52 protein-coding genes and 1 tRNA gene (1 of these 53 running past the window's edge) are annotated in these 56,586 nt (G+C 71.7%); 27 read left to right on the forward strand and 26 right to left on the reverse strand.

Features of this window, described 5'->3' with window-relative positions:
- Window positions 1-77: 77 nt before the first annotated feature.
- The 10 genes from rsmI (at window position 78) to ABT127_RS01810 (ending at window position 10,951) form a co-directional block, all read left to right on the forward strand.
- The gene (gene rsmI, locus ABT127_RS01765; RefSeq protein WP_351443874.1) at window positions 78-920 is read left to right on the forward strand and encodes a 16S rRNA (cytidine(1402)-2'-O)-methyltransferase; all 843 of its coding nucleotides are present in this window, start codon (window positions 78-80) and stop codon (window positions 918-920) included.
- A 197-nt stretch (window positions 921-1,117) separates the two neighbouring features.
- On the forward strand, window positions 1,118-1,582 hold the full coding sequence (locus ABT127_RS01770) for a hypothetical protein (protein WP_351443875.1): 465 nt from the start codon (window positions 1,118-1,120) through the stop codon (window positions 1,580-1,582).
- 24 nt (window positions 1,583-1,606) lie between these two features.
- Window positions 1,607-2,488: a TatD family hydrolase gene (locus ABT127_RS01775; RefSeq protein ID WP_351443876.1), complete on the forward strand. Its 882-nt coding sequence runs from the start codon at window positions 1,607-1,609 to the stop codon at window positions 2,486-2,488.
- A 149-nt stretch (window positions 2,489-2,637) separates the two neighbouring features.
- Entirely contained in the window at window positions 2,638-4,002 is a 1,365-nt protein-coding gene (locus ABT127_RS01780) for a resuscitation-promoting factor (protein ID WP_351443877.1), read from the forward strand.
- A 201-nt stretch (window positions 4,003-4,203) separates the two neighbouring features.
- Window positions 4,204-5,070, forward strand: a complete 867-nt coding sequence (gene rsmA, locus ABT127_RS01785; RefSeq protein ID WP_351443878.1) for a 16S rRNA (adenine(1518)-N(6)/adenine(1519)-N(6))-dimethyltransferase RsmA — start codon at window positions 4,204-4,206, stop codon at window positions 5,068-5,070.
- Window positions 5,067-5,966: a 4-(cytidine 5'-diphospho)-2-C-methyl-D-erythritol kinase gene (locus ABT127_RS01790; protein WP_351443879.1), complete on the forward strand. Its 900-nt coding sequence runs from the start codon at window positions 5,067-5,069 to the stop codon at window positions 5,964-5,966. The genes rsmA and ABT127_RS01790 overlap by 4 nt, the downstream gene beginning before the upstream one ends.
- A gap of 49 nt (window positions 5,967-6,015) precedes the next feature.
- The gene (locus ABT127_RS01795) at window positions 6,016-6,276 is read left to right on the forward strand and encodes a hypothetical protein (RefSeq protein ID WP_351443880.1); all 261 of its coding nucleotides are present in this window, start codon (window positions 6,016-6,018) and stop codon (window positions 6,274-6,276) included.
- A 185-nt stretch (window positions 6,277-6,461) separates the two neighbouring features.
- Window positions 6,462-8,264, forward strand: a complete 1,803-nt coding sequence (locus ABT127_RS01800; RefSeq protein ID WP_351443881.1) for an ABC-F family ATP-binding cassette domain-containing protein — start codon at window positions 6,462-6,464, stop codon at window positions 8,262-8,264.
- A gap of 104 nt (window positions 8,265-8,368) precedes the next feature.
- Window positions 8,369-10,018: an outer membrane protein assembly factor BamB family protein gene (locus tag ABT127_RS01805; RefSeq protein WP_351443882.1), complete on the forward strand. Its 1,650-nt coding sequence runs from the start codon at window positions 8,369-8,371 to the stop codon at window positions 10,016-10,018.
- A 231-nt stretch (window positions 10,019-10,249) separates the two neighbouring features.
- Window positions 10,250-10,951: a helix-turn-helix transcriptional regulator gene (locus ABT127_RS01810; protein ID WP_351443883.1), complete on the forward strand. Its 702-nt coding sequence runs from the start codon at window positions 10,250-10,252 to the stop codon at window positions 10,949-10,951.
- 247 nt (window positions 10,952-11,198) lie between these two features.
- Here the strand turns inward: ABT127_RS01810 and ABT127_RS01815 are convergent, their stop codons facing one another.
- Complete coding sequence (locus ABT127_RS01815) at window positions 11,199-11,489, reverse strand: hypothetical protein (RefSeq protein WP_351443884.1); 291 nt, start codon at window positions 11,487-11,489, stop codon at window positions 11,199-11,201.
- 17 nt (window positions 11,490-11,506) lie between these two features.
- Complete coding sequence (locus ABT127_RS01820; RefSeq protein WP_351443885.1) at window positions 11,507-13,192, reverse strand: sodium:solute symporter family protein; 1,686 nt, start codon at window positions 13,190-13,192, stop codon at window positions 11,507-11,509.
- Between the two features lie 210 nt (window positions 13,193-13,402).
- Between ABT127_RS01820 and galT the strand changes: the two genes are divergently transcribed.
- Genes galT through galK form a run of 3 tightly spaced genes read left to right on the forward strand, consistent with a single transcriptional unit; the run spans window position 13,403 to window position 16,624 of the window.
- The gene (galT, locus tag ABT127_RS01825; RefSeq protein ID WP_351443886.1) at window positions 13,403-14,467 is read left to right on the forward strand and encodes a galactose-1-phosphate uridylyltransferase; all 1,065 of its coding nucleotides are present in this window, start codon (window positions 13,403-13,405) and stop codon (window positions 14,465-14,467) included.
- Window positions 14,467-15,447: a UDP-glucose 4-epimerase GalE gene (galE, locus tag ABT127_RS01830; protein ID WP_351443887.1), complete on the forward strand. Its 981-nt coding sequence runs from the start codon at window positions 14,467-14,469 to the stop codon at window positions 15,445-15,447. Before galT ends, galE begins: the two co-directional genes overlap by 1 nt.
- A 13-nt stretch (window positions 15,448-15,460) precedes the next feature.
- A complete protein-coding gene (galK, locus tag ABT127_RS01835; RefSeq protein ID WP_351443889.1) occupies window positions 15,461-16,624 on the forward strand; it encodes a galactokinase in 1,164 nt (387 codons plus the stop codon).
- Window positions 16,625-16,717: 93 nt separating this feature from the next.
- Here galK and ABT127_RS01840 read toward each other — a convergent pair whose 3' ends face one another.
- Window positions 16,718-17,164 carry a GNAT family N-acetyltransferase gene (locus ABT127_RS01840; RefSeq protein ID WP_351443890.1) on the reverse strand — a complete coding sequence of 149 codons (447 nt, stop codon included), beginning with the start codon at window positions 17,162-17,164 and terminating at the stop codon, window positions 16,718-16,720.
- Between the two features lie 263 nt (window positions 17,165-17,427).
- On the opposite strand from ABT127_RS01840, the gene ABT127_RS01845 reads away from it, so the two are divergent.
- Window positions 17,428-18,177, forward strand: coding sequence for a LuxR C-terminal-related transcriptional regulator (locus ABT127_RS01845; RefSeq protein WP_111665963.1), 750 nt, complete (start codon window positions 17,428-17,430; stop codon window positions 18,175-18,177).
- Window positions 18,178-18,223: 46 nt separating this feature from the next.
- On the opposite strand, the gene ABT127_RS01850 is transcribed toward ABT127_RS01845, so the two are convergent.
- Window positions 18,224-18,721, reverse strand: coding sequence for a MarR family winged helix-turn-helix transcriptional regulator (locus ABT127_RS01850; protein ID WP_351443891.1), 498 nt, complete (start codon window positions 18,719-18,721; stop codon window positions 18,224-18,226).
- An 88-nt stretch (window positions 18,722-18,809) separates the two neighbouring features.
- Between ABT127_RS01850 and ABT127_RS01855 the strand changes: the two genes are divergently transcribed.
- Both ABT127_RS01855 and ABT127_RS01860 read left to right on the forward strand, forming a co-directional pair.
- The gene (locus ABT127_RS01855; RefSeq protein ID WP_351443892.1) at window positions 18,810-19,625 is read left to right on the forward strand and encodes a trans-aconitate 2-methyltransferase; all 816 of its coding nucleotides are present in this window, start codon (window positions 18,810-18,812) and stop codon (window positions 19,623-19,625) included.
- Window positions 19,622-20,008, forward strand: a complete 387-nt coding sequence (locus ABT127_RS01860) for a VOC family protein (protein ID WP_351443893.1) — start codon at window positions 19,622-19,624, stop codon at window positions 20,006-20,008. Before ABT127_RS01855 ends, ABT127_RS01860 begins: the two co-directional genes overlap by 4 nt.
- Here the strand turns inward: ABT127_RS01860 and ABT127_RS01865 are convergent.
- The 4 genes from ABT127_RS01865 to ABT127_RS01880 form a co-directional block, all read right to left on the reverse strand.
- Window positions 19,930-20,874, reverse strand: a complete 945-nt coding sequence (locus ABT127_RS01865; protein WP_351443894.1) for a formylglycine-generating enzyme family protein — start codon at window positions 20,872-20,874, stop codon at window positions 19,930-19,932. The genes ABT127_RS01860 and ABT127_RS01865 overlap by 79 nt on opposite strands.
- A gap of 29 nt (window positions 20,875-20,903) precedes the next feature.
- The gene (locus ABT127_RS01870) at window positions 20,904-22,307 is read right to left on the reverse strand and encodes a sulfatase family protein (protein ID WP_351443895.1); all 1,404 of its coding nucleotides are present in this window, start codon (window positions 22,305-22,307) and stop codon (window positions 20,904-20,906) included.
- 153 nt (window positions 22,308-22,460) lie between these two features.
- Window positions 22,461-23,144 (reverse strand): TetR family transcriptional regulator, encoded by a 684-nt coding sequence (locus tag ABT127_RS01875; RefSeq protein ID WP_351443896.1) that lies wholly within the window; start codon window positions 23,142-23,144, stop codon window positions 22,461-22,463.
- A 12-nt stretch (window positions 23,145-23,156) separates the two neighbouring features.
- The gene (locus tag ABT127_RS01880; RefSeq protein WP_351443897.1) at window positions 23,157-24,155 is read right to left on the reverse strand and encodes an acyl-CoA desaturase; all 999 of its coding nucleotides are present in this window, start codon (window positions 24,153-24,155) and stop codon (window positions 23,157-23,159) included.
- A 358-nt stretch (window positions 24,156-24,513) separates the two neighbouring features.
- Here ABT127_RS01880 and ppc point away from each other — a divergent pair, with 358 nt between their 5' ends.
- The gene (gene ppc / locus ABT127_RS01885; RefSeq protein ID WP_351443898.1) at window positions 24,514-27,252 is read left to right on the forward strand and encodes a phosphoenolpyruvate carboxylase; all 2,739 of its coding nucleotides are present in this window, start codon (window positions 24,514-24,516) and stop codon (window positions 27,250-27,252) included.
- Between the two features lies 1 nt (window position 27,253).
- On the opposite strand, the gene ABT127_RS01890 is transcribed toward ppc, so the two are convergent.
- The 7 genes from ABT127_RS01890 to ABT127_RS01920 all read right to left on the reverse strand — a co-directional run bounded on the left by ABT127_RS01890 (window position 27,254) and on the right by ABT127_RS01920 (window position 32,872).
- Entirely contained in the window at window positions 27,254-27,718 is a 465-nt protein-coding gene (locus tag ABT127_RS01890; RefSeq protein WP_351443899.1) for a hypothetical protein, read from the reverse strand.
- Window positions 27,719-27,751: 33 nt separating this feature from the next.
- Complete coding sequence (gene pth / locus ABT127_RS01895; protein ID WP_351443900.1) at window positions 27,752-28,345, reverse strand: aminoacyl-tRNA hydrolase; 594 nt, start codon at window positions 28,343-28,345, stop codon at window positions 27,752-27,754.
- Window positions 28,346-28,453: 108 nt separating this feature from the next.
- A complete protein-coding gene (locus ABT127_RS01900; RefSeq protein WP_351443901.1) occupies window positions 28,454-29,044 on the reverse strand; it encodes a 50S ribosomal protein L25/general stress protein Ctc in 591 nt (196 codons plus the stop codon).
- A gap of 199 nt (window positions 29,045-29,243) precedes the next feature.
- Window positions 29,244-30,221, reverse strand: a complete 978-nt coding sequence (locus ABT127_RS01905) for a ribose-phosphate diphosphokinase (protein WP_111665951.1) — start codon at window positions 30,219-30,221, stop codon at window positions 29,244-29,246.
- Window positions 30,222-30,341: 120 nt separating this feature from the next.
- On the reverse strand, window positions 30,342-31,799 hold the full coding sequence (gene glmU, locus ABT127_RS01910; protein WP_351443902.1) for a bifunctional UDP-N-acetylglucosamine diphosphorylase/glucosamine-1-phosphate N-acetyltransferase GlmU: 1,458 nt from the start codon (window positions 31,797-31,799) through the stop codon (window positions 30,342-30,344).
- A gap of 118 nt (window positions 31,800-31,917) precedes the next feature.
- Window positions 31,918-31,988, reverse strand: a tRNA-Gln gene (locus tag ABT127_RS01915).
- Window positions 31,989-31,999: 11 nt separating this feature from the next.
- A complete protein-coding gene (locus ABT127_RS01920) occupies window positions 32,000-32,872 on the reverse strand; it encodes a hypothetical protein (RefSeq protein WP_351443903.1) in 873 nt (290 codons plus the stop codon).
- A 166-nt stretch (window positions 32,873-33,038) separates the two neighbouring features.
- On the opposite strand from ABT127_RS01920, the gene ABT127_RS01925 reads away from it, so the two are divergent.
- Window positions 33,039-34,373 carry a sensor histidine kinase gene (locus ABT127_RS01925; protein ID WP_351443904.1) on the forward strand — a complete coding sequence of 445 codons (1,335 nt, stop codon included), beginning with the start codon at window positions 33,039-33,041 and terminating at the stop codon, window positions 34,371-34,373.
- Between the two features lie 103 nt (window positions 34,374-34,476).
- Here the strand turns inward: ABT127_RS01925 and ABT127_RS01930 are convergent, their stop codons facing one another.
- Together ABT127_RS01930 and ABT127_RS01935 are read right to left on the reverse strand one after the other, a co-directional pair.
- The gene (locus tag ABT127_RS01930) at window positions 34,477-34,983 is read right to left on the reverse strand and encodes an SUKH-3 domain-containing protein (RefSeq protein ID WP_351443905.1); all 507 of its coding nucleotides are present in this window, start codon (window positions 34,981-34,983) and stop codon (window positions 34,477-34,479) included.
- On the reverse strand, window positions 34,983-35,531 hold the full coding sequence (locus ABT127_RS01935) for a YwqJ-related putative deaminase (protein ID WP_351443906.1): 549 nt from the start codon (window positions 35,529-35,531) through the stop codon (window positions 34,983-34,985). Before ABT127_RS01935 ends, ABT127_RS01930 begins: the two co-directional genes overlap by 1 nt.
- A gap of 243 nt (window positions 35,532-35,774) precedes the next feature.
- Here ABT127_RS01935 and ABT127_RS01940 point away from each other — a divergent pair, with 243 nt between their 5' ends.
- From ABT127_RS01940 to ABT127_RS01965, 6 genes are all read left to right on the forward strand, one after another.
- Window positions 35,775-36,773, forward strand: a complete 999-nt coding sequence (locus tag ABT127_RS01940; RefSeq protein WP_351443907.1) for an SMI1/KNR4 family protein — start codon at window positions 35,775-35,777, stop codon at window positions 36,771-36,773.
- 7 nt (window positions 36,774-36,780) lie between these two features.
- Window positions 36,781-39,198: an SUKH-4 family immunity protein gene (locus ABT127_RS01945; protein ID WP_351443908.1), complete on the forward strand. Its 2,418-nt coding sequence runs from the start codon at window positions 36,781-36,783 to the stop codon at window positions 39,196-39,198.
- A gap of 79 nt (window positions 39,199-39,277) precedes the next feature.
- A complete protein-coding gene (locus ABT127_RS01950) occupies window positions 39,278-40,339 on the forward strand; it encodes an LCP family protein (RefSeq protein WP_351443909.1) in 1,062 nt (353 codons plus the stop codon).
- Between the two features lie 217 nt (window positions 40,340-40,556).
- Complete coding sequence (locus ABT127_RS01955) at window positions 40,557-41,426, forward strand: cellulose-binding protein (RefSeq protein ID WP_502971614.1); 870 nt, start codon at window positions 40,557-40,559, stop codon at window positions 41,424-41,426.
- 84 nt (window positions 41,427-41,510) lie between these two features.
- Window positions 41,511-42,143, forward strand: a complete 633-nt coding sequence (gene def / locus ABT127_RS01960; RefSeq protein WP_351443911.1) for a peptide deformylase — start codon at window positions 41,511-41,513, stop codon at window positions 42,141-42,143.
- Window positions 42,144-42,257: 114 nt separating this feature from the next.
- Window positions 42,258-42,788, forward strand: a complete 531-nt coding sequence (locus ABT127_RS01965) for a CAP domain-containing protein (RefSeq protein WP_351443912.1) — start codon at window positions 42,258-42,260, stop codon at window positions 42,786-42,788.
- A 37-nt stretch (window positions 42,789-42,825) separates the two neighbouring features.
- Here the strand turns inward: ABT127_RS01965 and ABT127_RS01970 are convergent, their stop codons facing one another.
- From ABT127_RS01970 to ABT127_RS02010, 9 genes are all read right to left on the reverse strand, one after another.
- Complete coding sequence (locus ABT127_RS01970) at window positions 42,826-43,266, reverse strand: hypothetical protein (protein WP_351443913.1); 441 nt, start codon at window positions 43,264-43,266, stop codon at window positions 42,826-42,828.
- 72 nt (window positions 43,267-43,338) lie between these two features.
- Complete coding sequence (locus ABT127_RS01975) at window positions 43,339-45,120, reverse strand: hypothetical protein (RefSeq protein WP_351443914.1); 1,782 nt, start codon at window positions 45,118-45,120, stop codon at window positions 43,339-43,341.
- Entirely contained in the window at window positions 45,117-45,899 is a 783-nt protein-coding gene (locus ABT127_RS01980) for a nucleic acid/nucleotide deaminase domain-containing protein (protein WP_351443915.1), read from the reverse strand. Before ABT127_RS01980 ends, ABT127_RS01975 begins: the two co-directional genes overlap by 4 nt.
- A gap of 14 nt (window positions 45,900-45,913) precedes the next feature.
- On the reverse strand, window positions 45,914-46,435 hold the full coding sequence (locus ABT127_RS01985) for an SUKH-4 family immunity protein (RefSeq protein ID WP_351443916.1): 522 nt from the start codon (window positions 46,433-46,435) through the stop codon (window positions 45,914-45,916).
- A 39-nt stretch (window positions 46,436-46,474) separates the two neighbouring features.
- A complete protein-coding gene (locus tag ABT127_RS01990; RefSeq protein ID WP_351443917.1) occupies window positions 46,475-47,305 on the reverse strand; it encodes a nucleic acid/nucleotide deaminase domain-containing protein in 831 nt (276 codons plus the stop codon).
- A complete protein-coding gene (locus tag ABT127_RS01995; RefSeq protein WP_502971608.1) occupies window positions 47,302-48,030 on the reverse strand; it encodes a WXG100-like domain-containing protein in 729 nt (242 codons plus the stop codon). Before ABT127_RS01995 ends, ABT127_RS01990 begins: the two co-directional genes overlap by 4 nt.
- A gap of 110 nt (window positions 48,031-48,140) precedes the next feature.
- Window positions 48,141-49,745 carry a sodium/solute symporter gene (locus tag ABT127_RS02000; protein ID WP_351444052.1) on the reverse strand — a complete coding sequence of 535 codons (1,605 nt, stop codon included), beginning with the start codon at window positions 49,743-49,745 and terminating at the stop codon, window positions 48,141-48,143.
- A gap of 29 nt (window positions 49,746-49,774) precedes the next feature.
- On the reverse strand, window positions 49,775-50,125 hold the full coding sequence (locus ABT127_RS02005) for a DUF485 domain-containing protein (RefSeq protein ID WP_351443920.1): 351 nt from the start codon (window positions 50,123-50,125) through the stop codon (window positions 49,775-49,777).
- A gap of 207 nt (window positions 50,126-50,332) precedes the next feature.
- Window positions 50,333-51,829, reverse strand: coding sequence for an MFS transporter (locus ABT127_RS02010; protein ID WP_351443921.1), 1,497 nt, complete (start codon window positions 51,827-51,829; stop codon window positions 50,333-50,335).
- Window positions 51,830-52,122: 293 nt separating this feature from the next.
- Here ABT127_RS02010 and ABT127_RS02015 point away from each other — a divergent pair, with 293 nt between their 5' ends.
- The 3 genes from ABT127_RS02015 to ABT127_RS02025 all read left to right on the forward strand — a co-directional run.
- Window positions 52,123-52,911, forward strand: a complete 789-nt coding sequence (locus ABT127_RS02015) for an ABC transporter ATP-binding protein (protein ID WP_351443922.1) — start codon at window positions 52,123-52,125, stop codon at window positions 52,909-52,911.
- A complete protein-coding gene (locus tag ABT127_RS02020) occupies window positions 52,908-55,490 on the forward strand; it encodes an ABC transporter permease (RefSeq protein ID WP_351443923.1) in 2,583 nt (860 codons plus the stop codon). The genes ABT127_RS02015 and ABT127_RS02020 overlap by 4 nt, the downstream gene beginning before the upstream one ends.
- A gap of 566 nt (window positions 55,491-56,056) precedes the next feature.
- Window positions 56,057-56,586: the 5' portion of a 2-dehydropantoate 2-reductase N-terminal domain-containing protein gene (locus tag ABT127_RS02025; protein ID WP_351443925.1), read on the forward strand. 343 nt of this gene lie beyond the right edge of the window; only the first 530 of its 873 coding nucleotides appear in the window; the start codon lies at window positions 56,057-56,059; its stop codon lies off the right edge, out of view.

The following is a 56,586-nucleotide window of genomic DNA, read 5'->3' on the forward strand; positions in this document are numbered from 1 at the left end:
GGCCCTGCGAGGATGGAGCCGTGACAGGAACCGCAGATTCAACCGAAACGCCGAGGGGGCCGGAGTCCGGAACGCTCGTGCTCGCCGGGACGCCCATCGGCGCCGTCTCCGACGCCCCGCCGCGGCTCGCCCAGGAGCTGGCCGTCGCCGACGTCGTCGCCGCCGAGGACACCCGCCGCATGAAGCGGCTGGCCCAGGCGCTCGGCGCGCAGGTCGGCGGGCGCGTCGTGTCGTACTTCGAGGGCAACGAGAGCGCGCGCACGCCCGAGCTGGTCGAGGCGCTGGCGGGCGGCGCGCGGGTGCTGCTCGTGACCGACGCCGGGATGCCGTCCGTGTCCGACCCCGGCTACCGCCTGGTCGCGGCGGCCGTGGAGCGGGACATCCGGGTCACCGCCGTCCCCGGGCCCTCCGCCGTGCTGACCGCCCTCGCCCTGTCCGGGCTGCCCGTGGACCGGTTCTGCTTCGAGGGCTTCCTGCCGCGCAAGGCCGGAGAGCGCCTCTCGCGCCTCAAAGAAGTGGCCGAAGAACGACGCACCCTCGTGTACTTCGAGGCCCCGCACCGCCTGGACGACACCCTCGCGGCGATGGCCGAGGCGTTCGGCGGCGAGCGCAGGGGCGCCGTCTGCCGCGAGCTGACCAAGACCTACGAGGAGATCAAGCGCGGCCCCCTGAAGGACCTCGCGGAGTGGGCCGCCGACGGGGTGCGCGGCGAGATCACCGTCGTCGTGGAGGGCGCCCCGGAGAAGTCCGCCGCCGACCTCACCCCCGATGAGCTGGTACGCAGGGTGCGCGTGCGCGAGGAGGCGGGGGAGCGGCGCAAGGAGGCCATCGCGGCGGTCGCGGCCGATGCCGGGCTACCCAAGCGGGTCGTCTTCGATGCCGTGGTCGCGGCAAAGAATGCCAATCGGAGCACCCCATAGGGGCGTAAAGGACCGACCCGGAAAGCAAAGCGAAGACCGGGTGGCAGGGCCCATACGGCAGGGAAGTGCCAAATCGGCTCCAACAGTCGACAGGTCTTTTGCGCTCGGCCCGGCGGAGGCGTCCACTGGTTGAAGGGACGCACCCGTCCCCACGCTGCCTCCGGGCAGCGCTTGTCCAGCGGACAAGAGGAGCTGGCATGAGCGAGTTCACGGCCTCCAAGACGGCCACCGGCACAACGGCCACCAGTACACCCGCGCACCCGGTGACGAGCCGTGACGCGGCGATATCCGTCGTCCACGAGGCGTACGCGTTCGCCTGCATGCGTTGCGGGCACGGCTGGGAGCAGTCGTACGAGATCGAGCACCACATCGACGGCGAGGGTGCGGAGTTCGTGATGTACGTGGCGAACGGTGAGCGGGTGCCGTCGCCACTGAGCAGCCCCACCTGCCTGAACTGCGGCGGGCACGTCGTACGGATCATGCGGTCCGGCCGCGTCAGTTCCGTGCACGACGTGCTGCAGCGCCAGCACGGCACACCGCCCACCGGGACCGCCGAGGTCCCCGAACAGGCCGCCGGATCCGGCGCGCACCACCACTGGCATCTGTCCGACCTCCTGCACCCCTTCAGCCACCACCGCAAGGACGGCCCGAAGGCTTCCTAGCCGGGGCTTCGTAGGATCGGGGGCATGAGCCCCGATCGTGCCAAGGACGTCACCCCGCCACCGCTGCCCGCACCGCTCGCGGTCGAGGTCGCCGACTCCCACACCCACCTGGACATGCAGGCGGGCACCGTGGAGGAGGCCCTCGCCAAAGCGGCCTCGGTGGGGGTGACGACCGTGGTGCAGGTCGGCTGCGACCTGGCGGGCTCCCGCTGGGCGGCCGAGACGGCGGCGGCCCACGCGGCCGTGCACGCCACCGTCGCCCTGCACCCCAACGAGGCGCCCCGCATCGTCCACGGCGACCCCGACGGCTGGTCCCGCCAGGGCGCCCGCACCCCGCTCGGCGACGCCGGGCTCGACGAGGCGCTGGCCGAGATCGACCGGCTCGCCGCGCTGCCGCAGGTCAAGGGCGTCGGCGAGACGGGCCTCGATCACTTCCGTACGGGACCGGAGGGCAAGGCCGCCCAGGAGCGGTCCTTCCGCGCCCACATCGAGATCGCCAAGCGGCACGGCAAGGCCCTCGTCATCCACGATCGCGAGGCCCACGAGGATGTGCTGCGCATCCTGAAGGAGGAGGGCGCCCCCGAGCGCACCGTCTTCCACTGCTACTCCGGCGACGCCGAGATGGCCCAAGTCTGCGCGGAGAACGGCTACTTCATGTCGTTCGCGGGCAACATGACGTTCAAGAACGCGCAGCCGCTGCGCGACGCCCTCGCCGTGGCGCCGTCGGAGCTGGTCCTCGTGGAGACCGACGCGCCGTTCCTGACCCCGGCCCCGTACCGCGGTCGGCCTAACGCCCCGTATCTCATTCCGGTCACGCTGCGGGCGATGGCCGAGGTGAAGGGCGTCACCGAAGAAGCCCTCGCGACGTCGGTCTCCGCCAATACGGCCCGCGCCTTCGGTTACTGACCCATAACGATCGGACCCGCTCACCTTCGGGCATGATCGCGACACAGCGTAGTCGCGCTGCTTTGGAGAGTGACGGTCGCTCCGCTAGGTTCTGCTCGCCCGATCCGCCCTCTCCGGGGCCGGACCCTTGGAGCGCCGGGAGCCTCGTCGTGAGCAGATCGCCGTACGAGACGACGTATCAGCCGTACCAGCCGTACCAGCCGACGTACGAGCCGCAGGACCCGTCGGACCCGTACGGGTCCCACGAGTCCGACGAGCCGCTGTACGGGGACACCTACCGGCCCGCCTACGAGGACGCGGCGCCGCCGGCCGCTCCCGCCGACGAGCCGCGGCTGCCGCGCCAGTCGGCGCGGGACGGCGGGCAGGACGGCGGGCGGGCCGCCGCGCGCCGCGCCGCCCGCCGCAAGAAGACCGACCACCGGCCCGACGGGCTGCGCAGACTGCTGCCGCAGGCCCTCGTCGTCGCGTTCCTCGCGGGCGGCACCTCGGCGTTCGTCGCCAACGACAAGGCCATCGAGCTGACCGTCGACGGCAAGGAACGCACCCTGCACACCTTCGCCGACGACGTCACCGAACTCCTCGCCGACGAGGGTGTCGCGGTCGGCGCGCACGATCTCGTCGCGCCCGCCGAGGGCACCGCACTGGCCAGCGGTGACCAGGTCACCGTGCACTACGGCCGCCCCGTCCAGCTGACCCTCGACGGGCAACGCCGCAAGGTGTGGACGACCGCCCACACCGTCGACGGGGCGCTCCGGCAGCTCGGGGTACGGGCCGAGGGCGCGTACGTCTCGACGTCCCGCTCCCAGAGCATCGGGCGGCACGGGCTCGACCTCGCCGTCCGCACCGAGCGCAGCGTCACCGTCATGGCCGACGGGAAGCGGCGCACCATCCGCACCAACGCCGCCACCGTCGGCGAGGCCGTCTCCGAGGCCGGGATCACGCTGCGCGGCCAGGACACCACCTCGGTACCGGCGAGCAGCTTCCCGCGCGACGGGCAGACGGTCACCGTGATGCGGGTGACCGGCACCAGGGAGACCCGCGAGGAGTCGATCCCGTTCGCCGTCGAGCGCACCCGGGATCCGTCCCTCTTCCTCGGCACCGAGGTCGTCGAGCAGGCCGGGGAGGCGGGCGTGAAGCGGGTGACGTACGAGCTGCGCACCGTCAACGGGGTCAAGCAGAAACCGCGGCGCACGAAGTCCGAGGTGGTGCGGGAGCCGCGGTCCCGCGTGGTCAAGGTCGGCACCAAGCCGATGCCGTCGTCCGTGGCCGGGGCCGATTCCCTGAACTGGTCCGGGCTTGCCGCGTGCGAGTCGGGCGGGCGGCCCGGGGCGCTCGACGCGACCGGTACCTACGGGGGCCTGTACCAGTTCGACACCCAGACCTGGCAGAGCCTCGGCGGCTCGGGCCGGCCCCAGGACGCTCCGGCCGCCGAGCAGACGTACCGGGCGAAGAAGCTGTACGTCCGCCGGGGGGCGAGCCCTTGGCCGCATTGCGGTCCCCGCCTGAACGGGTAGCTGTCCGGCCGCGGCTCTCGTCGTGGCCGGTCGCGCAGTTCCCCGCGCCCCTGAGGCATGCGCTGCGCGCAGCCTCCCCTGATGAGATGCCGCACGAAGTGCGCATCTCAGGGGCGCGGGGAACTGCGCGACCAGCCCCCACGCACCCGCAGACGAAGTGCGCGCGAGAACCCTCGGCGGGCCCACGGCTACCCTTGAGCGGTGAGCACCACAGAGCCCCAAGACCCCCTGCTCGGCGCGGCCGACATCCGCGAACTGGCGGCGGCACTCAACGTCCGGCCCACCAAACAGCGCGGCCAGAACTTCGTGATCGACGCGAACACGGTCCGCCGCATCGTCCGCACCGCGGAGGTCACCGGCGACGACAACGTCGTAGAGGTCGGACCGGGCCTCGGCTCGCTCACCCTCGCCCTGCTCGACGCGGCCCGCCACGTCACGGCGGTCGAGATCGACGACGTCCTCGCATCGGCGCTCCCGGCGACGATCGCGGCCCGCCTCCCGGCGAAGAAGGACGCCTTCGACCTGGTCAACATCGACGCGATGCAGGTCACCGAACTCCCGGGCCCGCCCCCGACGGCCCTGGTCGCGAACCTGCCGTACAACGTCGCGGTGCCGGTGCTGCTGCACATGCTCGACACGTTCCCGACGATCGAGCGCACCCTGGTCATGGTGCAGGCCGAGGTCGCCGACCGCCTCGCGGCCCGCCCCGGCAACAAGGTCTACGGCGTCCCCTCCGTGAAGGCCAACTGGTACGCCGACGTCAAGCGCGCCGGCAGCATCGGCCGCAACGTCTTCTGGCCCGCGCCCAACGTCGACTCCGGCCTCGTCTCGCTCGTGCGCCGCACCGAACCGGTCGCCACCACGGCCACGAAGGCGGAGGTCTTCGCCGTCGTCGACGCCGCGTTCGCCCAGCGCCGCAAGACGCTGCGCGCCGCGCTCGCGACCTGGGCGGGATCGGCGCAGGCCGCCGAGGAGGCGCTGGTCGCGGCCGGGGTCTCCCCGCAGGCACGCGGCGAGGCACTGACGGTCGAGGAGTTCGCCCGGATCGCGGAGGCCAAGCAGCAGTGAGCGTGACGGTACGCGTCCCCGCCAAGGTCAACGTCCAGCTCGCCGTCGGAGGCGCCCGCCCCGACGGCTTCCACGACCTGGCCAACGTCTTCCTCGCCGTCGGCCTCTACGACGAGGTGACCGTCGAGCCGGCCGACGAGCTGACCCTGACCTGCACGGGACCGGGCAGCGATCAGGTCCCCCTGGACCGGACGAACCTCGCCGCCCGCGCCGCGATCGCGCTGGCCGAGCGGCACGGGCTCGGCGACCCTACGGTCCGTATCCACATCGCCAAGGACATCCCGGTCGCGGGTGGCATGGCGGGCGGCTCGGCCGACGCGGCCGGCGCCCTCGTGGCGTGCGACGCGCTGTGGGGCACCGGGGCGTCCCGCGCCGAACTCCTCGACATCTGCGCCGAACTGGGCAGCGACGTGCCGTTCAGCCTGGTCGGCGGGGCCGCGCTCGGCACCGGGCGCGGTGAGAAGCTGCAGCCGCTCGAGGTGGGCGGGGAGTTCTGGTGGGTGTTCGCCGTCGCCGACGGCGGCCTGTCCACCCCGGCCGTGTACCGGGAGTTCGACCGGCTCAGCCCCGAGGCGCCCGAGCCGGTCGCCTCGCCCGCGCTGCTCGACGCGCTGCGCACCGGTGACGTGCGGCGGCTCGCCGCCACCGTCACCAACGACCTCCAGCCCGCCGCGCTCTCCCTCTTCCCCTCCCTGAAGGAGACCCTCGACGCCGGTACGGCCGCCGGGGCCGTGGCCGCGCTGGTCTCCGGGTCGGGACCGACGACGGCGTTCCTCGCGGCCGACGAGGCCGCGGCGCGGGGCGTCGCCGACGGTCTGGCGGCGTCCGGGACGTGCCGGGCGGTGCGGGTGGCGGGCTCGCCCGCGCCCGGGGCGACGGTACTCAGCGGTAACTGAGTACGCGTACGGTGCCGGAGGCGCGCCCCGGCGCGGGACGCTGTCTCTCATGCAGAGACCAAGAGGTCGTCGCCGTCGTCGGTTGCGCCGGGCCGCCGTGCCGCTCGGGGCCGTCGCCCTGTTCGGCCTGAACGCTGCGCTCACCGCGCGCGGCCATCCGCTGCCGCCGCCCGGGCTCGGCGGCGGCGCGGGCCGCCTGGCCCGCCCCCGTGAGGTCGCTCCGCTCCTCAGGGCACAGCGCCTGCGCCGTCCGGCCGTCTCGCGTCCTTCCCACCGTCGTGGCTGGTCGCGCAGTTCCCCGCGCCCCTGAGGCTGCGCTTCGCGCGCCTCCCCTGGGCGAGCGGAGCTCGCTTCAGGGGCGCGGGGAACTGCGCGAGAAGCGGCCACCGGGCCGCGCGCGGCAGACGGCGGAACAGGGCGGACGCGCTCCCGACTACGCTGGACAGCCGGGCCCACCACGCCAGGGCCCGGCGAAACCCCCGCGGCAGGAGCGAAATGGCAGTCAATCTGGTCAATGTCGAGGCAGTCACCAAGGTGTACGGCACCCGTGCCCTCCTCGACGGCGTCTCCCTCGGCGTGCAGGAGGGCGACCGGATCGGCGTCGTGGGCCGCAACGGCGACGGCAAGACCACCCTCATCCGCATGCTGGCCAGGCTGGAGGAGGCCGACTCCGGCCGCGTCACCCACAGCGGCGGCCTGACCCTCGGCGTGCTCACCCAGCACGACTCCCTCGACCCGGAGGCCACCGTCCGCCACGAGGTGATCGGCGACCTCGCCGACCACGAGTGGGCGGGCAACGCCAAGATCCGTGACGTGCTCACCGGTCTGTTCGGGGGTCTCGACCTGCCCGGCTTCCCCCAGGGGCTCGACACCGTCATCGCCCCGCTCTCCGGCGGCGAGCGCCGCCGCATCGCGCTGGCCAAGCTGCTCATCGCCGAGCAGGACCTGATCGTCCTCGACGAGCCCACGAACCACCTGGACGTCGAGGGCATCTCCTGGCTCGCCCGCCACCTCCAGACCCGCCGCTCCGCCCTCGTCTGCGTCACCCACGACCGCTGGTTCCTCGACCAGGTCTGCACCCGCATGTGGGACGTGCAGAAGGGCGACGTCTACGAGTACGAGGGCGGCTACTCGGACTACGTGTTCGCCCGTGCCGAGCGCGAGCGGATCGCCGCGACCGAAGAGGCCAAGCGGCAGAACCTGATGCGCAAGGAGCTGGCCTGGCTGCGCCGCGGCGCCCCCGCCCGCACCTCCAAGCCCCGCTACCGCATCGAGGCGGCCAACGAGCTGATCGCCGACGTGCCGCCGCCCCGCGACAAGAGCGAGCTGATGAAGTTCGCGAACGCCCGGCTCGGCAAGACCGTCTTCGACCTGGAGGACGTGACCGTCCAGGCCGGGCCCAAGGTGCTCCTGAAGCACCTGACCTGGCAGCTCGGCCCCGGCGACCGCGTCGGCCTGGTCGGGGTGAACGGCGCGGGCAAGACGTCCCTGCTGCGCGCGCTGGCCGACGCGGCCACCAGCCACGGCGACGACCAGCCCGCCGCCGGGAAGGTCGTCGTCGGCAAGACGGTCCGGCTCGCCTACCTGTCGCAGGACGTGACCGAACTCCCGGGCTCGCTGCGGGTGCTGGAGGCCGTGCAGCAGATCCGCGACCGCGTCGACCTCGGCAAGGGCCGCGAGATGACCGCGGGCCAGCTGTGCGAGCAGTTCGGGTTCAGCAAGGAGAAGCAGTGGACGCCGGTCGGCGACCTCTCCGGCGGTGAGCGGCGCCGGCTCCAGCTCCTGCGCCTGCTGATGGACGAGCCGAACGTCCTCTTCCTCGACGAGCCGACCAACGACCTCGACATCGAGACCCTCACGCAGCTCGAGGACCTGCTCGACGGCTGGCCGGGCTCCATGATCGTGATCTCCCACGACCGGTTCTTCATCGAGCGCACCACCGACAACACCTTCGCGCTGCTCGGCGACGGCACGCTGCGGATGCTGCCGCGCGGCATCGACGAGTACCTGGAGCGCAGGCAGCGGATGATCGAGGCCGCCACCCCGGCCCCGGCCGCCGCCCCCGCCGCCAAGTCGGGCCCCTCCGCGGCCGACACGCGTGCCGCGAAGAAGGAGCTGCAGAAGATCGAGCGGCAGATGGACAAGATCTCCGAGAAGGAGGCCAAGCTGCACACCCAGATCGCGGACAACGCGACGGACTTCGGCAAGGTGGCCAAGCTCGACGCGGACCTGCGCGAACTCGTCGCCGAGCGCGAGGAGCTGGAGATGCGCTGGCTGGAGCTGGCCGAGGACGCCTGACCCGGGGCCGCCCGCCTGGTGGTACAAAGAGGCGTCCGGAGCCCTGGGGAGGCGCGCGTCCGGACTCGTTCCGGGGGGCCGTCAGTGAAGAAAGGGGAGGGCTGATGACACAGCCGCCCGACCCGCGGCCGTCCGGCAGCGCCTCCGCACCACAGGACGACCCGTTCCGGAAGCGGCCGCCGGCCCCCGCCGCCTTCGGCCCTCCGCCCCCGCCGCAGACGCCCCCGCAGGGCTACGGCACCCCCCACCCGTACGCGTACGGATATCCGCAGCCGCCCACCGTGCCGCCGCCCACTCCCGCCGGGCGGCCCGGCGCGCCGCTGGTCCTGATCATCGCCGCCGCCGTCGTGGCCATCGCCCTGATCATCGGTGTGGGCGTCCTGTACGCCACCTCCGACGACGGCGGCGGCGACCGTCCGGGCAGCACCGCGGCCGACGGCAAGCGGGGCGGCGACGACGCGAGCGCCTCCGGATCCGGCTTCGGCGCCCCGGGCGAGGAGAAGGTGCCCGCCGACCCCGCCGCCCGGCTCGCCTTCGCACTGCCCGCGCCCCGTGTCGCCGGGAACCACGTGGACAGCGTCGTGGGCTCCTGGCTGACCGACCGTACGTACGCCAAGGCGGACGTCGGCCGGATTGTCGGCCACGACCCCGCGACCGGGAAGAAGACCTGGACGCTGCGGCTGCCCGGCCAGACCTGCGGCGCCACCGAGGACGTCACCAAGGACGCGCTGGCCGCCGTCGTCAGCGAGAACGGCGCGCGGGCCGCGGACGGCCGGCACCGGCCCTGCACCCAGATCACCCTGTTCGACGTGAACACCGGCAGGAAGGTGTGGACGAAGAGCGTCGGCACGGGCGCCGCCGCCGTCCCGTTCGAGGAGCCCGTCTTCTCCGGCGACACGCTCGCGCTCGGCGGCGGACTGCGCGGCGGCGCCGCGTTCGACATCAAGACCGGCAGGATCCTGTGGCAGCCGCAGAGGGGCACCTGCCAGGACGTCGGCTACGCGGGCGGCGCGCAACTGGCCACCGTCCGCAGGTGCGCCGTCGACGGCCGGGAGCAGTACGAGGTCCAGCTCCTGGACCCGGAGACCGGGCGCCCCAGGTGGACGTACAAGCTCGCCGACGGTGTCGGCAGCGCCCGGGTCCTGGCCACCGACCCGGTCGTGGTCGGCGTCGGCACGGGGGAGGGCGCCGCGGGCACCGTCACCGGCATCACCCCGATGACCGCCACCGGCAGGCCCCTCACCACCATCCCGCTCGACGCCGACGGCTACGACCTCGGCTGTGACGTCGGGCGGACCGACGGCTGCCGGAAGATCGTCGTGGGCAACGGACGGGTCTATCTGGCCACCCGCCCGCACGAGGGCGGCCCCGCCGGCACGACCAACGAGATCGTCTCCTACGGCCTCGCCTCCGGGCGGCTCACCGGCCGGGCCGACGGCGGCGCCCACCGGCTCTTCCCCCTCCGGATGGACGGCGGGAACGTCCTCGCCTACGCGGACGGCTCGTTCGGCAAGGGCGCGCGCGTCGTGTCCGTCGATCCCCGGTCGATGAAGCAGACGACGCTGTTGCAGACCCCGGCCGACGACACGGCCGCGTACGCCGTGAGCGGCATGGTCGTCGGACTCACCGGCTCCGAAGTGCGCTACTCGGGCGGCCGGTTGTTCCTCGGCAAGGCCCTGACCGGTGCGCCCGCCTCGAAGGACCGCAAGGAGTACACGGCCGTCGCGTTCAGCGCGGGCGGATCCGCGCATTGATCACAACCGGGCGCCAGGTGGCCTGGTTCTACGCTCCCGCACCCCCAATCACCCCCGAAAAGCTGCGATTTCAGCATTCAGGGCCGCTTCTGACCGGTAGGGGGCGCGCGACGTCGAACAAGCGTGTAGCTTCCGGTGGATGAAGGAGGACGGGGAGTCGGGGGGCTCGCCTGTCCGTGGGGGGCCCAGGGGACATGTGCTGCTTCTGGGTCGAACTGGGGGGTTGGCCCGATGGGAGTGCGGCTCATGGTGGTCGACGACCACCGACTGCTGGCCGAGGCGCTCGCCTCGGCCCTGAAACTGCGCGGACACCGTGTCCTCGCCGCGGCCGCGCCCGCCGCGGGCGCCGCCGAACTGGTCATCTCCCGCGCTCCGGAGGTCTGCCTCCTGGGTACGTCGGCCCCGGCCGAGCCGGGCACCTTCGACCCGGTCGTCCGGATCAAGAAGGAGCGTCCGCAGGTGGCGGTGGTGGTCCTCGGCCCGGTCCCGTCGCCGCGCGGCATCGCGGCGGCGTTCGCCGCGGGCGCCTCCGGGTACGTACGGCACGACGAGCGCATAGAGGGAGTGGAGCGGGCCCTGATGAAGGCGCGGGCGGGCGAGGCCGCCGTGGCCCCCGCACTGCTCCAGGGCGCGTTCAGCGAACTGCTCAACCCGGCGGCCCAGCCGGACGACGAGGGCCAGCGGCTGCTCCAGATGCTGACTCCGCGCGAGGTGGAGGTCCTGGTCCGGGTCGCGGACGGCGAGGACACCCGGCTGATCGCGGCCGGCATGGGCATCGCCCCGTCCACGGCCCGCACCCACGTGCAGCGCGTCCTGATGAAGCTGGGCGTCGGATCCCGCCTGGAGGCCGCCGCCCTCGCGGCCCGCACGGGCCTGCTCGACCGGGCGGGCCCGGTGGGCGATGAGCCTTCCGCTTCCCATGAGCAGGAGTAGTGGGCTATAGTCGATCTTGCGTTCGGCGCTGCAACTGACAGTGCGGGACAGTGCGTTGGTGGTCCAAGGAAAGACGCCCCGCTTCCTGCGGGGAAATGCAGGTGCAAGGCCTGCCCGGCGCTCCGAGTCAGAAGGCCCGCCCCGTTTCGACGGGGCGGGCCTTCTGCGTCGTGTGCGGGTCGCGGTGCGCGAAAGGGCCGGGCGTACCGCACTGCGGCGGTGCGCCCGGCCCGTTCCGGTTACGCGCTCACGCGTCCTCGTCCGGAGTCGGCGGCGCCGTGGGGCGCAGCTTCAGCCAGACCAGGAAGAAGAGCCCCAGGGCCAGCATGCCGATGCCCGACCAGAGGTTGATGTTGATGTCCTGGGCCTTCTTGAGGTCCGCGTCGGATGCCGTGATGCCCGCGATCGTGACGATGATCCCGTACACCACGAAGAGTCCGCCGATGATGCGGCGCACGTCGAAGAGGTGGGCGGCCGTGGCCGACTTGGCCTCCAGCTCCTTCACCTCGTCCACGTGGCTGTTCGTGTGGTCGCTCATGTCGTGTACCTCGGACCTCAGAAGGAGAACGGGATGTAGCAGATGGCGGCGAGGACGATCGCGCCCCAGCCCAGCAGGGCCGGCTTGCGGTACCAGGCGTCGTCACCCTCGGCGGGCGGCTCTTCCATGCCCGGGGACTTGGTGCCGTAGACGAGACCGGCCAGTTCCTCGACGGGCTTGGACTTGGTGAACATCGTGACCACGAACATCACGACTCCGCCGACGACGAAGGCGACGATCGAGGAGACGAAGTTGGCGCCCTGGTCCGAGGGGATCGAGATGACGCCCTGCTTGTAGAACCAGAAGTAGTTCACCATCGCGGCCACCGTGCCGGACAGCAGGCCCCAGAAACCGGCCGCGGCCGTGGTGCGCTTCCAGAACATGCCGATGATGAAGACCACGAACAGCGGGACGTTGAAGAACGAGAACAGCGTCTGCAGGTAGTTCATGATGTTGCTGAAGCTGCCCGCGATGAACGCCGTGCCCATGCCGATGAACACGCCGACGGCGGTCACGACCCGGCCGGTCTTCAGGTAGTACCCGTCGCTGCGGCCCTTCTTGACGTACGCGCCCCAGATGTCGTTCGTGAACACCGTGTTGAACGACGAGACGTTGGCCGCCATACCGGCCATGAACGCGGCCAGCAGACCGGTCACCGCGATGCCGAGGACACCGTTGGGGAGCAGGTCGCGCATGAGGACCGGGATCGCGTCGTTGTACTGGAGCCCGTCCTTGCCGGCCTTGCCGAGCGAGGGCTCCATCACCAGGGCGATCAGGCCCGGGACCACGACGACCATCGGTATGAGGATCTTCGGGAACGCGGCGATCAGCGGCGTGCGCTTGGCGGCGGAGAGGTTCTTCGCCGACAGGGCGCGCTGCACCTCGGCGAAGTTGGTCGTCCAGTAGCCGAAGCTCATCACGAAGCCGAGGCCGAGCACGATGGTCAGCCAGTTCGCGCCGAGCGGGTTCGAGGAACCGATGCCGGTGCCCTGCCAGGCCGACATGAACGAGTCACCGTGCGAGTGCGACAGCGAGTCGGAGATGCCGTCCCAGCCGCCGACGCGCTTGAGGCCGACGATGGTCAGCGGGATGAGCGCGGCGAGGATGACGAAGAACTGCAGGACCTCGTTGTAGATGGCGGAGGACAGACCGCCGATCGTGATGTACGCGAGGACGAACAGACCCGCGATGACGATGGCGAGCCACTGCGGCCAGCCGAGCAGGGCCTGGAGCACCAGGGCCATCGCGTACAGGTTGACGCCCGCGATCAGCACCGAGGAGACGGCGAAGATGATCGAGGAGAGCAGGTGGGAGGAGGCGCCGAACCGGTGGAGCAGGAACTCGGGAACCGAGCGCACCTTCGACATGTAGTAGAAGGGCATCATGACCAGGCCCAGGAAGACCATGGCCGGGATGGCGCCGATCCAGTACCAGTGGACGGTGTAGACGCCGTACTGCGCACCGTTGGCGGCCATGCCGAGGATCTCGGTGGCGCCCAGGTTGGCGGAGACGAAGGCGAGGCCGGTCACCCACGCGGGCAGGGAGCGGCCGGAGAGGAAGAAGTCGAGGCTGGTCTTCACCGAGCGGCGGGCCATGAAGCCGATGCCGAGGACGACGACGAAGTAGATCGCGAGGATCGCGTAGTCGAGGCCGTTGGTGGGCAGCCGTAGCCCTGCCGCGAGCGTGGTTGTGGGGGACTGCATGAGTACTCGCTTCGTTGCGCGAACTGAAACAGTCGGGAACCTACGCCTCTGACTTCAATAAGTGAACACTTACGTTGATGTTCTTTGTTTGATTGTGATCGAAGCCTCTCGCTTGTGCGGGATCGTGGCACATCTCTTGACGCGCTTGTTGCCTTATGCTTTGTTGTGTTTGGTTCTGTTTGTTTGTTGGTGCGATGAGGAGCATCGGACGTGAAGAAGACGTCGACCCGGCTCGCCGACGGTCGTGAACTGATCTATTACGACTCGCGGGACGACGTCGTGCGCGACGCCGTGGACCGGCGCCCCCTCGACCCCACGGTCACCACCTCCGAGATCCGCCGCGACCCGCTGCTCGGCGACGCGGTCGCCGTCGCCTCGCACCGGCAGGGCCGCACCTACCACCCGCCGGCCGACGAGTGCCCGCTCTGCCCCTCGCAGGGCGAGCGGCTCTCCGAGATCCCCGACTCCTCGTACGACGTCGTCGTCTTCGAGAACCGGTTCCCCTCGCTCGCCGGGGACGCGGGCCGCTGCGAGGTGGTCTGCTTCACCTCCGACCACGACAAGTCCTTCGCCGACCTCAGCGAGGAGCAGGCCGGTCTGGTCCTGGAGGCCTGGACCGACCGCACGGCCGAGCTGTCCCATCTTGACTCCGTCGAACAGGTCTTCTGTTTCGAGAACCGCGGCGCCGAGATCGGCGTCACCCTCGGTCACCCGCACGGGCAGATCTACGGCTACCCCTTCACCACCCCGCGAACCGCGCTGATGCTGCGCTCCGCCGCCCAGCACAAGGAGCAGACCGGCGGGCGGAACCTGTTCGCCGACGTCGTCGAGAAGGAGATCGAGGACGGCAGCCGGATCGTCCTGGAGGGCGAGCACTGGGTGGCCTTCGTGCCCTACGCCGCCCACTGGCCCTACGAGGTCCACCTCTACCCCAAGCGCCGGGTCCCGGACCTGCTCGCGCTGGACGACGACGCCCGCACAGAATTCCCCAAGATCTATCTGGAACTGTTGAGGCGCTTCGACCGGATCTTCGGTGCGGACCAGCCGGTGACGCCGTACATCGCCGCCTGGCACCAGGCTCCGTTCGGCCCGCTGGAGGAGTTCGAGGGCGTCACGCGTGACGACTTCGCGCTGCACCTGGAGCTTTTCACCATCCGCCGTACTTCCGGCAAGCTGAAGTTCCTCGCGGGCTCCGAGTCCGGTATGAGCGTGTTCATCAACGACGTGCCGCCGGAGACCGCGGCCGAGCGACTGCGAGAGGTAGCGAGCAAGTAATGGGCAAGGCCGATTCTCGGAAGTACATGGTCACGGGCGGCGCGGGGTACGTCGGCAGCGTCGTCGCGCAGCATCTCCTGGAGGCGGGCCACGAGGTCACCGTCCTCGACAACCTCTCCACCGGCTTCCGCGAGGGCGTCCCCGCCGGGGCCGACTTCGTCGAGGGCGACATCCGCGACGCAGCCAAGTGGCTCGACGCCTCCTTCGACGCCGTGCTGCACTTCGCCGCCTTCTCGCAGGTCGGCGAGTCCGTCGTGAAGCCCGAGAAGTACTGGGACAACAACGTCGGCGGCACCATGGCCCTGCTCGCCGCGATGCGCGCGGCCGGAGTGAAGAAGCTGGTCTTCTCCTCCACCGCCGCCACCTACGGCGAGCCGGTCAGCACCCCGATCACCGAGACCGACCCGACGGCGCCCACCTCCCCCTACGGCGCCTCCAAGCTCGCCGTCGACCACATGATCAGCGGCGAGGCGAAGGCCCACGGACTCGCGGCCGTCTCCCTTCGATACTTCAACGTGGCGGGCGCGTACGGCAGTTGCGGCGAGCGGCACGACCCCGAGTCGCACCTCATCCCGCTCGTCCTCCAGGTCGCCCAGGGCCGCCGCGAGGCCATCTCGGTCTACGGCGACGACTACCCGACCCCCGACGGCACCTGCGTGCGCGACTACATCCACGTCGCGGACCTCGCCGAGGCCCACCTCCTGGCCGTCGAGGCCGCCCGCCCCGCCGAGCACCTGATCTGCAACCTCGGCAACGGCAATGGCTTCTCGGTCCGTGAGGTCATCGAGACCGTCCGCCGGGTCACCGGCCACCCGATCCCCGAGGTCATCGCCCCGCGCCGCGGTGGCGACCCGGCGGTCCTGGTCGCCTCCGCCGCCACCGCGCGCGAGCGCCTCGGCTGGAACCCGTCCCGCGCGGACCTCGCGGGAATCGTCGCCGACGCCTGGGAGTTCGCCCAGGCGCGCCAGCAGGAGAAGTAGGGGGCAGCGAGCCATGTCCATCGCCGCGCAGTTCAGTGATCTGTACGGGTACGAGCCCGCCGGGGTGTGGGCGGCCCCGGGCCGCGTGAACCTCATCGGTGAGTACACCGACTTCAACGAGGGCTTCGTACTGCCCCTCGCGCTGCCGCACACCGCGGTGGCGGCCGTGGCCAAGCGGGACGACGGCGTGCTGCGGCTGCACTCGGCCGACATCGACGCCCCCGTCGCCGAACTGCGCGTCGACGAACTGACCCCGCTCACCAGGTACGGGCAGGGCGGCTGGGCCGCGTACCCGGCGGGCGTGGTGTGGGCGCTGCGCGAGGCGGGCCACGCCGTCACCGGCGCGGACCTCCACCTCGCCTCCACGGTGCCGACCGGCGCGGGCCTGTCCTCCTCGGCGGCCCTGGAGGTCGTGACGGCGTACGCGCTCAACGACCTGTTCGGCCTCGGCCTGACCACGCAGGAACTGGCCGTTCTCGCGCAGCGCGCCGAGAACGTCTTCGTCGGTGTGCCGTGCGGGGTCATGGACCAGATGGCGTCGGCGTGCGCGAACGAGGGGCACGCGCTGCACCTCGACTGCCGTGACCTGTCGATCCGTCAGGTCCCGTTCGACCTGTCCGACGAGGGGCTGCAACTCCTCGTCGTCGACACCCGCGTCAAGCACGAGCTGGGCGACGGGGCGTACGCGGAGCGGCGGGCCGGCTGCGAGGAGGGCGCCCGGGTGCTCGGCGTCTCGCACCTGCGCGACGTCCCGTACGCCGGACTCGACGACGCCGTCGCCACGCTGGAGCGGGCCGGGGCCGACGAGAAGGTCGTCCGCTACGTCCGGCACATCGTCAGCGACGACCACCGGGTGGAGCGGGTCATCGAACTGCTCGACGCCGGGGACGTGCGCGGGATCGGGCCCGTCCTCAACGAGGGACACGTCTCGCTCCGCGACGACCTGCGGATCTCCTGCCCCGAGCTGGACCTGGTCGTCGCCACCGCCGTCGCCTCCGGCGCGGTCGGGGCGCGGATGACCGGGGGCGGGTTCGGCGGGTCGGCCGTGGTGCTGGTCGAGGACGGGGACGCGGAGGCGGTGACGAAGTCGGTGCTGGCCGCGTTCGAGGGGGCCGGGTATACGGCTCCCCGGGTGTTTGCCGCGGTTCCGTCTGCGGGGGCCCGGCGACTGAGTTGAGGGTTCGTCTGCGCCGTAGGGGTGTGGGGCGTGCGAGGCTTTCTCGCCGTCGTGGCTTGTCGCGCAGTTCCCCGCGCCCCTGCAGGGCGCTCCTCAGGCCAGCCGTTTTGTCAGCGTGAACTCTTTTACTCCCGGGGGATAGTCCGGGATGACCGACACCACCTCGTAGCCGTGCTGGCGGTAGAAGCCCGGGGCCTGGAAGTCCCAGGTCTCCAGGCGGGAGTTGGCGCATCCGTGGTGTTCGACGGCGAGTTTTTCGGCCTCGGCCAGCAGACGGGAGCCGAGGCCCGCGCCGCGGTGACGGTCCGCGACCCACAGCAGGTCGACGTGGAGCCAGGTCGCCCAGACGTGGGCGTCGAGCCCGCCGGCCAGTGATCCGTCCGCCGGATCGAACGCCCATACCTGCAGAGGAAGTTCGCGCTCGTCAGGGGTGCCGCGCAGGGCGCGGATCGCGGGTGACGCCGCGGTGTTGGTGTCCCTCAGCAGCGAGCGGAGCAGAAGTCCGCGCTCTTTGTCGACTTCTGTCTCAAAGCGAAACATGCGCCCCACGATAAACGCGCTGGACAGTCGCTGGTCGGTCAACTGGGAACCAGTTCTGCGAATTGCCTTCCCCTCGGGGCCCGCAGCCCTAGTCTGATGACAACACCGGTGGGGGCCGGTGTTGATCAGGGGGCGAGACAGCCGGGTACGACGCCCGGAGTGGGGGTAGCGGTTCAGCGCGGCGGCGGCCGTGCGGCTGCGGTGACCTGAAACTCCGGGCGCCGTACCTGCGTTGGTCATCCTCCCGACCAGTGGGGGTTTCAGTGGTACGTATTCGGGTTCTGGTCGTCGACGACCATCGCATCTTCGCCGAGTCCCTCGCCGCGGCGCTCGCCGCGGAGCCGGACGTCGACGTGTCGGCCGCGGGCAGCGGCCCGGCCGCGCTGCGCTCCTTGGAGCGGGCGGCCGCCGAGGGGCGCAGATTCGATGTGCTGCTCGTCGACGCGGACCTGGGCGCAGCGTCCTTGCAGGGCATGCGCCCGCCGACCGTGGTGCCCGAGGGCGGTGCGCAGGACGGGCTCGTGGACGGCATCTCCCTTGTCGCGGGCGTCCGTTCGGGGCAGCCCGCCGTGCGGACGGTGGTGCTCGCCGAGCGGGACGATCCGCGGCGGGCGGCGCTGGCGCTGCAGGCCGGTGCCTCCGGGTGGGTCGCCAAGGACTGCTCGCTGTCGCGGCTGCTCAATGTCATACGGGGGGTGCTGCGCGACGAGACGCATCTGCCCCCGGCGCTGCTGACCGGGGTGCTGCGGGAGCTGACCGCGGCGCGCAAGCACCGCACCGAGTCGGAGCGGCTGGTGGAGTCGCTCACGCCCCGGGAGCGGGAGGTGCTGCGGTGCATGGTCGCCGGGCTCGGCCGCAAGGCCGTCGCCGAGCGGCTGTTCCTGTCGCCGCACACGGTCCGGACCCATATGCAGAACGTGCTGGGGAAGCTGGGGGTGCACTCGACCCTCGCCGCGGTGGCGCTCGCGCGCAGGGCCGGTGTCGGGCCTGTGGATCTTGAGGCCGCCAGCTGAATCGCCGGGTCGCGCGGCTGGCGGCCACCGGCCGTCAGCCGGACGACTATCCCGGAATGTTGTCGAACGGCGCCGTCAACTGCCGTAGCAGCGACGCCAGTTCGGCCCGGTCCCCTCGGGAGAGCTCGGCGAGGATGGCGCGCTCCTGGTCGAGGAGCCCCGCCAGCGCCTGGTCGGCGCGGTCGCGCCCCTCGGCGGTGAGCCGGACCAGCACGCCGCGCCGGTCACTGGGATCGGGCAGCCGCTCGACCAGCCCCTTCTTGGTGAGCCGGTCGATGCGATTGGTCATCGTGCCCGACGTCACCAGCGTCTGCGTGAGCAGCTGCCCGGGGGAGAGCTGGTACGGAGCCCCGGCCCGCCGCAGCGAGGTCAGCACGTCGAACTCCCACGGCTCCAGCTGATGCTCGGCGAAGGCCAGCCGGCGGGCCCGGTCGAGATGGCGCGCAAGCCTGCTGACCCGACTGAGCACCTCCAGGGGCTCCACGTCGAGGTCGGGGCGCTCTCGGCGCCACGCTGCGACCAGACGGTCGACCTCGTCCTCCATGGCGATCAGTGTAGGGGGTGTGTCGACATGAAGTCTCTTGATATCGAGTCTCTTGACATCGAGATATAAAAGAGGTGAGCCTGAAGGCATGACGACGAGCTCGCCCACCTGGGACCCGCAGCAGTACCTCCGCCACGCGGACCACCGCGGCCGCCCCTTCGCGGACCTCCTCGCCCGCGTCCCGGAACCGCCCCGCACCCCGCCCCGCATCGCCGATCTGGGCTGCGGCCCCGGCAATGTCACCACCCTGCTCGCCGACCGCTGGCCCGGCGCGCACATCACCGGCTACGACAACTCCCCGGACATGCTCGCCCGCGCCGAGGAGCACGCCGGACCCACGGCGGGCGGCGGCCGCATCGACTTCGCGTACGCCGACGCCGCGCACTGGGCGCCCACGGACACGTACGACCTGATCGCCTCGAACGCGACCCTGCAATGGGTCCCCGGCCACGTCGACGCCTTCCCGCGCTGGCTGGACGCGCTCGCCCCCGGCGGCACGCTCGCCTTCCAGGTGCCCGGCAACTTCGACGCCCCCAGCCACGCCCTGATGCGGGAACTCGCCGGATCCGCCCCGTGGAAGGACCGGCTCGACGGAGTGCTGCGGCACGGCGACGCGGTGCTCGACCCGGCCGCGTACCTGGACCGGCTCGCCGGGCTCGGCTGCGCGGTGGACGCCTGGGAGACCACGTATCTGCACCTGCTGGAGGGCGAGGACCCGGTCCTCGACTGGGTGAAGGGGACCGGGCTGCGGCCCGTGCTCACCGCGCTCGCCGACGACCCCGGGGCGCGGGACGCGTTCGTCGCCGCCTACCGGGACCTGCTGCGGGCGGCCTACCCGGCGGCCTCGTACGGCACCGTGCTGCCCTTCCGCCGGATCTTCGTGGTGGCGGTGAAGCCCGCGTGATCGTCGCTCTGGACCATGTGCAGCTCGCCGCGCCCGAGGGCAGCGAGGCACTGCTGCGCTCCTTCTACGCCGATGTCCTGGGGATGACCGAGATCCCCAAGCCGCCGGTGCTCGCCGCCCGCGGGGGATGCTGGTTCGCGGCTGGGGGCGTCCAGCTCCATCTGGGGATCGAGCGCGATTTCCGTCCGGCCCGCAAGGCGCATCCGGGGCTGCGGGTGGATGCCATCGAGGCGTTCGCCCGCCGGTTGACGGAAGCCGGCGCCGAGGTGGTCTGGGACGACGGTCTCCCCGGTCACCTGCGCTTCTACGCCACCGACCCGGTCGGCAACCGGCTCGAATTCCTCGAACCGTCCCCGTCCGCCACCACGCGGAAGCCCGTGTGACCGGTCGAGGCGTCCGGCGTGTTGGACGTCCGCGCCGAGCAGCGGTAGCGGTTGCAGTACGAGTCGTGGCACAGGTGTGAGCCGCCGCGCAGCGCCCGCGCGGGCGAGCCGGGCTCGAACCGGTCGGCCGTCCACTCCCACACGTTGCCGACGGCGTGGTGCAGCCCGAAGCCGTTGGGGGCGAGCGAGCGCACGGGGGCGGTGCCGACCTCGGCCGTCGGACCGTCCGGGAACGCGCCGCGGAAGATCACCGCGCGGTCCGGGGTCGGCGGTTCGTCGCCCCAGGGGTGGCGGGCCTGGTCGAGGCCGCCGCGCGCCGCGTACTCCCATTCGGCCTCGGTGGGCAGCCGGGTGCCGGACCACGCGCAGTACGCCCGCGCGTCGTGCCAGGAGACGTGGGTGACGGGGTGGTCGAGGCGGTCGTCCGAGCCGGAGCCGGGGCCTTCCGGTGCGCGGTGCCAGGCGCCCGGCACCGCGAGCCACCAGTCGGCGCCGGGCACGGGTTCGGCGTGCGGGCGGGCCGCCGCGGTGGCGCTGTGGCGGAAGACGAAGGAGTAGCCGAAGCGCTCGGCCTCGGTCCGGTAGCCGGTGGCGTCGGCGAAGGCGCGGAACTCGGCGTGGCTGACGGCCGTGGCGGAGATCCGGAACGGCGCCACCTGCACGTCGCGCACCGGCCCCTCGGCGTCGTCGGGGAACGCGTCGGTGTCCTCGGTTCCCATCCGGAAGACGCCCCCGGGCAGGGCGAGGAGCGGTGCGAAGGCCCCGGCGGGCCGCCGCTGCCGCCCGGTGTCCCGGTCCGGCAGCGGCAGGGCGGTGGTCCCGCCCGGTGCGGCGGTGCGGTCGGGAGCGCAGCAGCGGCGGCCCATCGGGGTTCCTCTCGCAGGCGGTGGCGGTGTCAGGCGGTGCGGTCGGCGGCCAGGGCGGCGGCGAGCGCCGGGATCCCCAGCTCCCGTTCCTGCGCGGGCGTGGCCTGGTAGAGGCTGTTCTTCAGCTGGTACGGGTCCGCCTGGAGGTCGTAGTACTCGCGGAACCCCACCTGCCCGGTGCCGGTCACCGTGCCGGAGGCGTCGGTGTGCAGGTCGTAGTACTCCGTGTACTGGCGGTCCTTGGAGACGTACGACGACCAGGTCCGCTGGCCGGCCCCCGTGCCCTGCTTCCACCACTCGACGAGCAGGTGGTCGCGGGAGTAGCCGCTGAGCAGCGAGCGGCCGTCGTGCGGGGTGTCCGGGGTGATGCCGGCCGCGTCGAGGACGGTGGGGGCGATGTCGATGTTCGCCACGATGCGGTTGTCGGTGGTGCCGCCGCCGAGCCCGCCGCCGGGCCAGGAGAGGTAGAACGGCACCTCGTGGGCGGGCCGGTAGGGGACGCCCTTGCCGGTCAGGCCGTGGTCGGCCCAGTTGAAGCCGTTGTCGCCGATGTAGATGACCAGGGTGTTGTCCAGCTGCCCGAGCGCCGCCAGCTTGTCGTGGAACGCCTGGACCGCGTCGTCCACCGAGCGCAGGGTGCGCAGCTGCTCGGCGCGCACCCGGCGGCCGTCGGCCAGGGTCTGGGTGGCGTTGCGGACGTACGGGGGCTTGTCGCTGCGGTCGTCCTCGGGCACCGAGGGGCGGCCGTCCCAGGCGGGCACGTCGGTGCCGGCGTACTTGGGCTCCGGGGTGCGCGGGCCGTGCGAGGCGTAGGGGGTGACGTACGCGAACCAGGGGCGGTCGTCGGTGCGGGACTTCTCCAGGAACGCCAGGGTGCGGTTCCTGACCACCGTGGTGGTGTAGCCGGGGACGGTCTGCACGGTGCCGTTCACGTTGAAGGTGCCGTCCACGTACGAGGGTCTGAGCAGCGCGAAGTCCTCGAAGTGCGGTGGGTTGTCGGCGACGTCCCAGGAGTTGAGGTACTTGCCGAACAGGCCCGTGCGGTAGCCCGCCTCCTTCAGGTGGCGCTGCAGGGTCGTGTGCTGGTCCAGCGCGTGCGAGGCGCCGTTGTTGCGGACGCCGTGGTTGTGGGCGAAGCGGCCGGAGAAGACCGAGGACCGCGACGGGGCGCACAGCGGGGTCGTGACGTGGCCGTTGGTGAAGCGCACGCCCTGGCCGGCCAGCCAGGCGACGGTGTTCGGGGTGGCCCACTCGGTCTGCTTGGGCTGGTCGTCGGTGACGATCAGCAGCACGTTGGGCCGGGCCGCGGCGGCCCGGGCGGGGGAGGCGGCGAGCGCGGGCAGGGAGGCGCCGGCGGCGACGGCGGCCGCGGTGCCGAGGATGCCGCGGCGGGTGGGACCCGATGTGCTGTCGGACGTACTAGAGGTGCTCATGACAAAGTGACCCTCTCGTCAGCGTGCGGGACGGGCGGTGCGATGGTGGCGGTACGAGAACGCTAGGCGCGGGGCCTGCCCGGATCCATGCACGGAGCGCGAAGGGTTTGTTGCTGGTTCATTGCCGCGTGTGAGAGCGCGGAACAGGGGCTTTCAGCTCTTCCGGTGCCCTATCAGACGGGGCTTCGGCTCCAGGCCGTCCAGACCGTGCCAGGCCAGATTGACCAGATGGGCGGCGACCTCGGCCTTCTTCGGCCTGCGGGCGTCCAGCCACCACTGGCCGGTCAGCGCCACCATCCCGACCAGCGCCTGCGCGTACATCGGCGCCAGCTTCGGGTCGAAGCCCCGGGCCTTGAACTCGCGGCCCAGGATGTCCTCCACCTGCGTGGCGATGTCGGAGATCAGCGAGGCGAAGGAGCCCGTGGACTGCGGGATGGGGGAGTCGCGCACCAGGATGCGGAAACCGTCCGTGTACTCCTCGATGTAGTCGAGGAGCGCGAACGCCGCCTGCTCGCACAGCTCGCGCGGATGGCCGGCGGTCAGGGAGCCGGTCACCATGTCGAGGAGCTGGCGCATCTCGCGGTCCACGACGACCGCGTACAGGCCCTCCTTGCCGCCGAAGTGCTCGTACACCACCGGCTTGGAGACCCCGGCCTTCGCCGCGATCTCCTCCACCGAGGTGCCCTCGAACCCCTTCGCGGCGAAGACGGTGCGGCCGATCTCCAGCAACTGCTGCCGGCGCTCCGCCCCCGTCATCCGCGTACGGCGCGCGCGCCGTGGCTTCTCGGGCCTGTCAGTGCTCGGGGTGCTTGAGTCGGTCGCCACGTCACCCATCATGCCGTGCCGCGGTCACGCGGCGTCGGCGGCCGTGGCATCCGGGACGCGCCGCGCCGCGATCCGGTCCTTCGACGGCCAGCGCACGTCGTACGCCCAGCCCGCCTGCTCGAACCAGCGGATCAGCCGCGCCGAGGAGTCGACCTGGCCGCGCATCACGCCGTGCCGCGCCGAGGTGGGGTCCGCGTGGTGCAGGTTGTGCCAGGACTCGCCGCAGGACAGGACCGCGAGCCACCACACGTTGCCCGAGCGGTCGCGGGACTTGAAGGGACGCTTGCCGACCGCGTGGCAGATCGAGTTGATCGACCAGGTCACGTGGTGCAGCAGGGCCACCCGCACGAGAGAGCCCCAGAAGAACGCCGTGAACGCGCCCCACCAGGACATCGTGACCAGACCGCCGATCAGCGCCGGCAGGAACAGCGAGACGAGCGTCCACATGATGAACTGACGCGAGATCGCCCGGATCGCCGGATCCTTGATCAGGTCCGGCGCGTACTTCTCCTGCGACGTCTGCTCCTCGTCGAACATCCAGCCGATGTGCGCCCACCACAGGCCCTTCATCAGGGCCGGCACCGTCTCCCCGAACCGCCACGGCGAGTGCGGGTCGCCCTCCGCGTCGGAGAACCTGTGGTGCTTGCGGTGGTCGGCGACCCAGCGGACCAGCGGACCCTCCACCGCGAGCGAGCCCATGATCGCCAGCGCGATCCGCAGCGGGCGCTTCGCCTTGAAGGAACCGTGCGTGAAGTACCGGTGGAAACCGATCGTGATGCCGTGACAGCCGATGTAGTAGAAGGCCACCAGCAGGCCCAGGTCCAGCCAGCTGACACCCCAGCCCCAGGTCAGCGGCACCGCCGCGACCAGGGCCAGGAACGGCACGGTGATGAACAGGAGCAGCGTGATCTGCTCCAGCGAGCGCTTCTGCTCACCGCCCAGCGTCGCCGACGGCAGCGCGGCGGCGGCATCGGCGGACGTCTGACGGGGGGCGTCGTCGATCACATCGGGGCTTGTGGCCATGGGGCATCCCTGTGAGGTCGAGGGGTGAGACGAATCGTCGAGGGGTGAGATAAATCAAGGATTGAGAAGGTCCTGGACGGGTCAGGAGATCTCCGGGATCCCACGGGGTCCGCGGGAGCCACCGAGACCACCGGCAGCGCGTCACCGTCATGCCTACGGATCCGTAACCTACGGCGTCGTAAGTATGGCAGTGCGCTGACAGGCGGCAAGAGGCCCCGGCCCGCGCCATGAGCACGGGCACATATCCTGGGGAACGGTCGGACAGCGCGGTCCGCTTCGAATCTCCACCCCGGACTAGTACCCGGTTCAGGGGATCCTTCCCTCCAGACGTGCTTCACCACTGCAAGGAGCCGCACCTGTGAGCAGTGCCGACGATCAGACGACTGCGACGAGCACCAGTGCCGAACTGCGCGCCGACATCCGCCGCCTCGGAGATCTGCTGGGCGAGACGCTCGTACGCCAGGAGGGGCCCGAGCTCCTCGACCTCGTCGAAAAGGTCCGCCGCCTGACGCGAGAGGACGGCGAGGCCGCCGCCGAGCTGCTGCGCGGAACCGAACTGGAGACCGCGGCCAAGCTGGTCCGCGCCTTCTCCACGTACTTCCACCTGGCCAACGTAACGGAGCAGGTGCACCGTGGCCGTGAGCTGCGCGCCATGCGCGCCGCCGAGGGCGGTCTGCTCGCCCGCACCGCGGACCGCCTCAAGGACGCCGACCCGGACCACCTGCGCGCCACCGTGCAGAACCTGAACGTCCGCCCGGTCTTCACCGCCCACCCCACCGAGGCCGCCCGGCGCAGCGTCCTCAACAAGCTCCGCCGCATCGCCGAGCTGCTTGAGACGCCGGTCCTGGAGACCGACCGCCGCCGCTACGACACCCGCCTCGCCGAGAACATCGACCTGGTGTGGCAGACCGACGAGCTGCGCGTCGTGCGCCCCGAGGTCACCGACGAGTCGCGCAACGCGATCTACTACCTCGACGAACTGCACGCGGGCGCCGTCGGCGACGTCCTGGAGGACCTCACCGCCGAGCTGGAGCGCGTCGGCTTCAAGCTCCCCGAGGACAGCCGCCCCCTCACCTTCGGCACCTGGATCGGCGGCGACCGCGACGGCAACCCCAACGTCACCCCGCAGGTGACCTGGGACGTCCTGATCCTCCAGCACGAGCACGGCATCAACGACGCGCTCGACATGATCGACGAGCTGCGCGGCTTCCTCTCCAACTCCATCCGCTACACCGGCGCGACCGAGGAGCTGCTGACCTCGCTCCAGGCCGACCTGGAGCGGCTGCCCGAGATCAGCCCCCGCTACAAGCGGCTCAACGCCGAGGAGCCCTACCGGCTCAAGGCCACCGCGATCCGGCAGAAGCTGGAGAACACCAAGGACCGGCTGGCGAAGAACACCCCGCACGTCGACGGCCGCGACTACCTCGGCACCGCCGAACTGCTGCACGACCTCACCCTCATCCAGACCTCGCTGCGCGAGCACCGGGGCGGCCTCTTCGCCGAGGGCCGGATGAACCGCACGATCCGCACGCTCGCCGCGTTCGGCCTCCAGCTCGCCACGATGGACGTCCGCGAGCACGCCGACGCCCACCACCACACCCTCGGCCAGCTCTTCGACCGGCTCGGCGAGGAGTCCTGGCGCTACGCCGACATGCCCCGCGACTACCGCGGCAAGCTGCTCGCCAAGGAACTGCGCTCCCGCCGCCCGCTCGCCCCGACCCCGGCGCCGCTCGACGCGGCCGGTGAGAAGACCCTCGGCGTCTTCCACACGGTGAAGAAGGCCCTCGACGTCTTCGGACCCGAGGTCATCGAGTCGTACATCATCTCGATGTGCCAGGGCGCCGACGACGTCTTCGCCGCCGCCGTGCTCGCCCGCGAGGCCGGCCTCATCGACCTGCACGCCGGCTGGACGAAGATCGGCATCGTGCCGCTCCTGGAGACCACGGTCGAGCTCAAGTCCGCGGACACGATCCTGGAGGACATGCTCTCCGACCCGTCCTACCGGCGCCTCGTCGCGCTCAACGGGGACGTCCAGGAGGTCATGCTCGGCTACTCCGACTCCTCCAAGTTCGGCGGCATCACCACCTCCCAGTGGGAGATCCACCGCGCCCAGCGCCGCCTGCGCGACGTCGCCCACCGCTACGGCGTCCGCCTGCGCCTCTTCCACGGCCGCGGCGGCACCGTCGGCCGCGGCGGCGGCCCCTCGCACGACGCGATCCTCGCCCAGCCCTGGGGCACCCTGGAGGGCGAGATCAAGGTCACCGAGCAGGGCGAGGTCATCTCCGACAAGTACCTCGTGCCGTCGCTGGCCCGCGAGAACCTCGAACTGACCGTCGCCGCCACCCTCCAGGCCTCCGCGCTGCACACCGCGCCCCGCCAGTCCGACGAGGCCCTCGCCCGCTGGGACGCGGCCATGGACGTGGTCAGCGACGCGGCGCACGCCGCCTACCGGGGACTCGTCGAGGACCCCGACCTGCCCACGTACTTCGTCGCCGCCACGCCGGTCGACCAGCTCGCCGACCTGCACCTGGGCTCCCGGCCGTCCCGCCGCCCCGGCTCGGGCGTCTCGCTCGACGGCCTGCGCGCCATCCCGTGGGTGTTCGGCTGGACCCAGTCGCGGCAGATCGTGCCCGGCTGGTTCGGTGTCGGCTCCGGCCTCAAGGCGCTGCGCGAGGCGGGCCTGGACACCATGCTCGACGAGATGCACGAGCAGTGGCACTTCTTCCGCAACTTCATCTCCAACGTCGAGATGACGCTCGCGAAGACCGACCTGCGCATCGCCCGGCACTACGTCGACACGCTCGTCCCGGACAACCTCAAGCACGTCTTCGACGTCATCGAGGCCGAGCACGCGCTGACCGTGGCCGAGGTCCTGCGGATCACCGGAGGCGCCGAACTCCTCGACACCCAGCCGGTCCTGAAGCAGACGTTCGCCATCCGCGACGCCTACCTCGACCCGATCTCCTACCTCCAGGTCGCCCTGCTCAAGCGGCAGCGCGACGCCGCCGAGGCGGGCGAGGAGCCGGACCCGACGCTGGCCCGCGCCCTCCTGCTCACCGTCAACGGTGTGGCGGCCGGCCTGCGCAACACCGGCTGATCTAAAAACCCAGGGTGGCCCAGGCCGCCGACAGCAGAACCGCCCCGGCGCCTCCCGTGATCCACGCGAGGCGCCGGTGGCGCATCCCGCCCGCGATCACCACCGACGCCAGCAGCAGCGCACCGCCCAACGGGATCCACGCCTTGAAGAACCCGGCCGGACCGACCCGGACGGCCTGCGCCGTGTCCGGCTTGATCACCACGGGCAGCTCGACGCCCTTCTTCTCGCCGACCGAGCGGTCCATCGTCACCTTCGGCGTCCGCACCGGCCCCTCGGCGGACGGCGCGAACGACCCGCCGCACGTCCCGCCGTCACACCGGTCCAGCACCACGTGCCCGTGCTCGCGCCCCGTCTGGAAGATCACGTGCTGAGCCGTCCCCCAGGACGCCCAGAATCCCGCGACCAGCAGAAGCAGGGCAAGAGCCGCCGACACGACCTGCCGCGAGACCGACACCGCTGAAGCCATGGCCGGGATCCTTGGCCATGAACCCATCAACGGTCAACTGTTGTACGAGGACTGGGCCCGCTCCAGCCCTTCCGTGACCAGCGCCTCGACCGCGTCGGCCGCCCGGTCCACGAAGTAGTCCAGCTCCTTGCGCTCCGCCGACGAGAAGTCCTTCAGCACGAAGTCGGCGACCTGCATCCGGCCCGGCGGCCGGCCGATGCCGAACCGCACCCGGTGGTAGTCGGGGCCCATCGCCTTCGTCATCGACTTCAGCCCGTTGTGGCCGTTGTCGCCGCCGCCCAGCTTCAGGCGCAGCACCCCGTAGTCGATGTCCAGCTCGTCGTGGACGGCCACGATGCGGTCCGTCGGCACCTTGTAGAAGTCACGCAGCGCCGTCACCGGCCCGCCCGAGACGTTCATGTACGACATCGGCTTGGCGAGGACGACACGGCGGCTCGCGGGGCCGGGCGGCCCGATCCGCCCCTCCACGACCTGCGCCTGCCCCTTGGTCGCCCGCTTGAACTTGGCACCCATCCGCCGCGCGAGCAGATCGGCCACCATGAAACCGACGTTGTGCCGGTTCATCGCGTACTCGGGACCGGGGTTGCCCAGCCCGGCGATGAGCCAGGGAGCGGTGTCGTCGGACATGAGCCTTCTTTCGAGGTCGCGGAAGCAGGGGGAACGGAGCAGGAGAGCCGAACGGGGTGGTGGGCCGAGCCCACCACCCCGTACAGAGCGTCGAACGTACTAGACGGCTCAGGCCTCCGCGGCGGCCTCGTCGCCCTCGGCGTCGGCCGGGGCCTCCTCGGCCTGCGCGGTCAGGACCTGGAGGACGACCGCGTCCTCGTCGACGGCCAGCGTCGTACCCTTGGGCAGCTCGACGTTCTTGGCGATCACCGAGTCACCGGCGTCCAGGCCGGCCACGGAGATGGTGACCGACTCGGGGATGTGCGTGGCCTCGGTCTCGACGGCCAGCGTGTTCAGGACGTGCTCCAGCAGGTTCGCACCCGGGGCCAGCTCGCCCTCGACGACGATGGGGAGCTCGACGGTGACCTTCTCGCCGCGCTTCACGAGGAGCAGGTCGACGTGCTCGAGGAAGCCCTTCAGCGGGTCGCGCTGCACGGCCTTCGGGATCGCCAGCTCGTTCTTGCCGTCGATGTCCAGGGACAGCAGGACGTTCGGGGTGCGCAGGGCGAGCAGCAGCTCGTGGCCCGGCAGCGTGATGTGGACCGGGTCGGCACCGTGGCCGTAGACCACGGCGGGAACCTTGTTCTCGCGGCGGATGCGGCGGGCGGCACCCTTGCCGAACTCGGAACGGGACTCGGCAGCGAGCTTGACCTCGGACATGTGCTCTCAACTCCTCGTAGAACTCTCGGGGGAAAGGTCACCCGGCCACGAACGGCCTGCTACGAAGAGCGCGTCGATAACGGACCGCCGCATCCTCTGAGAACAGAAGTGCGGCCTCCCTCGCCGAGCAACTTGAACAGATTACCCGGCGGGGAGGCCGCACCCAAATGGATCTTCGACTACGAGATCCCTACGAGGATCAGGCCTCGCCCTCGAAGAGGCTGGTGACCGAGCCGTCCTCGAAGACCTCGCGCACCGCGGAGGCGATCGTCGGGGCGATCGACAGGACCGTGATCTTGTCGAGCTCCAGCTCGTTCGGCGTCGGCAGCGTGTTCGTGAAGACGAACTCGCTCACCTTCGAGTTCTTCAGCCGGTCCGCCGCCGGACCCGACAGCACACCGTGCGTCGCCGTCACGATGACGTCCTCGGCACCGTGCGCGAACAGCGCGTCCGCGGCGGCGCAGATCGTGCCACCGGTGTCGATCATGTCGTCGACCAGGACACAGACCCGGCCCTTCACGTCACCGACGACCTCGTGCACGGTCACCTGGTTCGCGACGTCCTTGTCACGGCGCTTGTGGACGATCGCCAGCGGCGCGCCCAGACGGTCGCACCAGCGGTCGGCCACACGCACGCGGCCGGCGTCCGGCGAGACCACCGTCAGCTTGTCGCGGTCGACCTTCGCACCCACGTAGTCCGCCAGGATCGGCAGCGCGAACAGGTGGTCCACCGGGCCGTCGAAGAAGCCCTGGATCTGGTCCGTGTGCAGGTCGATCGTCAGGATCCGGTGCGCGCCCGCCGTCTTCAGCAGGTCCGCGATCAGACGCGCCGAGATCGGTTCACGTCCACGGTGCTTCTTGTCCTGCCGCGCGTAACCGTAGAACGGCACGATCACGGTGATGGAGCGGGCCGACGCGCGCTTCAACGCGTCGATCATGATCAGCTGCTCCATGATCCACTTGTTGATCGGAGCCGTGTGGCTCTGGATCAGGAAGCAGTCGGCGCCACGAGCGGACTCCTGGTAGCGGACGTAGATCTCACCGTTGGCGAAGTCGAAGGCCTTCGTCGGAACGATCCCGACACCGAGCTGGTGCGCGACCTCCTCGGCAAGCTCGGGGTGGGCGCGGCCGGAGAAGAGCATGAGCTTCTTCTCGCCGGTCGTCTTGATCCCGGTCACAGCACTAGTCTCCTCAGACGAGTTCGTCCGCCGCAGCTGCTCGCGCGTCCCTATAGCAGCGAGCCAGGCGAATCGTGTGCACCTATCACGGTACGCCGTGTCGGACGCACCTGTTTCCGGTCAGCCCTCGCTGCCGGGCTCCCGAGCAGCGGCTTCGGCCGCTTTCGCCGCCGCGCTCCCGGGACGCTTACGGGCCACCCAACCCTCGATATTCCTTTGCTGGCCCCGGGCGACGGCCAGCGAACCGGGCGGTACGTCCTTCGTGATCACGGAGCCCGCGGCGGTGTAGGCACCGTCCCCGACCGTGACAGGCGCCACAATCATGTTGTCCGCTCCGGTCTTGCAGTGCGACCCCACGGTCGTGTGGTGCTTGTTCTCGCCGTCGTAGTTCACGAAGACACTCGCGGCACCGATATTGGTGAAGTCACCGATCGTCGCGTCACCCACGTAGGACAGGTGCGGGACCTTCGTGCCGTCGCCGATCGTCGCGTTCTTGGTCTCGACGTACGTACCGATCTTGGACTTCACACCCAGCCGGGAGCCCGGACGCAGATACGCGAACGGGCCGACCGACGCCTGCGGGCCGATCTCCGAGTCGTACGCCACCGCGTTGTCCACCCGGGCGCCCGCGCCCACCACCGTGTTCGTCAGCCGCGTGTTCGGGCCGACGACCGCGCCCTCCGCCAGATGCGTCGAGCCGTGCAGCTGGGTGCCGGGCAGGACCGTGGAGTCCCGCTCGAACGTCACCGTCACGTCCACGAAGGTCGACGCCGGGTCGATCACCGTCACGCCGTCCAGCATCGCCGCGCGCAGCAGCCGGTCGTTCAGGATGCGGCCCGCCTCGGACAGCTGGACGCGGTTGTTGATCCCGGCGATCTCGTGGTGGTCGCGGGCCACCGACGCGCCGACCCGGTGACCGGCCTCGCGCAGGATGCCGAGGACGTCCGTCAGGTACTCCTCGCCCTGGCTGTTGTCCGTGCGGACCTTCTTCAGGGCGTCCGCCAGGAGACGGCCGTCGAAGGCGAAGACGCCCGAGTTGATCTCGCTGATCGCGCGCTGCGCCTCGGTGGCGTCCTTGTGCTCGACGATCGCCGTCACCGCGCCGGTGCCCGCCTCGCGCACGATGCGGCCGTAGCCGGTGGCGTCGGGGACCTCGGCGGTCAGCACCGTCACGGCGTTCCCGTCCGCGGTGTGGGTGGCGGCCAGGTCGGTCAGGGTGCCGCCGGTGAGCAGCGGGGTGTCGCCGCAGACCACGATCACGGTGCCGTCGAGGGTGCCGGCCGGGTCGATGCCCTCCAGACCCATCCGGACGGCGTGGCCCGTTCCGTTCTGCTCGTGCTGGATCGCGGTGACGGCGCCGCTGTCGATCGTGTTCACGTGCGCGGTGACCTTCTCGCGCTCGTGCCCGACGACCACGACGAGCCGCTCCGGGCTCAACTCCCGTGCGGCGGCCAGCACGTGGCCGACCAGTGAGCGGCCACAGAGCTCGTGCAGGACTTTGGGGGTGGCCGATTTCATGCGGGTGCCCTCACCCGCTGCGAGAACGACTACGGCGGCCGGGTTCGAGGCGCTGCTCACGGGGGTGCCCTTCGGCTCTGGATGCGATGTGGGGTGGACATTCGCAGGATACCGGGGGGTTCTGGGCTGGAAATGAGGGCGGGGCCCGACCGTTTCCGGTCGGGCCCCTTATGCCGTGCTCCCGAGGAAGGAATCGAACCCTCATTCAATGGACCAAAACCATTTGTCCTGCCATTAGACGACTCGGGATCGTCTGCGCTTTATGTCCGATTCGATGTCTCGGTGCCGAGCGCCGCCCCTACTATGCCGTACCAAGCCCCCTCGATGCGACGGTACAGCTCGGCGCTCCGGCGCACTTTGATCACGAGGCAGCCCCGGTAACTCTCGCCCACGTTCTTCCGAACCGTCTTCGGGTTGTGCTTCTTGAGCGTCGTTTTGTAGAAGGCGCTCCGGGGCGCCCCCGTCAGGCCGGCCCAGTACCGTTCGATGCCGGTCACGTCGGCGGACTCGTGGACCAGCACGCCGAAGCGGAGCCGGTCGCGGTCGATGCCGAGCAGGTCGAGCCAGGCCAGGAACACCTGGATCATGCCCGGGTCGCTGTTGACGAAGGTGACGGTCTCCCGGCGCGCGTGCGGCTTGTCCTTCGTGCCCTCAGCCCAGTAGAGGGCGACACCCGTGAGGAACAGCTCGCGATCGGACAGTGGGCCGACGGCCCGCCGTGCCTCGTCCTTGGTCTGCCGTCGCGCGTCCTCCCGTACCGCACTCTCGTGCTCCCACCGCTTGCGCGCCGCCAGCTTCGCCCGTTCCGACGCGTCCTGCCGCGCGGGCTTCGGCAGGTCCCTCACCCACAGCGAGATCGAACTCTTGGAGCAGCCCAGCTCGAGCTGGATCCGATCGTAGGTCCAGCCCTGGAGGCGCAGTTCCCGGGCGCGGTCGCGCAGATCGTCCTTGGCGTTCGGGCGCCCGGTCCAGTCGGGCGGGGGCTCGCCCTCCAGCAGGCGGTTGAGGAGGTCGTTGTTGTCGACGTGGATGCGGTCGCGGATCTGGCGGCGGCTGAGTCCCTCCCGCCGCAGCGCGAGTGCCTGTGCGCGAAGGGCGCCGAAATCGCCGTACGTGCCTGTGGCATGCGTCATAGGCACAGGCTCCGGCGGACGATGGCATTCCGGGCCGAAACCGCTGGGGGCGCAGCAGTTCGAGTGATACCCGTTGGTTTCGGCTGCGTTCGATTGTCGGGTGTGGTGCGGGTCGGTAGGTAAAAGTCTCCTGAAACGGGAGCGGGAGCGCCCGTAGGCTGGATGCATGACCACGACGGGGGAAGTTCACCGAGCCACGGCCGGGGGGCCGTGGTGGTGGGAGCGGCGGCGCAGTGCGCTGTTCGACGGGGGACTGGGGGTGCTGTCGGCCGCGGAGTGCGCGGTCGAGGGAGTGTCGTTCGCGCACAAGGCGGGGCTGCCGGCCGCGGTCGGTGTGGTCTTCGGCGTCCTCGCCGGGGCGACGCTGGTGCTGCGCCGGCAGTGGCCGATCGCGGTGGTCCTGGTGTCGGTGGCGATCACGCCGGCCGAGATGGGCGTGCTGATGACGGTCGTCGCCCTGTACTCGCTGGCGGCGTCGGAGATGCCCCGGCGGATCATCGGCGCGCTGGCATCGATGTCATTCGCGGGGACGCTGATCGTGACCGTCGTGCGGGCGCAGCAGGACGCGGCGCGCGGTGTGGACGCGTTCCAGGTGGGCAGCTGGCTGGTGCCCTTCATCGCGATCACGACGGCGCTGGGTGTCACCGCTCCGCCGCTGCTGCTCGGCATGTACGTGGGTGCGCGCCGGCGCCTGATGGAGAGCCTCCAGGAGCGCAACGAGTCGCTGGAGCGCGAGCTGTCGCTGCTCGCCGAGCGGGCCGAGGAGCGGGCCGAGTGGGCGCGAAGCGAGGAGCGGACGCGGATCGCGCGGGAGATGCACGACGTCGTCGCGCACCGGGTGTCGCTGATGGTGGTGCACGCGGCGGCGTTGCAGGCGGTGGCCCGCAAGGACCCGGAGAAGGCGGTGAAGAACGCCGCGCTGGTGGGGGACATGGGCCGGCAGGCGCTGACGGAGCTGCGGGAGATGCTCGGGGTGCTGCGGTCCGGTGAGTCCGTGCCGCAGCGGGTGCCCGAGGTGCCGTTGCAGGCCGTCGGGGTGGCCGCGGCGGCCGCCGCTTCGCGGGCCGAGGCGGAGGCGGAGGGCGAGAGCGGGCCCAGCCTGGCCGAGCTGGAGGAGCTGGTGGGGCAGTCGCGGGCCGCCGGGATGGTCGTCGAGGTGTCGGTCGAGGGGGACGTGCGGGTGTACGCGGCCGTGGTGGAGCAGACGGCGTACCGGGTGGTGCAGGAGGCGCTGACCAATGTGCACAAGCACGCGGCGGGCGCGAAGACCTATGTGCGGCTCGCGCATCGTGGTGCCGAGGTGGCGATGCAGGTGGAGAACGAGCCGCCGCCGGTGCTCGCGGCGGCCTCCGTGGGGTTGCCCTCCGGGGGGAACGGGCTGGTGGGGATGAAGGAGCGGGTGTCCGGGCTCGGGGGTGTGTTCGTGTCCGGGCCCACCGACGCGGGGGGATTCCGGGTGTCTGCCGTGCTGCCTGCTCAGGTGGCGGCGCTGGAGGGCTGAACGGGCGGTCGTCCGTCCGCGGCAGTTCCCCGCGCCCCTGAGGGCCGCAGGCCTTCCAGGGGCGCGGGGAGCCCCACCGGCGGTCGGACGGCGACGAGACGTCCTATGCCGCCTGGAGGCGAGGCGGCTGGAGGCCCGCGATCAGGGTTTCCAGGGCCTGGTCGATGGTCGGGCCGAGGTACCAGTCGCCGCTGTGGTCGAGGGCGTAGACCCGGCCCTCGGTGTCGATGGCGAGGAGCGCCTCGGTGCCCGATTCGGCGCCGAGCGGGCAGACCTCGGTGTCGAGGGCGCGGCCGAGGTCGCCGAGGGTGCGGGCCATGTGCAGGCCGTGCAGCGGGTCGAGGTGCGGCTGGGACGGTGCTATGTGCCGGCCGGGTCCGGGCGGGGTGACGTGCAGGCCGCCGAACTCGGCCCAGGCCTCGACCGCCGCGGGGAAGACGGCGTGCCGGTGGCCGGCGGGGGAGACGTGGGTGCGCAGGGCGTCGGCCCAGAACTCGGCCTGCTTGATGTCCCAGCGTCCGGGCTGCCAGCCGGCGGCGCGCAGGGCGCTGTCGGCGGGGGTGGTGAAGCGGGTGGGCGAAGCGCCTTTGTCGGTGGGGGAGTCGGGCATCAGCGGGCGGCCTCGTCGGAGTCGTCGGTCGGGTCGACCACGCGGACGCCGAAGTGGGCGGTCAGCGCGGTGCAGGCGCGGCAGGGGCGGGCGAAGCCGCCGTGCAGCGGGTCGCCGTCCTCGCGGATGCGGCGGGTGGTGAGCTTGGCGTGCTTGAGGGATTTGCGGGCCTCGCTCATCGTCATCGGTCTGCGCCGGGCCCGCTTCGACTTCTCCGTGCGTTCGGTGTCGGTCGAGGCGAGGTGCCGGGAGATGAGGATGGCCTCCGCGCAGCGGCCGGTGAAGCGGTCGCGCTGGGCGGACGTCAGGGTGTCGAGGAAGTCCTGGACCAACGGGTGCAGCGCGGGCGCCTGTTCGCCGCGGGCCGCGGTGGAGGTGAGGGTGGTGCCGCGGACGGACAGGGCCGCGGCGACCGTCGGCAGGATGCCGTCGCGGCGGCCGCGCAGAGCCGGCGCGGGGCTGGTGTCGGTGGCGCTCCAGCCCACGCGTGGGTCGGCACCCACCCCGGTGTCGGTGGGTGTGACGGTCTGAGCCGTGCCGCTGTTCATGTGGTGCTTCCCCTCCTGCGGTCGCCCGCTGCAAACCCCCGGGTTGCCTGGACAGAGTGCCAAATGGGGCGGGCGGTGCGGTAGTCGGTCCCCCGCGACACGCGCGATCGTCACGGGGTGGTGACAGTGGGGTGACTGCTGGTCATGGAACTGGAGGCCCGATGACCGGTGTCGTACAACCGCATAGGCTGTCATGACGGCTAACCATCAACATCGTCCACAGCGCCGCAGGGGGCAACCGCCATGACGACAGGTCGGCTCGGGCAGCAGGCCGCGCCGCCGAACGCGGCCTATGCCGGGCAGGTAGTGCATTTCCCGGACCCGGTCCGTGCCGCCCGGCATCCGAGGGGTGTGCGGGTGGACCGGGACGGCTACCCGGACTTCTCCGCGTACGCGCGCGCGGCGGCCGAGATCGCCGAGCCGCCGCAGGGGTTCGGCGTCGACGAACTGCGGCTCACGGACTACGTGTCGGCGAACGCGGTGCAGGCGGCGGCGGGGCACGAACTGTGGGACACCATCCCGCCGGTGGCGACTCCGCACGGCTGGACGTGGCATCACGTACGCGGTTCGCGCCGGCTGGAGTTGGTGCCGGTCGAGGTGAAGGCGCTGTTGCGGCATCACGGCGGGCTGGCGACGGCGTCGGTCGACCAGTACAAGCGGGGCACGCGTTCCTTGCAGGACACCCGGCCCGCGCACTTCGGTCTGCCGAAGTCGGCGGTGGCGGTGACCGAGCAGCAGGTGCTCGGCGCGGAGGAGGAGCTGGGGTACCGGCTGCCGGGCGCGTACCGCTCGTTCCTGAAGGCGGGCGGCGGGTGTGCGCCCGTGGGGGCCGCGCTGGACGCCGAGTTGGGGCTGCTGATCGACCAGCCGTTCTTCACGGTGCGTGACGAGGCGGCCGTGAACGACCTGGTGTACGTCAACAAGTGTCTGCGCGATCACCTGACGAAGGACTACCTGGGTGTGGCGTTCGTGCAGGGCGGGATCCTCGCCGTGAAGGTGAAGGGTCAGGCCGCGGGGTCGGTGTGGTTCTGCGCGTACGACGACGCGCGGGACGGCGGTGAGACGGCGCACTGGTCGGTGTCCGAGCGGGTGGAGCGGCTGCTGCTGCCGTGCGGTGACGACTTCGATGTCTTCCTGTCGCGGCTCGCGGGCAATCCGCCGGAGCTGGAGACGGTGGCGAACCTGATGGTGGACGGCGGTTTCGCGCACGCCGTCCCGGCCGATGCGCCGGACGAGGGGTGAGGGTCCGATGGTGACGTTCGCACAGGCGCAGGAGCGCGCCGAGGAGTGGATCAACGGCGATGTGCCCGCGTATCAGCACCGGGAGGTGCGGGTGCGGGAGTTCGAGCTGGGGTTCGTGGTGTGGGCCGAGGACCGCGAGGGCGGTGCGGTCTCCGACAGCGGCGGCCAGCGGCTGGTGATCGCGCGGGACTCCGCCGAGGCGACGCTGTGGCCGGCGCTGCCCGTGGGTGAGGTGATCCGGCGGTACGAGGAGGAGTACGGGCTGCCGGAGGCGCCGGCGGGGCCTGCGGCGCCGCGGCCGCCGGAGCGCGTGGACCTCAATCAGACGTCGTTCCTGCTGTCGCCGCCGGAGTGGCTCCAGGAGGCGGCGGACAAGCTGGGGATCGCCGGGAGCGGTGCGCCTGCGCCGGAGCGGGCCGAGGACGCCGAGCCGCAGGACGCGGTGCCGGCCTCCGCGTCCGCCCCGCCCCCGCCACCACCACCGCCGCCCGCGCCGGTGCCCGCCGACGCGACGCCGTGGGCCGGTACGGACACCAATGGGGTGGGCGACGAGGAGGACCGGCTGGTCCCGCTGCCCGACACGGTGTTCTCGCCGCCGGTGACCGAGGACGCGAAGCCCGGTCCGGCGCCGAGCGGCGCCCTGCTGCCGCCTCCGCCGCCGCCCCCGCCTGCTGCGCCCGTGAGTGCGCCGCCGTCGTCTCCCGGCGCGGGGCCGGGCGGTGCGCCGTTGCCGCCGCCGGTGCCGGGGACCGCCGTGCCGATCACGCCGCCGCCCGGGGCCGTGCCCGCGTACGGGTATCCGCAGAGCTCCGCGCCCGGTCCGGGCCGGGACGCCGCCGGGCGGCCGCTCGCGCCGGACGCGGAGGACATCGCGAACGCCGCCACCAGCAAGGCGCAGCCGCCGCGCGGCGGTGGCGCGCAGACTCCGCCGCCGCCGGGCAGCCCGGGGCTGCCCGGCGGCGGTTACGTGCCGACGCAGATGGTGCCCGCGCCCGGCCCCGCCGGTCCGCCGGAGCCGCCGGCCGCCACGCAGCCCCCGCCGCCCGGCGCGGCGGTGCACCACGCCGCGACCATGCTCTCCGGCCCGCCGGTGGTGGGCCCCGGTGCGCCCGGCACCCCGCCGCCGCCCGGTCCGCCCGGCGCGCCGCTGCCGCCGGGCCCGCCCGGTGCTCCCGGTGCTCCCGGTCCGGCCGGTGCTCCGGGTCCGTCCGTGGGTCCCGGCACCCCGCCCCCGCCCGGTCCGCCCGGCCCGCCGCCGGGTGGTGACGCGGTGCACCACGCGGCGACGATGCTCTCGGGGCCCGGCCCGCAGGTGCCCGGCGGGATGCAGCCGCCGCCCGGCGGGATGCCGCCCGGTGCGATGCCGCCGCCGGTCGCGGGGCAGCAGATCCCGGGCGGGCCGCCGCCCGCGTACGGGTATCCGCAGGCGCCTCCCGGCCGGCCCGCCGGTCCGCCGACCGTGGGCCCGGGCTACCAGGCGGTGCTGCGCTACCGCGCGCCCGACGGCTCCGAGCAGCAGCTCATCCGCCGCTCGGCGCCCGGTGTGCCGCACCCGGAGTGGCAGATCTTCCACGAGCTGCGCGGCATGAACATCCCGCCGGACCAGGTCCTGGAACTGCACACGGAGCTGGAGTCGTGCGCGCTGCCCGGCGCCTACTGCTCCCGCATGATCCAGGAGCAGTGGCCGCAGGCGCGGATCACGTCCATCGCGCCGTACGGCACCGATCACGCCTCGCGTCAGCAGGGCATGCAGCAACTGATCGCGCACCAGGGCGAGTTGCACCAGGTCGCCGACGGTCCGGCGCGTCCGGCGCCGGTCCGGGCGCCGCTGCCGCCCGCGCAGCCCGCGCCGCCGGTCCCGCCGGAGGGCATCGCGCAGGAGCTGGCGGCGGCCTTCGGCCCCGGGGTGTTCCGGTTCGACCAGCGGGCGGTGTCGCGCCAGGGCGTGCCGGACGTCGTGGCGCACACCCTCGTCGTGGCGGGTCTGCCCGCGGACTTCGGGCCGTTCTTCTGGGCGCAGGCCCAGCCGGGCCGTCCGGTGCCGACGCTGGCGGAGCTGGCGCAGGAGCGCGGGGTGCAGCCGGGGCCGGACGCGGGCTCGTACCTGGTGATGGGCTCCGACTTCGGCAAGGCGCTGTGCGTGCAGTACGGGACGGCGCACATCGTCGCCGTGCCCGTCGAAGCCGGTCCCGGCGGGGCGCCGGTGCCGCCGCAGTTCGTGAACAGCGGGCTGCCGGAGTTCGCCCGGTCCCTGGCGCTGCTCGGCCGGATGTGGCGGCTGCGCTACGGGCTCAACCCGGAGCAGGCGGGCCGCTGGACCGTCGACTTCCAGGCCCAGCTGAGCGCGCTGGACCCGGCCGCGCTCGGCTCGCCCGAGACCTGGTGGTCGGTGCTCCTGGAGCAGATGTGGGACGGGCTGCTGTAGCGGTCCGTGCGCCGTGGGGCGATGCACCGTAAGGGTGTGTCGCCCTGCGGCTTTTCTGGTGGTGTGTCAGGTTCGTACCATGACGATGCCGCCAGAGCCGCCGGAGCATCCGCTGCCGCCCGCGAGCAGCACCACGGTGTACCGGGCGGAGCGGCGGCGGCGCGGGCGGAAGGGCGGCGGCCGCCGGAGCGTGCTCCGGCGGATCCTGCTGACGCTGCTCGTGGTGCTGGTGGTGGTCGTCGCGTACGCGGCCGGTGTGGGGATCTGGGCGGTCGGGCAGATCCAGCGGACCGACGCCCTGGGCGACTACAGCGGCCGGCCCGCCGCGGGCAAGGGCACGAACTGGCTGCTGGTCGGCTCGGACACCCGCAAGAACCTCACCAAGGAGCAGCAGAAGGAGCTGCACGTCGGCTCCGACTCGGGTGACGAGACGGACACGATCATCGTGCTGCACTACGGGGCGAGCGGCCCGTATCTGGTGTCGATCCCGCGCGACAGCTACGTGAGCATCCCCGGCCACGGCAAGAACAAGATCAACGCCTCGTACGCGCTCGGCGGCCCCGAGCTGCTGGCGCGCACGGTCGAGCAGGCGACGGGGCTGCGCCTCGACCACTACGCCGAGGTGAACTTCGCCGGGTTCGTGGACGTCGTGGACGCGCTGGGCGGTGTCGAGGTCTGTGTGCCGCAGGATCTCAGCGACTCGTACTCGGGGGCCGACTTCGAGGCCGGCTGCCAGACGATGAACGGCACCGAGGCCCTGGCCTACGCCCGCGACCGGCACAGCTACGCCAACGGCGACCTGGGCCGCGTCCAGGCGCAGCGCCAGCTGATCTCGGCGATCGCGGACAAGGCGCTGAGCCCCGGCACGCTGCTGGCCCCCTGGAAGCTCCTGCCGTTCCTGAACGCCTCGCTGGACGCGCTCACCGTCGACCAGGACGCGGGCCTGCTGAACCTCGGCAGGCTGGGCCTCGAAATGGATGACATCTCACACGGCGACGGGTCCACGACGACCGTGCCGATCGCGAGCGAGCCCTCTGTCCCCGGGGTCGGCGATGTGGTCGAGTGGAACGAGACCGAGGCCGCCGAACTCTTCTCCGCGCTCCGCGCCGACACGACGATTCCGACTTTCGGCAGCAATTGACGCATCCTTGACCGAGTGGGTCATGCGGTGTGTCACGTGTGTCGCGTTATGAGCGCTTCCGCTTGATCCATAAGGATGTGCGCCAATCACGCAGAACGTCGTGCGTCGGTCGGTCGCTGTGTCGGTGTGGAGAGGGGAACCCAGAATGAGTCCTGTGAGCCCTGGGAGCGGTGCGGGTACGGGTGCGTCGGCGTCCGGTGCGTCGGCGTACGGCTTCGTGGTCACGCGGGGCCGGGGCGTGCGCGGATACCGCCCCGAACAGGTGGAGGCCTTCGCCGCCGGGCTGTCCCGGGAGCGCGACGACGCGTGGGAGCGGGCCGCGCGGCTGACCGTCCTGCACAAGGAGATGGAGGCGGAGGCCGAGCGGCTGCGCGCGGCCGTCGAGCGGCTGGCCCCGCAGACGTACGCCACGCTGGGCAAGCGCGCCCAGTACCTCCTGGAGCTCGTGGAGGAGGAGACCGCCGCGGTGCGGCACGCCGGGCGGAGCGACGCCCAGTCCGTCGCCGAGGCCGCCGAGCGGGACGGCGGCGAGCTGCGGGACGCCGCCCAGGCCCACGCCGACGAGGTGCGCGGGGCGGCGGAGGAGCGGGCCCGGCAGCGGGAGGCCGCGACCCGGGCCGCCGCCGACGAGGTCCGCATCGCCGCCCGCCGCGAGGTGAAGGAGACGCGGAGCGAGGCGCTGGAGGCGCTGCGCGAGATGCGGCGCCGCTGCGAGGCGGTCCTCGCCGACCAGGCCGCGGAGCAGGCCGAGCGGATCGACGCGCTGGAGCGGGAGGACGCCCGGCGCGGGACCGCGGCGGACGAGTGGGAGGCCGCCGCCGTCGCCGAGGCCGAGGCGCGGCTGTCCGAGGCGAAGCGGGCCCTCGCCGAGGCCGAGGAGGCGGCGCGGCACCGGCAGGAGGACGCCGAGGCCTCCGGCGCGGAGCTGGTCGCGCAGGCGCGGGCGCGGGCCGAGCGGATCGGCCGGGAGACCGACGGGGTGCTGCGCGAGCACACCGAGGTCCGCGACGAGATGCGGGCCCACATGGATCACGTGCGCAGTTCGCTTGCTGCGCTGACCGGGCGGGCGCCCGCCGACTCCGAGTAGGGGTCCTCCGGCGGGCGGCCGGCTGTCGGTCGCCGCGCCCCGCGTGGGGCGCTCCTGCTACGTTGCCGAGAAGGATGCGGCCAAGTGACGTACAGGAAGCGGGGATCGACGGTGACGAGTGAGGGGCGGCTGCTGCCGGAGGTCGAGCGAGGGGACGTGCGGCGCATCACCGTGGTCGGCGAGGACGTCCTGCGGCGGCGTTGCAGGCCGGTCACGCAGGAGCACTTCGGCACCCCCGGGCTGGCCCGCCTGATCGACGACATGTTCGCCACGAACCACGTCGCGCACGGCGCGGCCATCGCCGCCAACCAGGTCGACGTGGACCTCCAGTTGTTCGTGTACGACATGGAGGACGACTGGGGCGTGCGGCACACCGGCGCCATCGCCAACCCGGTGCTCGACGAGGAGCCGCTCGCCGACCGCAGACTGGTCGAGGGCATGGAGGGCTGCCTGTCCGTGCCCGGCCCCTACAAGGCGGTCGCCCGCGCCGATCACGCGATCGTGCGCGGCCAGGACAAGGACGGCGCCCCGCTGGTGGTCGAGGGCCGCGGCTACTTCGCCCGCTGCCTCCAGCACGAGACGGACCATCTCCACGGCCGCCTGTATCTCGACCGCCTCGGCAAGCGCGAACGCCGGGACGCGCTGCGGGAGATGGAGGAGCTGCGGGACGGGGTGCTGGCCCGGCGGGCGGCGCTGGCGGAGCGGCTGGGGAAGTAGCTTCCCGGTCCGCCCCCGGCATGTTGCCCGGCCCCCGGCTCCTGCTCGTCGGCACACTGCTCGCAACGCCTCCGGTGAACGGTCCGGGGGCGTGGCGCGAGGAGAGGGACGAGTGTGAAGCGCAGGACGATGGGGACGGCGGCAGCCTTGGTGGCCCTGCTGGGCGGAGCCCTGGGCACGGCGCTGCCCGCCGCGGCGGCCGCCGCACCCGCACCCGCCTACTACCCGGACGTCGACTGGATCACCTGCCAGGTCAACGAGGAGCGGGCCGCGCACGGGCTGCCCGCGCTGCGGCTGTCCGACAGGGCGTCCGAGGTGGCCGCCGCCCACGCCCGGGACATGGCGGGGCAGGGCAGGCTCACCGCGGTGGGCGGCGACGGCCGCGACCTGCGGGCCCGGCTGACCGACGCCGGGCTGTTCTCCGCCCACGCCGAGGAGTTCATGTACTCGGGTTACCACCATGACGGCTACTTCGCGGACACGATCACCGACCCGGACCCGGGCAACGACATCTACCCGTCCCTCATGAGCCCCGGGGTCACGGCCGTCGGCATCGGCTACGACCGCCGGTACTGGGACGTGGATCTGCTGGGCCCGCACCGCAAGCTGGTCACCCGGGCCCCGGTCTGCGCGAAGGCGGGGTGAGGGGCGGTCGGGGCCGGGCGGCGAGCGCGTCGCGGGATCAGTCTCCCGAGATGCCCCAGAAGTACAACTCGCTGGGCCGCCCCGCGCCGTCGTGCAGCACCGCGACCCGGCCGGACCAGCCCTCCTCGACCAGGGGCTCCATCGCCTCGACGTGTTCGCGCGTGAGGACGTCCGTGCCGGTGAGGCGGCAGGCCTCGTCGGGCTGGACCGGGCGGATCGTGCAGGCGCCGGGGGCCTCGCCGGGACGCAGCACCCGCTCCATGTCGAGTATCGAGTGCGTCCCCGACTCGCGGGCGTCCTCGTCCTCCCACAGCTCCTCGACCGTGGCGGGCCGGGGCACGCGGTCGTCCTCGTCCAGGGGGTGGTCCCCCGACCAGTAGTAGTCCTCGTCCCGGAAGACCCGCTCCCGCAGCTCCTCCAGCGCCGCCGACACGTCCTCCTGGTACGGGACGTAGTACTCCCAGCCCGACGCTCCCACGATGCCCCTGCCTCCGAACTCGGTGTCTCTGTACGTGCGTTCGAGGGAACGTAGCAGGGCGGAGGCGGGCCCCTACGCCGGATCCCACAGGCGGGCGGCGTCCAGGCCCAGTGCGTACGCGCCGTCGGGGCCCGCGACCGTCAGCCGCAGACCGGCGGAGAGGGCGAGGGCCCGGCAGCGGACCAGAAGCGGGACGACGTGTACGCGGCCGGTGCGCAGGTGCCACAGGTGCACCCGCGCGTCGGTCCAGGCCACGGCGAGGACCGGGCCGTCGGCGGTGTGCGCGGCGGCCAGGGCGGTGACGAAGGCCGGGCGCCTCTCGACCGGCTCCGGCAGCGGATCGGCGGAGGCCGCCCAGAGACGGACCGTGCCGTCCAGGGCCGCGCTCATCACGAGGGTGTGCCCGTCGTCCGGCGGCGCCAGGCAGGTCACCGCGGTGACCGGGGCCTGGTGCAGGGCCCGCGAGCGCGGGTTCGGGTGGTAGGTGTCCAGGGCCCAGAGGTGCACGCCGCCCTGTTCGTCGCCCAGGGCCGTGGTTCCGCTGAGCGGGCACTGCCCCAGGGCCGTCGGCCGCAGCTCGGGATGACGCAGCGTCAGAGTGCCGTGGTGGGAGGCGATGTGGCCGAGGACCACGGCCGCCGTTCCCTCCGGCTGCGGGGTGACGGGCTGGAGGGCGCCGGTGTCGGAGAGGAGGAGCATCGCCCCGTCACGGCGTACGGCGATGCCGTCCGGGCGCACGCCTCTCGGCGAGCCGACGGCGGCGGTGTCGGCGCCGGTCGCCGGATCGAGGAGGGTGAGCGCGCCCAGCGCGTCGGCGGCGAGCAGCGGTCCCGGCCCGCCGGGCGTCGGCGCCAGCGCGGTGACGGCCGCGTCGGGGCGGGCCCAGACGGCCGTGAACGGGTGCTGTTCGGCGAGGGGGAGCAGATAGCGGGCGAGGGCGGGGCTCACTCCCAGCGCGGCGGTGTGCAGGAGGGCGGCGCGCCCGGTGGTGCCGTGCCCGGGGTCGGACAGCTGCGGGGCCGCCGTGCGCCAGACCTCCCGCAGGCCGGGCGGCGTGGGGATCCGCTCGTCGGCCAGGCAGGCCGCGACGGACACGGCCGAACCGTGGACGAGGAAGCCCGGGTCGGTGAGCAGCGCGCGGACGGTGCGGCTCGTGCCGGGCGACAACAGCGCCTGGTCCAGGGCGTGTTCGCGGGCGGACTCGGGGGCCAGGTCCCAGTGCGGGCGGCCGTCGGCGCCGCGCGGGACCAGTGCGGTGAGGTCCTCCGCGCTGCGGGCCCCGGCCGGTGGCGCGTAGCCGGCGTGCGGGGTGTCGCCCGCGTCGATGGACTCCGTGCCGGGCCAGGCGTCGAGGAGGTCCGTGTCGCCGACCTCCACGACGGCGCGCGTCTGCGGCAGGCGCAGCAGCGGGACGAGCAGGTCCCGGACCAGGGCGGCCGGCTGGGCGAGTGGCAGGTCGGCGGGGCCGCGGCCGGCCAGGTGCAGGTCCGGTACGAGGAGCAGCAGCGGGCGCGGATCGCCGGTGAGGCGCTCCAGCAGCCGGTCCGGGGAGAGCGGGCCGTAGCCGAGCTGGCGGCCCAGTTCCCAGGCGAAGGCGTCGGCGAAGAGTCCGGCGGCGGGGACCGTCGCGTGCGCGGTGGTGCGGGCGTGCCCGGTCGGGCCGAGGAGGAACCAGGTCAGCAGATGGCTCTTGCCGCTGCCGCGCGCCCCGCGCAGCAGGCAGACCCGGGCCCGGTCGGCCGAGGTGTCTGCCGCCCAGTCGAGCAGCGCCGGACCGTGCGCCGCGCTCACGCCCTCCCGCGGCGGCCAGGCGGTGATGTCGGGCGGCTCGTCGAGCGCGGGCGCCGGGTTCACCGGTCCGCCTCCGCCATTTCGCCGAGCAGCCGGATGCCCTCGGCGCGGGAGGCGGCCGTCTCGCCGTAGGGGAAGTGGTGCGTCAGCTGTGCGTCCGGGAACACCTGCGCCAGCCACAGGGAGCAGTAGTGGCCGGGCATGAAGCAGGGCGCCAGGTCGGTGTGGATGCGCAGGACCTGATCCGGCTCGACCCCGGCCGCGCGCAGCGCGTTCCACAGCCGCTCCTCGGGGTGCAGGGCGATGGTGCCGGACTGGGTGAGGATCTGCTTGGTGCCCATGCCGTCGACGTATTCGAAGGCCGCGTACGCCGCCGCGGCGGCGGTGTCGTGGATGTCGTCGAGCACCAGCGGCCACCAGCTCTCGCGGTCGGCGAAGGCGCGCGGATCCCGGGTGCGCAGCGACTCCCCGAGCCGGTCGAAGGCGGCCGAGGCGACCTGCGGCCGGTCCGTGCTCAGGATGGTGCGCAGGGCCTCGCGGGCTTCCGCGAGGCCGGTGGCGAACGCTTCGGCGGAGGAGCTGACGAAGCGGTCCGGCTCGTCGAAGTCCAGCAGTACGGCCCACACGGCGCCTTCGGGGTCGGCGCACAGTTCGAAGCCGCCGTCGCTGCCCAGCCGCGTCCAGGGCGCGCACTCCTGGCGGGAGACGCGGAGCCCGTGCGCGTCGGCGTACTCGCCCAGGAGCACCGGGTCGTCGTGGCCCGTCGTGAAGTAGGGGCCGACCTGCACGGGCACGGAGATCCCGGCCTGTTCGAAGGTCCGCGCCTGTCCGTCGTCTGTCACCGGGTCCGTGCTCCTCACTCGAAGTGGTGTTCAGGATCCACAAGGTACGTGAGGACGTCGAACCAGCGGGATTCCGGATTCTCCAGAGCGGCCGGATCGATGGAAGTCATCGTTTCCTGGATGCGCGCCCGCACCTCTTCCAGCTCCACCTTCCGGTGGGATTCCCAGTCGTAGTTCGGGCTTTCCAGCTTGAGCAGGTAAAGGAAATGCACAAAGGACCGCAGATCGCTGTTCAGCAGGTAGCTTTCCCCGTCCTGCGGCAGGCAGTGGACCTTTCCGGTCCCCGGGTCGAATGCGATGTCGTCGTAAGGAATCATGCCCAGGCCGATCCAGTCGTCCTCGACGGGTTCGAGGCGCTCGCCGATCCCGTCGTCCAGGTCGAACCACGGGTTCTCCCAGACCGGAATGCCCAGCGTGGCCAGCACGTCCCTGGCGTCCGCGTCCGTCACGGGACCGAGGATGCTCTCCGGTGCGGTGATCAGCTCGTCCGGAGCGAAAACGGCCTCAAGCATGCTGCGATCGAGGTTGCTGCTCATGTGCTCTCATCCCGCCAAAAATGGATAATCCGACGCATCTTATCTATTCAGTTTCAGCTGGTCAAGATAGCTTTTCATGGCGGAATTGCCGCGCGCTCTCGATGCTGCATCGCTGCCGTATTCGATGCTGTGGGTCACTGTCGTCCCCGGGAATCTCTCCGCCATCCATGAACTGCAATTCGCTCCTGTACTGCAGGGTTCTCTCTCCGTATAGAGTTCCCGTATGCGGGACGGTTCCCCCTCTCTCAGGAACGGTGTTCCGATCATTCGTTCCGAGTGTCTGAACCCATTGCTGCGGCCCACCAGGATGAAGTCTCCGCTGCCGTCCGCGCCGGTCACTCGCGCGGACGCGTAGTTGTTGCTCGTGAAATCTCCGTCGGCGTTCCTGGTGCCGTAACTGCGGTCCGCGTGGCGGGCGAGCCGGGTGGCCTCGGAGAGGTCGGTGGTGCCCACCGCGACCTGCGAGGACGAGGCCGTCGGCCGTGGATCGGTGCGTCCCTCGCTCTTGTTCTTCAGCTTGGCGTGCTGTTCACCCGGTTTCGGGCGGCCGATCGAGGAGCTGTCGAGCCCGAGCTTCGCGCGGTCGGCGTCGGTCAGCTCCGAGTGGGTGCGGTCGGGGTTCAGCCGGCGGATGCTCCCGTCGTCGGCCATGTGGTAGACGGGCGTCGACTCGGTTCTGGGGCGTTTGGCGAGCCGCTCCAGCTCCGCCGCGTGCTTCGCGTCGTTCTCCACATGGTTGTTCGCGACCCGCTTCAGCCGCTTCCCGGTGTCGTGGTAGAGATCCTTGACGGCCTTGCCGACGTCCTGCCCGACGGCTTTGCCCGTCCGCTGCGCGGCGTGCTCCAGCGCCTTGACGATCTGGTTGGTCACTCGAAGCTCACCCCCGACAGCCGGGACGTGAACTCCTCTGCGTGCGCGGCCACCTTCTCGGCGTGCCCGTGCATCAACTCGGCGCGGGCGTGCACCTGTTCCGGGTCGATGGAGAAGCCGGTCCCCGCGCCGCCCCCGCCCGCGGGCACGCCCGCCGCCGACTCCGCCGCCTGGAAGACCAGCCCGCTGACCGCCCGGCCGACCGTCTCCACCAGCGGCTCCACGGCCGCCTCGATGACCTGGCCGATGATGTACTGCTCGAGCTGCTGCTCCAGGTAGTCCATCAGCTTCTCCGCGGCCTCCACGACCAGCACCTCGGCCGCCTCCGCGAGTCCGAGGGTCGCCACCGCCGCCGCCTGGTCCGCGATGAACGTGGCCGCCAGCACCACCAGTTCGGCGATCGCCTCGACCTTCATGCCGACGATGACGTCCGCCGCCACGTCCAGCGCGGTCGCCACCGCGTGGCAGGCCGTCAGCAGCTCGGACATGTGGTCGGAGGAGAGCTGGGACCACTTCGCCAGCAGCGCCTCGTAGGAGGCGCCCTGGTACACGTCGGCCATCTTCGTCAGCGTCGCCGAGGAATCCTGGTGCGTCTCGTCCAGCTTCTCCGCGAAGTCCCGCACGTGGGAGGCGAACTCACGGACCTTGTCCTCATTCACGCTCGGCCAGTTCACCCCGATGAACTGGAGGAAGGAAACGACTTCTTCAGGCAGCTCGACAGCCACAGCGCCCCCGCTTGGAGACAGTGAAACACCAGCTCCGCACGGTAGTTCGGGGACGGCAACGGTAGGGCAAACGCAGGCTGCGGAAAGCTTCAACCACGCTTAAGAGATGGTCATTCGGCGCGGCGCCGGTCCGCGCCCGGCACCGGCCTGCTCGCCCCTGCCAGGATCCAGCCCTCCACCGCCTCGTACTGCCGCTGCTGCTGAGCCGCCTTCCTGGGCGGGGTCAGCACCGTGCCCAGCCAGCCGAAGAGGAAGCCCAGGGGGATCGAGACGATGCCGGTGGTGGTGAACGGGAACCAGTTCAGGTCGTGGCCGGGGAAGGCCGACGTCGGGGAGCCCGAGACCAGGTTGGAGCCCGTCATCAGGATCAGGCAGGCCGTGGTGCCGCCGAGCAGGGTCCACAGCAGGCCCGCCCGCGTGTAGCGGCGCCAGAAGAGGCTGTAGACCAGGGCGGGGGCCAGGGCGGAGGCGCCCAGACAGAAGGAAAGGGTGGACAGCGGCTGGAGGTTGCGGTGCTGGACCAGGGTGGCCAGGAGGATGGCGGGGGCGCCGACGGCGAGGGCCGAGATCCGGGCCACCTTCAGCTCCCTGCGCGGGGTCGGCTGGCTCCTGCCGTACGCGAACACGTCGTGGGCCAGGGAGTTGGCGCAGGCCAGGATCATGCCCGCCACCGAGGCCAGCAGGGTCAGGAAGATGGCCGTGGTGACCGCCGTGAAGAGCAGGGCCTCCGCCGTCGAGAGCGTCGCCCCGAACGCCGCGCGCGCTCCGAGCAGGAAGGCCGTGTTGCCCTGCGCGCTGGCCGCCACGATCCCCGTACGGCCCACCAGCGCCGCCGCGCCGACCCCGAGCACCGCGATGACCAGCACGAAGACGCCGACCGCGGAGACCGCCCAGGACATCGAGCGGCGCACCTCGCGGGCGTTGCGCGCGGTATACATGCGCATCGTGACGTGCGGGAGCGCGGCGCCGCCGAGCACCACGGTCAGCTCCGAGCTGATCATGTCCAGGCGGGGGAAGCTGCTGCCCGTGAACTGCAGGCCCGAGGTGAGGTAGGCGCGGCCCGCGCCGCTGCGGGTGGCCGCCTGGGCGAGCAGGGCGCCCGGGTCCCAGTCGAAGCGGTGCAGGATCACCGCCGCGACGGCGATGCCCGAACCCAGCAGCATCACGATCTTGAAGATCTGGATGACGGCGGTGCCCTTCATGCCGCCGATCGCCGCGTAGCTGATCATGAGCCCGCCGACGCCGATCACGCAGACCGTCTTGAAGGTCTCGTTGCTGAAGCCCAGGAGGAAAGCCAGCAGGTCGCCCGCGCCCGCGAGCTGGACCAGCATGAGCGGGATGAGGGCGGCCAGCGTCACCGCGCAGGCCGCCATGCGCGCCGACCGCCCCGGCATCCGGCGCGCGAGGACGTCTCCCATGGTGAACAGGCCCGCGTTGCGCAGCGGTTCGGCCAGCAGGAACATCAGCAGCATCAGCGAGAGCGCCGTGCTGAGGGCGAGGACCACCCCGTCGTAGCCGACCAGCGCGATGATGCCGGTGGTGGACAGGACGGTCGCCGCGGAGATGTAGTCGCCCGCGATGGCCAGCCCGTTGCGCATCGGCGTCAGCCGGCCGAAGCCCGTGTAGAACTCCTCCAGGTCGTCGCGCTCGGGGCTGGTGACGATGCACAGCAGCAGCGTGGCCGTCGCCACCGCCGTGAACGCGGCCAGGGACATGGACTCGGCCGAGGTGTCCACCAGCGCGTTCACCTCCGGCCGCCGATCCGGCGCAGCCGGTGGGCCAGCGGATCGACGCGCCGCCGGGCCGTGCGCTCGTAGAGGACCAGTGCCAGGCAGGTGACGGGGAGCTGGAGCAGGCCGATGAGCAGCCCCGAGGAGAGGCCGCCGGTGACGGAGCGGTTCATCAGGTCCGGGGCGAACGCCGACAGGAGCAGGAAGAGCGTGAAGTAGCCGAGCGCGGTGAGCGTGGCGACGCGGCGCTGCCAGCGGTAGGCGGTGCGCAGCAGCCGGAGGTCGCCGGTGGGTCCGGAGGGCGGTGGCAGGTCGGGGTGTCGGGGGAGGCGGTGGGTGTGTGCCTGGGGTGGGCGGTACGGCATCCCGGTCTCCTTGCCTGGCTCGGGTCCGCCGGGGACGGGTGGACCGCAGGGAGGGGCGTGGGGAGCCGGAACGTTACTCGTAGGTAGGCGAGTTGGGGGAGGGTTTGAACGAAACGGCCGTTCGTGGACCGATTCGCCGTGACCGGACCACGGCTCTCGTCGTGGCTGGTCGTGCGGTTCCCCGCGCCCCCGAAAGGCCTGCGGCCCTCAGCTCGGGCGGGGCTTCGGGCTCGCGGGGGTGGGGGTCGGGGACGTCGGCTTCGGGGGCGCGGTGGGGAGGACCGGGAAGCGGCGCGGGGCCAGGGTGATGAGGACGGCCAGGGCCACCGCCGCCGCGCAGGCCGCGCCCACGTAGACGGCGTCGACGGCCGCGTCGATCGCCTGCCGCACCCCGTCCGCGCCGGTGTCGCGGGCCACCGAGTCGAGGTCGGCGCCCGCGCCGAGCCGGTGGGAGATCACGCCGTTGGCGACGGCGCCGAAGACGGCCGCGCCGACCGTCTGGCCGATCTGCCGGTAGAAGAGGATCGACGCGGTGGCCGTGCCGCGCTCCGCCCAGCCCACCGTGGACTGCACGCCGATGATGAGCGGCAGCTGGAACAGGCCGAGCGCCGCCCCGAGCAGCAGACTCAGCAGCGTCGGCTGCCAGACCGCGCCGGGGAAGGGCAGCAGCGGGAACGCGACGAGCAGCCCGAGCGCCGCCGTCATCCCGATCAGCGCCGTGTTCCGGAAGCCGATCCTGCGGTACACGTGCTGGCTGAGCGCCGCCGAGACCGGCCAGCTCAGCGTCATCACCGACAGCACGAACCCGGCGGCCGTCGGGGACAGGCCGAGCACCGACTGCGCGTACGTGGGCAGGAACGTGGTCGGCGCCACCATCAGCAGCCCCATCGCGCACAGCGCCAGATTGACCGCCGCGATGGTGCGCCGCCGCCACACCCACCCGGGCAGGACGGGCTCCGCCGCCCTCCGCTCGATCAGCACGACCGCGCCGATCAGCGCAACGCCCGTACAGAGCAGGGCGATCGACGTGCCCGAGCCCCAGGCCCACGCGACGCCGCCCTGCACCAGCCAGGTCAGCAGCACCCCGCCCGCCGCGAACACCGCGAGCGCGCCCGCCCAGTCGACCCGCGGGCGCGCCGCGGCCCGACGGGCCGGCTCGTGCAGATGCCGTGCGACGAGGAACAGCGCGACCACGCCGATCGGCAGGTTGATCAGGAAGATCCAGCGCCAGCCCGCCGTCGACGCGAGCAGCCCGCCGAGCGCCGGGCCGAGGACGGACGACGTCGCCCACACCGTCGACAACCTGGCCTGGATCCTGGGTCGTTGTTCCAGCGGGTACAGGTCGGCGGCCAGCGTCTGGACGGTGCCCTGGATCGCGCCGCCGCCCAGCCCCTGGACCACCCGGAAGGCGATGAGCGCGGCCATGTTCCAGGCGCTCGCGCACAGCAGCGAGCCGATCAGGAACAGCACGCTGCCCGCGATCAGGACGGGCTTGCGGCCGAGGGTGTCCGACAGCTTGCCGTACACCGGCAGCGTGACCGTCACCGCGAGCAGGTACCCGGAGAACAGCCACGAGAAGACCGAGAAGCCGCCGAGGTCCCCGACGATCTGCGGCACCGCCGTGGAGACGATCGTGGAGTCGAGCGCGGCCAGCGCCATGGACATCATCAGCGCGGCGACCACCGCTGTCTTCTTCTCCGGCATGTGTTCCCCCTGCACGTATCTCCCGGCAGGAGCTTATGCGGGTGGAGTCGACCCTGAGTAGGGCTCCACCGAGGGGTGGACTCCCCCTAGGGGTGCCTCCGTAGACCGGACCGGGGGCGGTTCGTCCCGCTGGAGGAGGAGCGGGGCGGGGGTTCTTCCTACCGTCGAGGGGTGGGGTTTTCCCCCGGGAAAGACGGTGACTTCCACCAGGGCGCCCGGGCCCCCGCGTCACCAGACTTGAACTGTTCTCGCGGACCGCCGTGAGGATTCGTATCCGGCATAGGAGAGAAACCGTGACAACGGCTGTGAGCATTCCCAGGACCGGGGGCACTGGCGGGCGAACGGCCGTTGCCGCGCGGGCGCGGCAGGTCGTGAAGGCGTACGGGTCCGGGGAGACCCGCGTCGTGGCGCTCGACCACGTCGACGTGGACATCGCGCGGGGACAGTTCACCGCGATCATGGGCCCGTCGGGCTCCGGCAAGTCCACGCTCATGCACTGCCTCGCCGGGCTCGACACCGTGACCGGCGGCCAGATCTACCTCGACGAGACCGAGATCACCGGCCTCAAGGACAAGAAGCTCACGCAGCTGCGCCGGGACCGGATCGGCTTCATCTTCCAGGCGTTCAACCTGCTCCCGACGCTGAACGCGCTGGAGAACATCACGCTTCCGATGGACATCGCGGGCCGCAGGCCGGACCGCCAGTGGCTGGACCGGGTCGTGGAGACCGTCGGCCTCGCCGGACGGCTCAAGCACCGGCCCACCCAGCTCTCCGGAGGCCAGCAGCAGCGCGTCGCCGTGGCCAGGGCGCTCGCCGCGCGGCCCGAGATCATCTTCGGTGACGAGCCGACCGGAAACCTCGACTCGCGGGCCGGCGCCGAGGTCCTCGGCTTCCTGCGCCGCTCGGTCGACGAACTCGGCCAGACGATCGTGATGGTCACCCACGACCCGGTGGCCGCCGCCTACGCCGACCGCGTCCTGTACCTGGCCGACGGCCGCATCGTCGACGAGATGCACCGCCCGACCGCCGACGCCGTCCTGGACCGCATGAAGGACTTCGACTCCCGGGGCCGTACGTCATGAGTGCCAACACCGTCCTGAAGACGTCGCTGCGCAACTTCCTCGCGCACAAGGGCCGGATGGCCCTCTCCGCGATCGCCGTGCTGCTGTCCGTCGCGTTCGTCAGCGGGACGCTCGTGTTCACGGACACGATGGACAAGACCTTCGACAAGCTGTTCACGGCCACGTCCTCGGACGTCACGGTCAGCCCGAAGGGCTCCGAGGCCGAGGGCAGCGCGACCGGCCGGCCCGAGTCGCTGCCCGCCTCCGCCGTCGCCGCCGTGGCGAAGGCGAAGGGCGTCAAGTCGGCCGAGGGCGCGGTCAGTTCGATGAACGTGACCGTCGTCGACGCCGAGAACAAGAACATGGGGTCCGAGAACGGCGCCCCGACCATCGCGGGCAACTGGACCAGGAACGACCTCCGCTCCATGGAGATCGCCTCCGGGCACGCCCCGCGCGGCCCGACCGAGGTCATGGTCGACTCCGACACCGCGCAGAAGCACCACCTCAAGCTGGGCGACGAGCTGCGCACCATCGCCGCCACCGGTGACATCGAGGCGCGGATCGTCGGCATCGCCGCCTTCACCGTCACCAACCCCGGCGCGGCCGTCGTCTACTTCGACACCGCCACCGCCCAGCGCGAACTCATCGGCAGGACGGGGCAGTTCACGCAGATCAACGTGGCCGCCGCGTCCGGCTACACCGACGCGCAGGTCAAGGCGAACATCAAGGACACGCTCACCACCCCGTACAAGCTCCAGACGCAGGCGGAGGCCGCGGAGGCCAACGCCTCCGACGTCTCCTCCTTCATGGACGTCATCAAGTACGCGCTGCTCGGCTTCGCCGGGATCGCGTTCCTGGTCGGCATCTTCCTGATCATCAACACGTTCTCGATGCTGGTCGCCCAGCGCACCCGCGAGATCGGCCTGATGCGCGCCATCGGGTCGAGCCGCAAGCAGGTCAACCGGTCGGTCCTCGTCGAGGCGCTGCTGCTCGGTGTCGTCGGCTCCGTGGTCGGTGTCGGCGCCGGAGTGGGCCTCGCCGTCGGCCTGATGAAGCTGATGTCCGCCGCGGGCATGGACCTGTCCACGAACGACCTCACCGTGAAGTGGACGACCCCCGCGATCGGCCTGCTGCTCGGCATCGTCGTCACCGTCCTCGCCGCCTACCTGCCCGCCCGCCGGGCCGGCAAGGTCTCCCCGATGGCCGCCTTGCGCGACGCGGGCACCCCCGCCGACACCAGGGCCGGAGCCGTCCGCGCCGTCCTCGGCATCCTCCTCACGGGCGGCGGCGGATACGCGCTCTACCTCGCCACCCAGGCCGACAAGGCGAGCCAGGGCTCGCTGTGGCTCGGCGCCGGCATCGTCGCCTCGCTGATCGGCTTCGTCGTCGTCGGACCGCTCCTCGCCGGGCTCGTCGTCCGCGTCATCAGCGCCGTACTGCTCCGCTTCTTCGGCCCCGTGGGACGGATGGCCGAGCGCAACGCGCTGCGCAACCCGCGCCGTACCGGCGCCACCGGCGCGGCCCTGATGATCGGCCTCGCGCTCGTCGCCTGCCTCTCCGTCGTCGGCTCCTCGATGGTCGCCTCGGCCACCGACCAGCTCGACAAGTCGGTCGGCGCGGACTTCATCGTCGAACCCAGCAACGGCGCCATCACCCCGCAGGCCGCCGCCGCCCTGAAGAAGGTCACGGCGTCCGGCGACCTCGACCACGTCACCGAGGTCAAGTACGTCAAGACGACGCTGACCGCGCCCGACGGCACCGAGGAGGAGGAAGAGCTGGTCGCGGCCAGCCCGTCCTACGCCCAGGACCTGCGCCGCGAGGCCACCTCCGGTGAACTGGCCGCCGCCTACGGCACGAACGCCATGTCGGTCGGCTCCGGCTTCGCCGAGCAGACCGGCGTCAAGGTCGGCGACGTGATGACGGTCGCCTTCGACCACGGCCGGACCGCGAGGCTCAAGGTCGCGGCGATCACCTCCGACGACACCGTCTTCGACAAGGGCGCGATGTACACCAACATCGCGACCGCGACCCGGTACCTGCCGAAGGACCGCGTGCCGCTGAACGGGATGATGTTCGCCAAGGCCGCCGACGGCAAGGCCGACCAGGCGTACGCGGCGCTCAAGAAGTCCGTCGCCGCCGACCCGACCGTCAAGGTCAAGGACCAGACCGACTACAAGCAGACCCTCAAGGACCAGATCGGCCAGCTCCTCAACATGATCTACGGGCTGCTCGCCCTCGCGATCATCGTCGCGGTGCTCGGCGTCGTGAACACCCTGGCCCTGTCGGTCGTCGAGCGCACCAGGGAGATCGGCCTGATGCGGGCCATCGGTCTCTCCCGCCGCCAGCTGCGCCGCATGATCCGCCTGGAGTCCGTGGTCATCGCCCTCTTCGGCGCCCTGCTCGGTCTCGGCCTCGGCATGGGCTGGGGCGCGACCGCCCAGAAGCTCCTCGCCCTGGAGGGCCTGGGCGTCCTGGAGATCCCCTGGCCGACCATCCTCTCGGTCTTCGTCGGCTCGGCCTTCGTGGGACTGTTCGCGGCGCTGGTCCCGGCCTTCCGGGCGGGCCGGATGAACGTCCTGAACGCGATCGCGACAGACTGACGCGTTCTGTTCCAGGCAGACGGCTCCCGGCGCACCCACCGTGCGCCGGGAGCCGCTCGTCTGTCCCGGAAGGTATGGCCTGCGGGGGAAAATCCCTGCTGACAGGAAACCTCCCCTATTTCAGACATGCGCAATTAGTAGCCATATCTCAATTCTTCTGGCTCCACGGGGCGTTCAGGCCCTAATGTCTGACCCGGAGGGGCGAACGCCGAGAGGCGTTCAACATTCATGCAATGCAGGGGGGTTGAGGGGGAGTGCTCTCGTCTTCGACCGCGGTCACCCGCGCCGCCGATGCCATCGGCCATGAGCTGCGGGAATCCGGGGGACCGAGAGCGCGGGCGGCGGACGGGTCCAGAGCGCGCCGGCGGTGAGCCGACGCTCCCGCGTCCGCATCAGCAATTCACTTTTCCGCGCCCGTATGCCGGTCCTCTCTCGATCTTTCCGGTCTCCACCGGTCCTTCCAGGCCCTTCGCGGGTCCTTTCAGGCCGGCTCCGGGCGCGTTCCTGTGCCGTTTCCGCCTGCGCGGGCCAGAGGGCCGCGCATTCGACCGGGAGACGAATTCGCCATGTCAAGGATCTTCATCGTCGGTTCCGGCGTCGTCGGTACCGCCACCGGCAAGGGCCTGCTTCGTGCCGATCACGAGGTGACCTTCGTCGACGTGTCGGCCCCCCGCCTGGACCACCTGCGGTCCCAGGGACTCGACGCCCACGACTCGCTCGACCTGAAGGGGGCGCCCGACGCCTTCATCTTCCTGACGCTGCCCACCCCGAGCACCGGCCACGGCTACGACCTGTCCGCCTTCCAGGACGGCACCGCCGCGGTCGGCCGGGCGCTGGCCGACGCCACCGCCCCGCACGTCGTCGTGGTCCGCTCGACCGTGCCGCCCGGCACCGCCGAGGGCGTGGTGAAGCCGCTCCTGGAGAAGTACTCGGGCCGCACGTCCGGCGAGGACTTCACGCTCGCCAGCAACCCGGAGTTCCTGCGCGCCGCCTCCGCCGTCGAGGACTTCCGCCATCCCTGGATGACGGTGATCGCCGCCCGCAGCACCCGCACCCGCGAGCGGCTCGCCGCGCTCCTCGCCCCGTTCGGCGGGGA

It is taken from the genome of Streptomyces sp. NPDC001904 (assembly GCF_040297005.1).
Classification (GTDB): domain Bacteria; phylum Actinomycetota; class Actinomycetes; order Streptomycetales; family Streptomycetaceae; genus Streptomyces.

What these genes read in the sequence shown, in the direction of transcription:
- ABT127_RS01770 (WP_351443875.1), top strand. Translation starts at nt 1,118, where the DNA reads ATGAGCGAGTTCACGGCCTCCAAGACGGCCACCGGCACAACGGCCACC.
- ABT127_RS01775 (WP_351443876.1), top strand. Translation starts at nt 1,607, where the DNA reads ATGAGCCCCGATCGTGCCAAGGACGTCACCCCGCCACCGCTGCCCGCA.
- ABT127_RS01795 (WP_351443880.1), top strand. Translation starts at nt 6,016, where the DNA reads ATGCAGAGACCAAGAGGTCGTCGCCGTCGTCGGTTGCGCCGGGCCGCC.
- ABT127_RS01800 (WP_351443881.1), top strand. Translation starts at nt 6,462, where the DNA reads ATGGCAGTCAATCTGGTCAATGTCGAGGCAGTCACCAAGGTGTACGGC.
- ABT127_RS01805 (WP_351443882.1), top strand. Translation starts at nt 8,369, where the DNA reads ATGACACAGCCGCCCGACCCGCGGCCGTCCGGCAGCGCCTCCGCACCA.
- ABT127_RS01810 (WP_351443883.1), top strand. Translation starts at nt 10,250, where the DNA reads ATGGGAGTGCGGCTCATGGTGGTCGACGACCACCGACTGCTGGCCGAG.
- ABT127_RS01815 (WP_351443884.1), bottom strand. Translation starts at nt 11,489, where the DNA reads ATGAGCGACCACACGAACAGCCACGTGGACGAGGTGAAGGAGCTGGAG.
- ABT127_RS01820 (WP_351443885.1), bottom strand. Translation starts at nt 13,192, where the DNA reads ATGCAGTCCCCCACAACCACGCTCGCGGCAGGGCTACGGCTGCCCACC.
- galE (WP_351443887.1), top strand. Translation starts at nt 14,467, where the DNA reads ATGGGCAAGGCCGATTCTCGGAAGTACATGGTCACGGGCGGCGCGGGG.
- galK (WP_351443889.1), top strand. Translation starts at nt 15,461, where the DNA reads ATGTCCATCGCCGCGCAGTTCAGTGATCTGTACGGGTACGAGCCCGCC.
- ABT127_RS01840 (WP_351443890.1), bottom strand. Translation starts at nt 17,164, where the DNA reads ATGTTTCGCTTTGAGACAGAAGTCGACAAAGAGCGCGGACTTCTGCTC.
- ABT127_RS01850 (WP_351443891.1), bottom strand. Translation starts at nt 18,721, where the DNA reads ATGGAGGACGAGGTCGACCGTCTGGTCGCAGCGTGGCGCCGAGAGCGC.
- ABT127_RS01855 (WP_351443892.1), top strand. Translation starts at nt 18,810, where the DNA reads ATGACGACGAGCTCGCCCACCTGGGACCCGCAGCAGTACCTCCGCCAC.
- ABT127_RS01865 (WP_351443894.1), bottom strand. Translation starts at nt 20,874, where the DNA reads ATGGGCCGCCGCTGCTGCGCTCCCGACCGCACCGCCGCACCGGGCGGG.
- ABT127_RS01870 (WP_351443895.1), bottom strand. Translation starts at nt 22,307, where the DNA reads ATGAGCACCTCTAGTACGTCCGACAGCACATCGGGTCCCACCCGCCGC.
- ABT127_RS01875 (WP_351443896.1), bottom strand. Translation starts at nt 23,144, where the DNA reads ATGATGGGTGACGTGGCGACCGACTCAAGCACCCCGAGCACTGACAGG.
- ABT127_RS01880 (WP_351443897.1), bottom strand. Translation starts at nt 24,155, where the DNA reads ATGGCCACAAGCCCCGATGTGATCGACGACGCCCCCCGTCAGACGTCC.
- ABT127_RS01890 (WP_351443899.1), bottom strand. Translation starts at nt 27,718, where the DNA reads ATGGCTTCAGCGGTGTCGGTCTCGCGGCAGGTCGTGTCGGCGGCTCTT.
- pth (WP_351443900.1), bottom strand. Translation starts at nt 28,345, where the DNA reads ATGTCCGACGACACCGCTCCCTGGCTCATCGCCGGGCTGGGCAACCCC.
- ABT127_RS01900 (WP_351443901.1), bottom strand. Translation starts at nt 29,044, where the DNA reads ATGTCCGAGGTCAAGCTCGCTGCCGAGTCCCGTTCCGAGTTCGGCAAG.
- ABT127_RS01920 (WP_351443903.1), bottom strand. Translation starts at nt 32,872, where the DNA reads ATGACGCATGCCACAGGCACGTACGGCGATTTCGGCGCCCTTCGCGCA.
- ABT127_RS01925 (WP_351443904.1), top strand. Translation starts at nt 33,039, where the DNA reads ATGACCACGACGGGGGAAGTTCACCGAGCCACGGCCGGGGGGCCGTGG.
- ABT127_RS01930 (WP_351443905.1), bottom strand. Translation starts at nt 34,983, where the DNA reads ATGCCCGACTCCCCCACCGACAAAGGCGCTTCGCCCACCCGCTTCACC.
- ABT127_RS01935 (WP_351443906.1), bottom strand. Translation starts at nt 35,531, where the DNA reads ATGAACAGCGGCACGGCTCAGACCGTCACACCCACCGACACCGGGGTG.
- ABT127_RS01940 (WP_351443907.1), top strand. Translation starts at nt 35,775, where the DNA reads ATGACGACAGGTCGGCTCGGGCAGCAGGCCGCGCCGCCGAACGCGGCC.
- ABT127_RS01945 (WP_351443908.1), top strand. Translation starts at nt 36,781, where the DNA reads ATGGTGACGTTCGCACAGGCGCAGGAGCGCGCCGAGGAGTGGATCAAC.
- ABT127_RS01950 (WP_351443909.1), top strand. Translation starts at nt 39,278, where the DNA reads ATGACGATGCCGCCAGAGCCGCCGGAGCATCCGCTGCCGCCCGCGAGC.
- ABT127_RS01985 (WP_351443916.1), bottom strand. Translation starts at nt 46,435, where the DNA reads ATGAGCAGCAACCTCGATCGCAGCATGCTTGAGGCCGTTTTCGCTCCG.
- ABT127_RS02000 (WP_351444052.1), bottom strand. Translation starts at nt 49,745, where the DNA reads ATGTCCCTGGCCGCGTTCACGGCGGTGGCGACGGCCACGCTGCTGCTG.
- ABT127_RS02005 (WP_351443920.1), bottom strand. Translation starts at nt 50,125, where the DNA reads ATGCCGTACCGCCCACCCCAGGCACACACCCACCGCCTCCCCCGACAC.
- ABT127_RS02010 (WP_351443921.1), bottom strand. Translation starts at nt 51,829, where the DNA reads ATGCCGGAGAAGAAGACAGCGGTGGTCGCCGCGCTGATGATGTCCATG.
- ABT127_RS02020 (WP_351443923.1), top strand. Translation starts at nt 52,908, where the DNA reads ATGAGTGCCAACACCGTCCTGAAGACGTCGCTGCGCAACTTCCTCGCG.